Here is a 55043-nt window from a genome sequence, read left to right as displayed (position 1 = left end):
GCGCGGCGCGCAGGCGCGGTCCAGCCGGGCGGCGAAACCGCCGGTGAAGGCGGCGGGCATGTGCTGGGTCACCACCGTGGGCGGACAGTCGGCCGGAAAGGCGCCCAGCACGGTCATCAGCGCCTCCACCCCGCCGGTTGAGGCGCCGATGGCCACCACCCGGTCGCCGGGGCGATAGGCGGCGGGGCGTTCGACCGCAGGGGGCGCGGCCGGGCGGGCCGACACCCGCGCCTCGGCCGCCGCCGCCACGATGGCGGCCAGGGCGTCGAAGGCCCCCGGCTGGGTCGAGGTCGGCTTGCCCACGCAGTCGACGGCCCCCAGCTCCAGCGCCGCCAGGGTCGCATCCGCCCCCCGCTGCGTCAGGGTCGAGACCATGACCACCGGCATGGGTCGCAGCCGCATCAGCCGGTCCAGGAACTCCAGCCCGTTCATATTGGGCATTTCGACGTCCAGCGTCAGGACATCGGGCGCCAGGGCGCGGATCGCCTCGCGCGCCTGCAGCGGGTCGCCCGCCTCGCCCACCACCTCCAGCCCCGGATGACGATCCAGGGCAGCGCGGATCAGGGCGCGCATGGTCGGGGAATCGTCGACGATGACGACGCGGCGCGGCCTCATGCGTCGCTCCGGCGATAGACGGTCAGGCCGTCGGGCGTCAGCAACGGCGTCTCGGCCCGCTCGGAATGGCCGATGTACAGCCGCCCCGCCGGGGTCAGCCGCTGGGCGAACCGGGTCCACAGTTTCGCCTGGGTCGCGTCGTCGAAATAGATGGCCACGTTGCGGCAGAAGATGGCGTCGAACACGCCGGTCATCGGCCAGTCGGCATGCAGGTTCAGCACCCCGAACCGCACCAGGGCGCGCGCATCGTCGGCGATGCGGGTGCGGCCGTCCTTTCGCACCAGTCCGCGCGCGGCCAGATCGGGCGGCGTCGGGGCCAGATCGTCTTCGGAATAGTCGGCGGCGCGGGCGTGGGCGACGACCTGGGGGTCGATGTCGGTCGCCAGGATGCGCACGTTCAGCTCGGCCGCCTCGGGCAGTTCGGCCAGCACCGCCATGGCCATGGAATAGGGCTCGTGCCCCAGCGAACACCCCGCCGACCACAGCCGCACCCGCCCACCGGCCCGCGCGGCCGGCGCCAGGGCCTGTCGCACCTGGCGGCGCAGCAGGTCGAAATGATGCGGTTCACGGAAGAAGCGGGTGACATTGGTGGTCAGGGCGCTGAGCAGGGCCGCGCGCTCGTCGGCCGCCTGCGGCCCGTCCAGCCGCGCGCGATAGGCGGCGAAGTCGTCCAGCCCCAGCACCCGCAGCCGCTTGGCCAGGCGCGAATAGACCAGGGTCGCCTTGGCCGGTTGCAGATGGATGCCCGAGACGTCGTATAGGATGGCCGCGATGGCGTCGAAATCCGCCTGGGTGAACGGAAACTCGCCGTCCACAAGCACGGTCGGCGATGCGGTCTGGCGCAGGGCGCTCATGCCGCCTCCTCGACCTCGGTCTCGGGCAACAGACCGTCCAGGGCGATCAAGCTGATCATCCGGCCATCCACGGGAATGACGCCCTTGACGAAGGCGCGCACCACCTCGCAGGCGATGTCCGGCGTCGGCTGGATCATCTCCTCGGCCACGCCCAGGATGTCGGACACCGCCTCGACCAGAAGGCCGACGGTCCTCAGACCGACACGGGCCACGATGATGACGTGCCGCGCCTCCGGCTCGGTCGTCCCCAGGCCCAGCCGCGCGCCCAGATCGACGATGGGCAGCACCGCTCCGCGCAGGTTGATGACCCCCCGCACATAGGCCGGCGCCAGCGGCAGGGGGGTGGCCGGCGACCAGCCGCGGATCTCGCGCACGGCGCGGATGTCGACGCAGAATTCCTGGTCCCCGATGCGGAAGGCGATCAGTTCGCGGGGGGGCGTGTCGGTCTGGCTCATGACGGCTCTCAGCTGGCCTGTGCGAGGGGTTGCGGTCGAGGGGCGGAACCGGCGCGGCGGCGCGTGGCGATCAGGCCGTCCACATCCAGGATCAGCGCCACCCGCCCGTCACCCAGAATGGTGGCGGCGGCGACGCCTTCGACCTGGCGATAGTTCTGCTCCAGGCTCTTGATCACGACCTGACGCTGGCCCTGGATGGCGTCGACCCGCAGCGCCGCCAGCCCGCCCAGCTCGCTTTCGACCAGCAGGGTGACGCCGCCCGGCGGGCCCTCGGCCGCAGCGCCACGCCAGCCCAGAACCCCGCCGATGTCGATCAGGGGCGCATGGCCGCCGCGCACCGCCAGCACGGTTCCGCCCGGCCCCAGCGGACGGATGTCGGCGGCCTTGGGCTGCAGCGTCTCGACGATGACGCTGATGGGCACCACCAGCGTGTGATCGCCCACGGTCACCACCATGCCGTCCAGCACCGCCAGCGTCAGCGGCAGGCTGAGGGTGAAGGTCGAGCCCAGACCCGGCCGCGAGGTGATGACGATCCGCCCGCCCAGGGCCTGGATCGAGCGTTTGACCACATCCATGCCCACGCCCCGGCCCGAGATGTCGGACACCGCCTCGGCGGTCGAAAAGCCGGGGGCGAAGATCAGATTGTCGATCTCTTCGTCGGTCAGCACGGCGTCGGCGGCGATCACGCCCCGGTCCACGGCGATGGCCCGCACCCGCTCGCGGTCAATCCCGCGCCCATCGTCCGCCACCTCGATGACGATGCGGCCGGATCGGTGCTGGGCGCTGAGGCGGACGGTCCCCTCCTCGGCCTTGCCGGCGGCATGGCGCGCCTCGGGCGCCTCCAGCCCGTGGTCGATGGCGTTGCGGATCATGTGGGTGATCGGCTCGGACAACCGTTCGATCACCGTCTTGTCCACCTCGGTGCCTTCCCCGTCGGTGACCAGACGCACCCGCTTGCCGGTGGCGGCCGCGACCTCGCGCACCAGGCGCGGCATGCGCTGGAACACCGACTTCACCGGCTGGGCGCGGATGGCCATGACGCTGTCCTGAATCTCGCGCGTCAGCTGCTCCAGGTCGTCCAGGCCCACCGCCACGGCGCCGTTGCGCGCCAGGCCCGCCTCATTGACCCGCTGGGCCAGCATGGCCTGGTTGATGACCAGTTCGCCGACCAGATCGATCAGCCGATCCACCCGCTCCAGATCGACGCGGATGGTGGTCTGTACCAACGGCTCGCCGCCGCCCGACGACGGAGCGGCCGCCACCGCGACAGGCGTTTCCGCCGCCGTGACGGGCGCAGCTTCGACCGGCGTCGCCTCCAGCATCAGCCGGGCCAGCAGGGCCTCGGTGTCCGCATCGCCGCCGGCGTCCGGCGCCGTGATCGTCAGGTCGCAATCGCCCTCGACGAACTCGAACACCTCGCGGATGCGGGCCTCGTCCACCTCCGGCCCCGCCGTCAGCTGAACCTGAAACGTCAGCAGCGGCGTTTCGGCGTCGAAGGCGTCCAGGCCGGTCAGGGCGTCCATATCCAGCCGGGCCTCGACGTCTCCCAGCCGCTCCAGCTCGCGCAGCAGCAGCAGGCCGTCGTTGGCGTTGCGATAAAGCGCCGCCAGAGGCGTGAAGCGCACCCGCCATTCGCCCGTCGCGCCCGAAGGTTCGTCCAGCGACAGGGCGGCCGGGACAAAGCCGAAATCCGGCTCCTCATCGGCCGCGCCGCCGCCAGCCTCGACGCCCGCCAGCCGTTCCAGCTCGCCCGCGACGACGGCGGCCGCCGTCTGGTCCACGGCCGGGCCGCCCTTGGCCGCGGTGACATGGTCGCTCAGCACGTCGGCGGCGCGCAGCATCAGGGCGGTCTCGTCCGGCCCGGCGGCCAGACGCCCGGTCCGCACCTCGTCCAGCGTGGTCTCGAATACGTGGGCGAACCGCACCAGATCGTCCAGGCCGAACGCCCCGGCCCCGCCCTTGACCGAATGGACGGCGCGGAACACGGCGTTGACCGTCTCGCCGTCCCCGGCCCCGGTTTGCAGATCCAGCAGGCCCGCCTCCAGGTCCGACAGCAGTTCGTCGCACTCCTGGAAGAAGGTGGCCCGGATCGCCTCCATCGGATCGACGCTCATCGGATCAGGCCGCCACCCGCCGCACCGCCTCGACCAGCTTTTCCGGGTCGAACGGCTTGACGATCCAGCCGGTGGCCCCCGCCTGGCGCGCGCGCTGTTTCTTGTCGGGGTCGCTTTCGGTGGTCAGCACCAGGATCGGCGTGGCGCCGTGGCGCGCATCGCGTCGCACCCCCTCGATGAAGCCGAAACCATCCAGGTTGGGCATGTTGATGTCGGTGATGATGACGTCCGGCGCGCTGTCTTTCAGCACCTCCAGCCCGTGGGCGCCGTCCACTGCCTGCACCACGGTGAAGGCCGCGTCGTTCAGCGCCAGTTTCAGCATGTCGCGCATGGTGCGGCTGTCGTCGACGGTCAGAACCAGCTTGCTCACGCGGCGTCTCCGTTCACGGCGGTCTGAAGATCCAGGCGGGTGAAGGCGTCCAGCACCGGCGCCGACGGATCGGTCAGGCGCAGGCGTCGCCCGTCCTGGCCCCAGGTGCGGAAGGCCGACAGCAGCAGTTGCAGACCCAGGCCGTTCATCCGCGTCACGCCGGCGCCGTCCAGGTCCAGATCCTGTCCCCTGAAACCCAGGATGGCGTCGCGCACCGCCGTCAGACCCGCGCCCTCCAGCCGGTCAGGCAGCCCATAGACGGCGGTCATCAGAACTCCTCCCACTCGGCTTCGGCGCTGGGCTTCAAGGCCAGGGCGCCGTTGGTGCGCGGTGCGGTGCGCGGCGCCGACCATTCGCGGGCGAACTCGGCGATGCGCGAGCGGGGCTGTTGCAAAGCCGGGTTCTCGGCCGGCGCGGGGGCCGCGACCGGCGCCGCGGCGGCCGAGGACGACAGCCGGAACCGCCCGACCAGCCGCGCCAGCTGTTCGCTTTCCTGGGTCAGGCTGTGGCTGGCGGCGGTCGATTGCTCGACCATGGCCGCATTCTGCTGGGTCGCCTGATCCATCTGGTTCACGGCGGTGTTGACCTGGCCCAGGGCGGTCGACTGTTCCTGGGCCGAGGCGGTGATTTCGGCCATCAGGCCGTTGATCTCCTGCACCTTGCCGACGATGGCGGTCAGGGCCTGGCCCGTTTCGCCCACCAGTCCGACGCCCGCCTTGACCTGGGTGGTCGAGGCCGAGATCAGCGACTTGATCTCCTTGGCCGCCTCGGCCGAGCGCTGGGCCAGGGCCCGCACCTCGGACGCCACGACCGCGAACCCCTTGCCCGCATCGCCCGCCCGCGCCGCCTCGACGCCGGCGTTCAGGGCCAGCAGATTGGTCTGGAAGGCGATCTCGTCGATCACGCCGATGATCTGGCTGATCTGGTCGGCCGAGCGTTCGATGTCGCCCATGGCCTGGACCGCGCGGGTCACCACCTCGCCCGAGCGTTCGGCGTCGTCGCGCGCCGCCTGCACCGCCTGACCCGCGCGTCCGGCGCCCTCGGCCGTCTTGCGCACCGTGGCGGTGATCTGGTCCAGAGCGGCGGCGGTCTGCTCCAGGGTCGCGGCCTGCTGTTCGGTGCGGCGCGACAGGTCGTCGGCCGCCTGACTGATTTCGCCGGCGCCCGAACGCATGGCGGTCGTGTTCGAGGCGATCTCGGACATCGCCGCCTCCATCCGACCCATGGCGGCGTTGAAGTCGGTCTTCAGCTGTTCATAATCGCCGTCGAAGGCCGCCGTGATCCGCGCCGTCAGGTCGCCTTCGGCCACGCTGGCCAGGGCGCGGGCGGTTTCGCCGACCACCAGGGCCTGGGCCTCGTTCGCCGCCTCGCGCTCGGCCTCGATGGCGGTGATGTCGGTGGCCAGCTTGACCACCTTCTCGGGCACGCCGTCCGCGCCGGGGATCGGGCAATAGGTCGCCAGCAGCATGACCTTGCGGCCGTGCTTGTCGAAGCGGGTGAATTTCTCGGTCGAGGCCTTGCCCAGCCGCAGCTGTTTCCAGAAGGCGCGATAGTCGTCGCTGCGGCCGTATTCGCGGTCCACGAACATGCGGTGGTGCTGGCCCACGATCTCGTCCAGGCCATAGCCCATGGTCTTAAGGAAGGCGTCGTTGGCCTTCAGGATGCGGCCGTCGGGGTCGAACTCGATCACCGCCTGGGCGGTGTCCACGGCGGTGACCAGGCCCTGCATAGTCTCCATGGCGCGGCGGGTTTCCTCCTGGGCCGCCTTGCTGGCCGCCTCGGCCTGGGCGCGCGCGCTCTCGGCCGCTTCCAGATAGGTGGAGATGACGAAGTCCATGTCGATCATGGCCGCCTTGACCACCGCGCCCAGCGTCCGGCCCAGAGCGGCGCCGTCGTCGGCCCGGCCCCAGCGCGAACGCCCGGCCGCATGGTCGCGCACCAGCGCCTGGATCAGTCCGTCCAGAACCAGAGCATAGCCGCCGATGTACCAGCGCGGCTCCAATCCAATGCGGGCGTGGGTGGCGCCGATGCGCTGGACGCTATCCAGATAGGCGCCGTCGAACCGGCCCGCGGCGATGCCGGCCCAGTGCCGCTCCTGCGCCGCCTTGGCCCCGGCGATCCGCCCTTCGCCGTCGAAGAAGCGCGCCACTTCGGGATAGCGCCGGACCTGGTCGTAGAAGGCGTCCAGACTGGCCGGCAAAGCCCCGGCCACGACCGGCTGGCTGCGCGCCAGGGTGGATTGGGCGTCGGCGTCCAAGCCGACGAAGGACAGGCGTTCCTGAAGGGCGATCTGGTCTGACATCTGGCGTCCCGCGATGATGGATCGCGTTCACCATGAGCGAGTCGTTTAAACCTATGGTTGCATTTCATTTCACCCTGAAACCATCCGCCGCAGTTTCGCCCGCCCGCTCGTCGGCGTATGCACGAAGGTGACAGGAGCAAAGGCCGCCATGGACATCCGCACCCTCGAAGAGCGTCTGCACGTCTCGCCCCAGATCCGGCTGGAGGACCTGCCGTCCATTGCGGGGCGCGGCTATGGCGCGGTGATCTCCAACCGCCCCGATGGCGAAGAGCCGGACCAGCCCACGGCCGATCAGGTGCGCCAGGCAGCGGAAGCGGCGGGTCTGGCCTTTGTGCATATTCCGGTGCGCGGCGCCTTTCCGGCCGAAGAGGTCGCGCGCTTCTCCGAGGCGCTGGAGACCCTGCCGGGACCGGTGTTCGGCTTCTGCCGGTCCGGCACGCGCACCACCTTCATGTGGGCCTTGTCACAGGCGGGCCAGCGCCCCGCCGACGAAATCATCGCCCGCGCCGCGGCCGCCGGCTACGACGTTTCGCCTCTTGCGTCGCAACTACAGGGTTAATATTCCCGCGCCCGTTGAAAGCGGAAACCATAGATTTTTCAATCTTGTCGAACACAAGCAAAGGTTGGATAATCGCGGTTCGGTGATGGCCGACGCCTTAGGGGGCAGCGTCCATAACTTGAGTCAGTAAGTGTCAGTTGCGAGTATGAACGCCGGACAACGGCCGTGTCAGGTTCGGTTCTTCCGGGCTCAGCCATTCCCCACCTCGACGCCGATAACGGCGTTTGAGTGGGGGGCTAGACCATGAAGGTCGCCATCGTCGCGGGCACCCGCCCGGAAGTCATCAAAATGGCGCCCGTGCATGCGGCGCTGAAGGCGCACAGCCGGTTCGAACCGGTGTGGGTCTCCACCGAACAGCAGGGCGAGCTGAACCGCCAGGCCCTGCTGGACCTGGGCGTCACGCCGGACGTGCGCCTGGCGCCGCCGTCGCCGGAACGGTCGGTCGGCGGCCGGTTCGCCCAGATCATGGATCGGCTGGACGACGCCTTCGCGCGGATCGATCCCGACATGGTTCTGGTTCAGGGCGACACCTCCAGCACCGGCGCCGGGGCCATGGCCGGCTTCGCCCGCCGCATTCCAGTGGGCCATGTCGAGGCGGGCCTGCGCACCTTCGACCTGGACCGCCCCTTCCCCGAAGAGGCCTGGCGCTGTGTCGTGGGCCAACTGGCGGCCGTGCATTTCGCGCCGACCCAGGCGGCGGCCGACAATCTGAAGCGCGCCGGCGTGGCGCCGGACCGCATCCACATCACCGGCAACACCGGCATCGACACCGTGCGCCTGATGGGCGACCGGATCACGCCGGCGCCCCTGACCGACGGCCTGCGCCGCATCCTGGTGACCCTGCACCGGCGCGAGAACTGGGAGACGGGTCTGGAGGGCGTGCTCCAGGCGCTGATCGCCCTGCGCGACCGCCTGCCGGATGTGGAGATCGTCTTCGTCGCCCACGCGAATCCCCTGCTGAAAGAACGGGTTTGGGCCTATCTTGGCGACCAGCCCCGCATTCGGATCATCGGCCCGTTGGATTACCCCGTCTTCATCGCCCAGCTGAAAAGCGCCACCCTGGTCCTGTCCGATTCCGGCGGGGTCCAGGAAGAGGCGCCCGTGTTCGGCGCCCCGGTTCTGGTGCTGCGCGAATCTACCGAGCGGATGGAAGCGGTCGAAGCCGGCGTGGCCCGCCTGGTCGGGGTCGATCCCGACGCCATCCTGCGCGAGGCGACGGCCCTGATGACCAATGAGCCGCAGCGCATGGAGATGGTGCGCGCCGTAAGCCCCTTCGGCGACGGCCACGCCTCGGCCCGCATCGCGCGCATCATGGAAGGCGTTCTGATCCCGGAACGCGACGACCTGCAGATCCGGGCGGCGGTGTAAGACCATGATCGCGGGGGCGACCAACGAAATCCGCACGACCACGGCCGAGGCGACCGCCTGGCTGGCGACCCATGCGGCGTCCGGCCAGATCGAAGGTTGGGTGCTGGCCTACTGGAGCCTGCTGCAGATCGCGGTGATGGCGTCGGCGGTTCTGATCCTGGTCTCGTCGATCGACGACATGTTCATCGACTTGGCCTACTGGGTGCGGCGCATCATCCGCTTCTGCACCTTCTGGGTGCGGCCGCCCAAGCAGGAATGGCTGGATCGCCATCCGCAAAAGCGGATCGCCATCATGGTGCCCGCCTGGCAGGAATCCGACGTCATCGCCAATATGGTGGCCAACACCTTCAAGACGTTCGACTATCAGCAGTTCCACCTGTTCGTCGGCGTCTACGCCAACGACGCCGACACCCGGCGCGAGGTGGACAAGGTGCGCCGGCGCTTTCCGAATGTTCACCGGGCCGAGGTGCCGCACGACGGCCCGACGTCCAAGGCCGACTGCCTGAACTGTATCGTCCAGAACATCCTGCTGCACGAACAGAAGACGGGCGAGATCTTCGATGTCTATCTGATGCACGACGCCGAGGACGTGGTGCATCCCTATGGGCTGAAGACGGTCAACTGGTTCATCGACGAAGCCGCCATGATCCAGATGCCGGTCCTGTCGATGGACCGCAAATGGACCAGCATGGTCGCCTGCCACTACATGGACGAGTTCGCCGAGGTTCACACCAAGGATCTGCCGGTGCGGTCGGCCCTGTCGGGCATGACGCCGTCGGCCGGTGTGGCCACGGCCTTCCACCGCGAGGCGATGAACGCCCTGGTGCGCGAAAAGAACGGCCAGCCGTTCAACACCGACAGCCTGACCGAAGACTATGACGTGGCCCACCGGCTCAGCGCCCTGGGCTATCATTCCGAGTTCGTGCGCTATCACGCCCGGATCGAGCGCACCCGCAAGGCCTGGTTCCGCAAGGGCGAAGTCACCTATCGCCGCCGCGAACTGGTGGCGACCAAGGAATTCTTCCCCGACAAATTCGCCACCAGCGTGCGCCAGAAGGCGCGCTGGATGCTGGGCATATCCCTGATGGGCTGGCAGCAGCTGGGCTGGTTCGGCGGGGCGATCAACCGCTATTACCTGTACCGCGACCGCAAGGCCCTGTTCACCGCGCCGACCGGCATGTTCGGCTATGTCATCGTGGCCCAGGTGCTGGGCATGTGGGGCATTGTGGCGATCTGGCCCCAGGCGGTCGATCTGCCGCCGATCATCGACCGGCCCTGGGTCTGGACGGTGGTGATGATCAACTTCCTGTTCCTGGTGAACCGCATCCTGCATCGCCTGTGGTTCACGCTCAGCAACCACGGCCTGAAGCATATGCCGCTGGCGCCAGTGCGGATCGTTATCTCGAACCTGATCGCCTTCGGGGCTTTCTGGCGGGCCATGCGGCAGTATCTGACCCATCTGATCACCCGCCGCCCGATCGCCTGGGACAAGACCCAGCACGCCTATCCGTCGCTGGAGGAGCTTCAGCAGGGCGCCGGGCGCCTGGGCGACACCCTGCGGTTCTGGAACCATGTGTCCGAGGCCGACCTGACCCACGCGCTGGAGGAACAGAAGCTCCACTACCGCCCGCTGGGCCTGATGCTGCTGGATCTGGGCGCGGTCGAGGACGAGTACCTGGCCGAGGCCTTCGCCGAACGGGGCGAAACCTACGCCTCCATGTTCGATCCGTTCCGCATCGACCCCGAGGTGCTGGCGCTGCTGACGCCCCAGGAAGCGGCCACCTATGGCGCGGTGCCGCTGCGCCGGACCAATGGCTCGGTCGACATCGCCCTGGCCGAGCCCCTGCCCGCGCCCATGCGGATCGAGCTGGAACGCACCCTGGGCCGGCGCGGGGTCAAGAACGCCCGCTTCCTGTTCGCCCCGCTCAGCGACATCGCCTTCGCCATCCGCTTCGCCTGGGACCGCGACGCCTTTGCGGACGTCCGCGCCCAGACGGCCCAGTTGCGCGCCTCGGGCGTCCTGGACGCCTCGCAGGAGGCGATGCTGTGGCGCACGGTCCGCGCCGGCTACGCCCGGCTGGGCGACCTTCTGGTGCGTGAAGGCGCCCTCAGCCACGCCGACCTGCAGTCGGCCCTGGCCGCCTCTCGCGCCAGCGGCCGGCCCCTGGCCGAAACCCTGATCGACATGGGTCTGGCCCCGCGTGAGCGGGTCGAGGCCGCCCTGAAGACCCAGAAGAGCGCGGCCTGGGTCAACCAGGCCCTGCTGGACGCCCTGAAATCCCCCGCCGCCGGCGAGCCGGAACCGGCCCCGCATGTGTGAGACCCCCGCCATGACCCTTCGTTCCGCCCGCCTGATCGGCGCCGCCGTCGCCGCCCTGGCCCTGCCGGCCCTGATGCCCGCCGCCGCACTGGCCCAAGACCCCGCCGCCGTCCAGGCGGCCCAGGACGGCTATGACCGGTTGAATCGCGGCGACGCGGCCGGCGCGGCCCAGGCGGCGGCGCGCGCCGTCACCCTGGCGCCCGACAGCCTGGACTATCGCCTGTTGTGGGCCGACGCCCTGCTGCGCGGCGGCCGTCACGCCGAGGCGCTGGACGCCCTGACGCCGGTGTCGGGCGTGCGCGACTATCGCGTCCAGAGCCGCATCGCCGAGGCCGCGACCGGGGCTGGACGCACCGACCAGGCCGCCCGCGCCTTCGCCCTGGCCGGCGAACTGGCGCCCGAGGCCGGGGCCCGCGCCTATGCCGCCCGCGCCGAGGTTCAGGCCCTGCTCCAGGCCGGACGCCGCGACGAGGCCGCCCGCGCCTTCGACGCCGCCTGGACGTCGGGCGCCCTGCCCGGCGACGATCCGGCCAACGCCGCCATGCTGGCGGTCGCGCTCGACGACGACGCCCGCGCCATGGACGCCTTCAACCAGGCCGAAGCCCGCGCGCCCCTGACCGGCGCCACCGCCCTGGACGCCGCCTATGCCGCCAAGCGCGCCGGACGCGACGCCGACGCCGTGCGCTGGTTCCGTCAGGGGCTGAACAGCCGGCCGACAACCGATCACCTCAGCCCCCAGCAACGCCACGAGATCGGGCGCGAGATCGAGACGCTGGAACGGCGCGGCGGCTTCAACGCCGCCGTCGAATACGGCCAGGCGTCCACCCTGACCTCGGGCGGCGGCGGCGAGGATGTGGTCCAGGCCGGGGCCGAGGCCTATTGGCGCGTCGGCGGCTATCGCAACGGGCGACCGCTGGACGTCTTCGTGCGCGCCTATGGCACGCTGGATGCGCCCGCCGGCTATGCGACCGGCGGCGACAGCGTCCAGGGCTGGATCGGCGCGCGGTGGAAGCCGTTCGGCGCGACCAATCTGGTGCTGGAGGCCAGCCGCATGTTCGCCATCGGCGACGCGGCCCGCGACGACACCATGCTGCGCGCCGCCTGGTCGGCCGAGGCGGGGGGCGACCTGCGCTATGACGCCGACAGTTGGTCGTCCTGGCGCGTCTATGCCGATGTGGCGCGGCTGATCGAGGCGGAACAGACCCTGGCGGTGCTGGAAGGCCAGGCGGGCCGCACCTGGCGCGCCGGCGCCCGCGATCTGGTCAGCCTGGGCCTGGGCGCCACCGTCTGGCACGACAGCGCCCTGCTGTCCGACAAGACCGCCGTGGGCGCGGGGCCGCGCATCGGCTGGCGCCGCTGGTTCAACGCTCGCGAGGGCGCCGCGCCCGGCTCCTACGTCGACTTCAGCCTCGGCTACGACTTCGAGGTGTCCGGCGAACGCAGCGGCCTGCGGGCGCGGCTGGCCCTGGTCTACTGACGCAGGGCCAGCGGCCTTTGGCTTACTGCGCCGCCGCCGCGCGCGGCGGGGCGTTCTTCACATAGCGGTCCAGCCAGCGGACCGTCTCCCACAGGGTGTGGCCGACGGATTCGCGGGCACGGTATCCGTGCGCCTCCAGCGGCAGGACGACATAGCGCACGGTCGCGCCATTGCCCTTCAGCGCCGCATAGAACCGTTCCGACTGCACCGGGAAGGTGCCCTGGTTGTCGTCCGCCTCGCCGTGGATCAGCAGGATCGGCTCATTGACCTTGTCGGCATAGGCGAAGGGCGACATCTCGTTATAGGTCTCGGGCGCCTGCCAATAGGTGCGCTGCTCGGCCTGGAAGCCGAACGGCGTCAGGGTGCGGTTATAGGCGCCCGACCGCGCCACGCCCGTGCGGAACAAGTCGGTGTGCGCCAGCAGGTTCGCCGTCATGAAGGCGCCATAGCTGTGCCCCCCCACGGCGATGCGGTCGGCGTCGGCCACGCCCAGATCGACCACCGCCTTGACCGCCGCCTCGGCGCTGGCCTTCAGCTGTTCGATATAGGTGTCGTTCGGCTCGGCCCCGTCACGGCCGATGATCGGCATGGTGGGGTTGTCCAGCACGGCATAGCCCTGGGTCAGCAGGAACAGATGGCTGGCTCCGCCCGGCCGCACGAAGCGGTTGGCGCTGTCGACCACCTGACCGGCCACGGCGGCGTCGGTGAACTCGGCCGGATAGGCCCACATCACCAGCGGCAGCGGCCCGTCGCGGTCCTTGTCGTAACCGGCCGGCAGATACAGCGTCCCCGACAGCTGCACCCCGTCGGCGCGGGTGTAGGTTATCAGCTGGCGCGACACGCCCGCCAGTTGCGGCGCCGGATCGGGGAACTGCGTCAGGGCGTCGCCCGGCTGATCGTCCAGACCGCGCACGAACAGGTTCGGCGGATCGTTGCGCGTCTCGCGCCGGGTCACCAGACGGCGACCTTCGTCATCCAGGATGCCGACGATGGTTTCATAGTTGCCGTTCGCCGATGTCCACAGACGCTCGCTCTGGCCGTTGCTCAGATCCATGGCCGCCAGGAAGGGATATTCGCCCTCGCGCGTTGCGCCCGGCCCGGTCATCAGCACCCGCCCCTGGGCGTCGAACCGCATGACCGGGAAGCCCTGAGCGTTGGCCTCGGTCAGGGGGAAGCCGGGGTTGTTGTACCGGTCCTGATAGTTGCGCTCCAGCAGTTGCCGGCCAGCGCCGGGGTTCGACGGATCAACCACCCAGCGCGTCTCGTGCCGGGTGTTGAACCAGCGGGTGTTGACGATGGCGGTATCGGCGTCGCCCCAGCTGACGCCGGCATAGCGTTCGCTCAGGTCGATCAGGGTCGTCGGGGCGCCGTTGAACGGCGCCGCCAGGGTGAAGACGCGGTCGCGCACCTGGGCCGCATTGCGCGGATCGCCGCCGTCCTGGGCCTCGACCCAGGCCAGGGTCGCGGGCGCATCGGCCCGCCACTGGACCGAACGCGGCCCGGGCGCCACGGCGTCGAACGGCGTCGGCACATTGTCGCGCAGCGGCAGGTCGGCCACCTGATGCACGCGGCGCCCTTGCAGGTCGATGACGTCCACCTCGGCCGGGAACAGGCCGGCGGGCACCACATAGCTATAGGGCCGCTTGGCCACGGTGCGCAGCACATAGCGGCCGTCCGGCGAAATCCCGGCGCCCAGATAGACCGCCGGCTGGCCCAGGTTCCGCGCCCGGCCGTTCAGCGGCACATAGGCCAGCTGCGACGTGAAATAGTGGTCGAACAAAGCCTCGTCGCCGCTGTTGGACAACAGATCCTGATAGGTGCGCACCGGTGCGGCGCGGCCCATGCTTTCCTCGACCACCGGCCCGGCAGGCGGGCGGCTGACGTCCGGCGCGGCGCCGCGGCCTTCGGGCGTCAGGCGCACGATCAGGCCGGCGCTGTCCGGCGCCCAGTCATAGGCCGCGCCCGAGGCGGCGTTGACGCGCGCATCGGTCACCTTGCGCGCCCGCGCCGTGGCCACGTCCACGACCCACAGCTCCAGCCCCGTCGGCGCATCCATCAGCAGGGCGACCGACTTTCCGTCCGGCGACCAGCCCGGCGACATGAAACGGGCCTCGGCCGGCAGATCGACCTTGCGCACCGCGCCGCCGTCGATGGCCTGGAAACTCAGGCCCGTCAGCCAGCTGACCCGGCTGTTGGCCGGGCCGTTGTTGCGCGGATTGATGCGATAGCCCGCCAGGCGCAGCATGGGCTCTGACAACTCGGCCACCGTCGGCATGTCCGACCGGTCATACAGGGCCAGCGTCGCGCGATCCGGCGACAGGCTGGGCGTCGGCAACGGCTTGGCGTCCAGAATGTCGGCGATCGGGGCCGGGGGCTGCTGGTACGTCAGGGCGTCCGCCGGGGCGGCCGTCTGGGCCATGGCCGGAAAGCCGCAGGCGACCAGAAGGGCGGACGCGGCCAGGCGCGCGGCGGTTTGGCGGGACAGGACTTTCATCGGCGTCGCTCCGATCGGGCCGGCCTCGACGCCGGCGAATACAGGGACAGGCTTTGCGCGCGAAACAGAGGCGGCGTCATCGGCCCATCCCCCCTTTCGGCCCCGTTCATGTGCCCGGCTTCGCGCGCCGTGACAACCGCTCAGCTGGCGCAGACGTGGCGCAGGGCGTCGGGGATCAGGGCCAGGGGCGCCGACCCGTGGTCAGCGCCGGGCGCGACGGTCGCCGGCGCCCCGGCCCGCGCGGACCAGTCGGCGATGCGGCGATCCATGTCCCGCCCCGTCTCGCGCGCGCCGACGCCCGTCATCAGCACCCTCCCGCCCGGCCCAGCCGCCAAGTCGGGTCGCCACCACAGCGACGGGCTGATCGCCACGCCGCGCGCGAACAGGTCCGGGCGCCATTGCAGGGTCTCGATGACGAACAGGCCGCCCAACGAATGGCCGAACACGGCCCGGCGCGCGGGGTCCAGCGTCACGCGCGCCTGAACCAGCGGCAGAATCACCTCTTCCAGCGTGCGGCGAAACGCCTCGGCCCCGCCCCAGGGACGGCCCGCCCCCTCGCCCGGCGGCGGGGCGGTGTCGGTATAGTCGCGGAAACGGGCGTCGCCCTCGGGCGTCGTCTCGGCCTCGTCATGAAAGACGCCGATGACCGCCAGCGGCCCCACGCCGGTCTTTTCGGGCCTGCGCGCCAGGGCGGCCGCGGCCCCCGCCACAGGGGCGAAATGGGCCGCGCCGTCCAGCACCGTCAGCGACGGCCAGCCTCCGTCCGGCGCCGCACCCATCGGTTCCGCCACCGCTACGCGATAGCACCGGCCATCCTCTGTCGTCAGGGCGTGCTGAACCCAGCGCGGCGGCGCATAGGCGGTCCAGTCGGTGGGCGGCGTTTTCTGCATCATCCCTTCCTAGCCCATCCGGGGCGGCTGATGTATTGCGAGCCATTCTTATTTTGGAACCGTCAAGTTTCAGCGTGACCGCCGCCTCCGTTCACCGCCACGCCGTTCTGGCCGCCCACGCCCGTCTGGGCGCGCGGCGCCGGCTGATGCTGGTCGCGCTGGCGCTGGGCTGCATCGCCGCCCTGGCGCTGGATGTCATGACCGGGCCGTCGGGCCTGTCGCCGCTGCGCATCCTGACCGGCCTGATTCAGCCCGACGCCCTCAGCCCCGCCGAATCGGCCATCGTCTGGCGCATCCGCCTGCCCTACGCCCTGATGGCCATGCTGGTGGGCGCGGCCCTGGCTCTGGCGGGGGCCGAGATGCAGACGGTGCTGAACAACCCCCTGGCCAGTCCTTTCACCCTGGGGGTGTCGTCGGCGGCCTCGTTCGGGGCGTCGCTGGCGCTGGTGCTGGGCCTGGGCCTGCCGTTCGTGGGCCAGGACACGGTGGTGACGCTGAACGCCTTCGTCTTCGCCTTCGGCTCGGTGCTGCTGCTCCAGGCCCTGGCGCGGGCGCATCGCGGCGGGGTGCAGAGCATCGTCCTGTTCGGCATCGCCCTGGTGTTCGCTTTCAACGCCCTGACCGCTCTGGTGCAGTTCGTCGCCTCGCAGGAGGCGCTGCAGCAGCTGGTCTTCTGGACCATGGGATCGCTGACGCGGTCCACCTGGCGGTCGGTCGGCTTCATGGGGGCGGTGCTGGTTTTGGCGGCGCCCTTCGCCCTATGGTCGGCGCGCGCCCTGACGGCCCTGAGACTGGGCGAGGACCGGGCCATGAGTTTCGGCGTCGATGTGCGGCGCCTGCGTTTCTTCGCCCTGCTGCGGGTCAGCCTGCTGTCCGCCACCGCCGTGGCCTTCGTCGGCGTGGTGGGGTTCATCGGCCTGGTGGCGCCGCACATCGCCCGGCTGCTGGTGGGCGAGGATCACCGCATCTTCCTGCCGGCCAGCCTGCTCAGCGGGGCCTTGCTGATGTCGCTGGCCTCGGCCCTGTCCAAGAGCCTGGTTCCCGGCGCGCTTCTGCCCGTCGGCGTCGTCACGGCGGTGATCGGGGTGCCGGTCTTCCTGTTGCTGATCTTCCGTTCGGGAGCGCGGGGATGAGCGGCGGGGCGCTTCAGGTGCGCGGCCTCTCGGCCGGCTATGGCGAGCGGGCGGTGGTGTCGGGCCTGGACCTGGCGCCGTGGGCCGCCGGCCGGGTCACCGCCCTGGTCGGGCCGAACGGGGCGGGCAAGTCCACCTTGCTGCGCGCCATCGCCGGCCTGATCCCGTCGAAAGGGACCGTGCGGTTCGGAGACCTGGAGCTGAACGCCCTGTCGGTAGCCGGGCGGGCGAAACACGTCGCCTACATGCCCCAGACCCTGCCCCAGGACGTGGCCCTGACGGTGATCGAAACGGTCGTCGCGGCCTTGGAGGCTTCGCCCGCCGCCAGCGGCGAACTCCACGCCGCCGAACAGGCCATGGCGGCGCTGGAGCGGGTCGGGGCGGCGGATCTGGCGATGAAACGGCTGGATCGTCTGTCGGGCGGCCAGCGCCAGATCGCGGGCCTGGCCCAGGCCCTGGTGCGGCGGCCGCGCATCCTGCTGCTGGACGAACCGACCAGCGCCCTGGACCTGCGCCGCCAGTTCGAGGTTCTGACCCTGGCCCGCGACTACGCCCGGACTGAGGACGCCGTGGTGGTCATGGTGCTGCACGATCTGCAGACGGCGGCGCGCGCGGCCGATCACATGGTGGTGCTGTCGGACGGCGCGGCCTGGATCGAAGGCGCCCCGGCCCAGGCCATCACGCCCGAAACCCTGGCCCAGGTCTGGCAGGTGCGCGGGCGGGTGCGCGATCAGGACGACGGCCTGCACCTGACCGTCGATGGCGTGATCTAGGCGTCTGCCGTCCAGGCGAAGGCCATGTCCGGCTCGCGGTGGGCGAAACGGCGCAGGTGTTTCTCGACCACGTCCTTCATCCGATCGGCGTTGTCGGCCGGCGCCGTCAGCTCGACATCCAGCCGCGCCGGCGTGGCGCCCAGCACGCAGATCACCCCGTCGCCCAGGTCGATGCGCCCGGCGGTGGGGTCGAACTGGACCTCGAACCGGTGCGACCAGTGTTTGCACAGCTGTTGCAGATAACGGCTGGCGTGGGATGTAGGGGCGGCGGCGCGCCAGGTGACGGTCTGGGTCATGCGATGCGCTTCGTGGAAATAAAAAAGAAGGCCCGGCCGCATCGCTGCGACCGGGCCAAGGACCCTGGGGTCAGGGCTGGATCACGACGACGGTGTCGCCATTGGCGTCTTCCGGCACGGGCGTGCCGGCCGGGGCGTTGCGCGGCAGGCCGCGCGCCTTGTTGGTCACATAGACGCGGTTGCTGGCCGGATCGACGGCGATGGTCTGGGGGAAGGTGCCGGTCTCGACATTGGCCAGCACCGAATAGTCGGCGCCCGACACCACGGTGACGGTGCCCGCCACACGGTTGGCCACATAGATGCGGTCATTGCCGGCGCTGTAGGCGACGCTCAGAGCGCCTTCGCCGGTCGGGACCTTACGGATCACGGCGCCGTCGGCGGCGTTCATGACGGTCAGGTCGCCGCCGCCCTGGCTGGCCACGAACAGACGACCGCCGCGCGCATCGAAGGCGACATTGGTCGGACGTTCCGAGCCGACCGCCCAGCGCGACACGGTGGCGCCGGTGGCCAGATCGACCACGCCCACGTCGTGCGAACCCATGCCGGTGACGAACAGGCGGTTGTTGGCGGCGTCCAGCGCCACGCCGGTCAGACCGCCGACCTGGACGTCGATCTTGCGCTCCAGGGTGTTGGTCGCGCCGTCGATGACCCAGATCTGGTTCGGGCGGCTGGCGTCGCCGGGCTCGCCGCCGACCACCGAGACATAGACCTTGTTGGCCGCTTCATCGACGATGGCTTCGCGCACATGGGCCGACTCATTGCCGGCGTCGGCGATGTGGCCGATCACGCGGCCGGTGCGCACGTCCACGGCGTCCACCGAGCCCGAGCGGGTGGCGGTGCCGTACAGGGTCTGGGTGCGGCTGTTGAAGCCCAAGCCGTACAGCGGGTTGGCGGCGACGTCGATCGGCTCGCCCGCGGGGGTCAGATCGGCGCCGTTCAGGCGATGGATGCGGGCGCGGCTTTCGCCGCGCGGGCCGACGGCGGCGACCAGCACCGTATTGTCGGCCGTGTTGAAGACGATCTCGTACAGGCCGCCCGGGTCCAGCTTGGTCTTCAGCGGCGCGGCCGCCGGGGCGCCATGGCCGGCATGACCCGCATGGGCGGACTGGGCCAGCGCCGGGCCGGCCATCAGGGCCAGCATCAGGGCGGAGGCGGCGACGGCGGTTCTGGGGAGGGTCATCGGTCTAGCTCCTTGGGGAAATGAAACAGGCGTCAGGCGGCCGACAGGTCGGCCCAGTAGTCGCCGCGATAGGGCACGGCCAGGAATTGGCTGTTGATCTGATCCAGCGTCCGGCGCGGCTCCAGATCGGCGAACAGCTGCGGATGGATCCATTTGGCCAGCACCTCGACCGCGACCACATCGATGGGAGAGTTGATGAGCTGATGCGACAGGCCGTGGGCCCGGCCTTCGCGCACGGCCTTCAGGGTGGAAATGCCGGTGCGTCCAGCGACGCGGCGCAGGCCCGCCTGCGACTGCTGGGCCGTGAAGTCGGGACCGACCACAAAGCCCCCGGCCTTGGCCAGGTGCGGGCCGCCGGTGGCGATATAGACGTCCGGATCGCGCTGGATGACATATTCCAGATTCAGCTTGCCCGACGGCTGGTCCAGCACATCGGCGCCGATGTTCCGCCCGCCGACGAAGTCGATGTAGTCGCCGACATTGCCCTTGCCCGGCGAGGCGCAGCAGTCCGGCGTGATCATGGCGTGCGGCTCCAGGAAGACCGTGGGCCGCTGGTCCGGGGCGATGCGGGCGACCCGTTGCGAGATCACGTCCAGCCGCGCCTTCTTGAAGGCGTTGAACGCCTCGGCCTGTTCGCTGCGGCCGGTCAGGGCGCCCAGCAGGGCCAGGCTGCGGGCCTGGTTTTCGAACGGGTGCGAGAAGAAGTCGATGAAGGCCACCGACACGCCCGCCGCCTCCAGCTGGGCCGCCTGGTCGTCGCTGGGGCCCGAATCCATCGACACCAGGGCCACGCCCGGCTGGGCCGCCAGCACCGCCTCAACATCGAACGGCCGCCCCGACTGGGCGATCTTGGGCAGATCGGCCAGGGCGGGGAATTTGTCGGTGAAGGCCTTGTACATGTCCGGGCTGATCCGGTTCACGTCCCCGGCCCAGGCCGCCAGCAGCGACACCGGATCAGGGTGGATCAGCGACAGGGCGATCAGGAACCGCCCGTCGTCGATGCTGACCTTGCCGCCGGCCGGTAGGGCCCGCACCGGCCGGTCGCGCAGGTCCTTGATGTCCGACGCCGCCGGCCCCGATGACGAGCCTCCGCAGGCGGAAACCAGCGGCAGGGCGGCCAGACCGGCCAGAACCCCGCGACGGGAAGCGGAAAAGGTCATGACCCGTTCCTCAGAATTCGTAGCTGAAGCCGAACCAGCCGCGGCGGCCGTCGCCCTGGAAGTCATAGGTGCGCACGTCCAGCACCTTGTCCGTCAGATTATAGACCCCGACCTTCAGACGCAGGCTGTCGTTGACCCGCCAGGCCCCGCCGATGTCCACGGTGGTGTAGTCGGGATAACGCCGCGCCGCGCCGATGCCGACCGGCGTGCCGTTCACGCCCGAACGCAGCTGGGCGTTGATTTCCTCGCCGTGATAGCTGACGGCGCCCCAGAGGTTCAGCGCCTCGGTCACGTCGAAATCGACACGGGCGTTGGCCATGTGCTCGGGCGTGCGCGCCAGCGGCAGACCGTCGTAGGTCCCGCCCTGCTGTTCGGAGTCGGTATAGGTGTAGTTGGCCTTGAAGCTGAGCCGGTCCGTCGCGGCCCAGCGGCCCGACAGTTCGACGCCCTGGATCTGGGCGTTCTGCAGATTGTACCAGTAGTACAGCTGGTACAGCGGGTCCTCGCTCCAGCGCAGCACCTCGCCCGGCACGTCACAGCGGCCGTTGCTGTTGACGTCGGGGCCGCAGACCCGGTCGCTGTCGATACGGTCTTCAAAGTCGGTGCGGAACACCGTGGCGCTCAGCAGCAGCGACCGCGACGGATTCCACAGGGCGCTGACTTCATAGTTGGCGCTGGTTTCCGGCTTCAGGTCCGGGTCGCCGATGATGACGCCGCACAGGCCCGCGCCATAGTTGCAGTTGGCGCCGCCCGTCTCATAGGCATAGCCGTCGGCCACGGCGCGGACTTCCGGGGCGCGGAAGCCGGTCGAGACGCCGCCCTTGATGGTCAGGGCCTCGGTGGCGTTCCAGACGGCATAAACGCGCGGGCTCCAGTGGGCGCCATAGCGTTTGTGGTCATCGAACCGCAGACCCAGGGTCAGGGCGAAATCGGGGGTGATGGCCCATTCGTCCTCCACGAACAGGGCGCGCTGCCAGACCTCGAATTGGGCGTCCACATTGTCGCGCGCGCCGGGATTGAAGTCGGTCAATTCGTTCTGAACATACTGGCCGCCGACCGCCAGGGTGCGCGACCCCAGCGGAATGTTGAACAGGGCGTCATAGACGGTGTTGGCGATCTGGGGCGCGCGGGCGTTGCGGATCAGCACGCCGGTCGCATTGGCGGTGTACTGTTCGCGCTGGCCTTCTTCACGCAGGACCGACAGGGCGCTGGTCCCCCACGACCAGTCGCCGTTCCAGCTCAGCGACCAGGCGTCGCGCTGGTTGTCGTTGCGGGTGCTGCGGGCGTTGGCGGCCAGGGTGCGGCCCGCCGTGCTGTCGCGGCGCACCTTCATGGTGTCGTACTGCAGCAGGACTTCATGGGCGTCGGACGGGGTCCAGGCCAGGCGACCGGTCAGGCTGTGCTCGTCCGAGCCGCTGACGCCGGCGCTGTTGGGGGCGTTGAAGATGGTGTCTTCGGTCCGGTCATAGGCCCGACCCCAGATCTGGGCGCCCAGGACACCGGGGATGATCGGTCCGGCCAGATAGGCCTGGGCCTGGTTCCAGTCGCCGCTCTTGCTGTGGTCCTGGGCGATGTAGTCGGCGTTGATCGCGCCGCCCCAGCGGTCGGGCACCTTGCGCGTGATGATGTTGACCACCCCGCCCAGGGCGTCCGAACCGTACAGCGACGACATCGGGCCGCGCACGACCTCGATGCGTTCGATGGCGCCGACCGGCGGAACGAAGCTCTGCTCCACGCCGCCGTTGCCGTTGACGCGGGCGTCGCGGGTCGACTGACGTTTGCCGTCCACCAGGATCAGGGTGTAGGCGCCCGGCAGGCCGCGCATCAGGATGTCCTGGAAGTTCGAGCCGCCGCTGACGGACACGCCTTCGACATCGCGCAGGGCGTCGGTCAGGTCGGCGCTGGGCCGGTTGGCCAGGGTCTCGGCCGTGACGATGGAGATGGAGGCCGGGGCGTCCACCACCCGCTGTTCGCGCGTGCTGGCGGTCACGACGATATCGTCGACCGTAACGGCCTGCTGTGCGGCGGGTGTCTGGGCCAGAACGGCGCTGGGCGCGCTCAGGGTGGCGGCAAGAAGAAGGGTGCGACGACGCATAAGCTGGATTCCCGATGAGTTGGGCGTCAGCTATTGCTAATCGTTCTCATTTACAAGGCGCCGTTCGTCGCAGGGCGCTGTTTCCCGCACAGGTTCAGTCGGCGGCCAGCGCCTTGTCGTCGCCCGGACCGGCGGCGGGGTCGGGTTCGGCGGCCAGGCCCTGCCCCGGCCTGGCCAGGGCGGCGGCCAGACGGTCGCGATCCAGTTCGCCTTCCCAGCGGGCCACGACCAGGGTCGCCACGGCGTTGCCGACGAAATTCGTCAGCGCCCGGCATTCGCTCATGAACCGGTCGATGCCCAGGATCAGCGCCATGCCCGCCACCGGCACGCCCGGCACCACCGCCAGGGTCGCCGCCAGGGTGATGAAGCCCGCGCCAGTGATGCCCGCCGCGCCCTTGGAGCTAAGCATGGCCACCAGCAGCAGAAGCAGCTGATCCTGAAGGCTCAGATCGATGTTGCACGCCTGGGCGATGAACAGGGCCGCCAGCGTCATGTAGATGTTGGTGCCGTCCAGGTTGAAGGAATAGCCGGTCGGGATCACCAGGCCGACCACCGGCTTGGACGCCCCGGCCGCCTCCATCTTCTGCATCAGGCTGGGCAGGGCCGATTCGGACGACGAGGTGCCCAGCACCAGCAACAGTTCTTCCTTCAGATAGGCGATCAGCCGGAAGATGGAGAAACCGTTGGCCCAGGCCACGACGCCCAGAACCCCCAGAACGAACACCAGGGACGTGGCGTAGAAGGTCACGATCAGGGTCGCCAGATTGACGATGGCCGACAGGCCATAGGCCCCGATGGTGAAGGCGAAGGCGCCGAACGCCCCGATGGGCGCCGCCTTCATCAATATGGCCACCAGGCGGAACACCACCTGGCTCAGCGCCTCCAGCGCGCGCTGCACCGGCGCGGCCGCATCGCCCGCCACCGCCATGGCGATCCCGAACAGGATGGAGACGAATAGGGCCTGAAGGATGCTGCCTTCCACGAAGGCGCTGACCAGGGTGTCGGGGATGATGCCGGTCAGGAAGCCGACGATGGTGCTTTCATGCGCCGCCTGGGCGTATTGGGCCACCGCGCCGGCGTCCAGCGTGGCCGGGTCGATGTTCAGGCCGCGGCCCGGCTGGACCACATTGGCGATGATCAGGCCGACGATCAGGGCCAGGGTCGAAAAGACCAGGAAATAGGCGAAGGCCTTGGCCGCCACCCGCCCGACCCGCCCCAGGTCGCGCATGCCCGCGATGCCGGTCGATATGGTCAGGAAGATCACCGGCGCGATGATCATCTTCACCAGCTTGATGAAGGCGTCGCCCAGCGGCTTCAGCGCCTCGCCCGTCTCGGGCCAGACATGGCCGATCACGCCCCCGGCGACGATGGCGGCCAGCACCTGAAAATACAGGCTGTAATAGAAGGGACGGCGCACGATGGCGGTCGGGGCGGCGACGGGGATCAAACGGCGTCTCCTGAACGTCGGCCCCAACGGCGACGCGGATCGACAGGCTTGAAGGCGGTTTGCGCCGCTGGCAAGCGCCGATGCGGCCTGTCTGTCCCAACAGAACGCCCAACTGCGACAACTTGCCCGCACCACAACGACCCGGCCTTTGACAAACCGCCGTACAGCAAAGCTATGCTGCAACCCGTTCGGCGGCTCGGAGAGTTCGGCATGCGCATTTCATTTTGGGCGATCGGCGCCTTTGCGTTTGCGCTGCTCGGGTCTTCCGAAACCGCCCAAGCGGCCGCGCCCCAGGAACAGTGCATCAATGACCTGATCCCCGAGATGGTCCGGCTGGAGGCGCCCAACTGTCTGGGGTGGGCCAATCTGGACGAATGGCGCACCACGACGGCCGGCGGCAATATCCGCGCCCGACCTTGGGGGACCGCGCCGATCGAGGGGCGCTTCCAGGCCGGGGAACGGTTCCACGTCTATGGCCGCATCCGCACGGCCGAACGGGAATGGTACGCTGTCGGCGAACGCGGCAGCGGCATGATGACCGAGATGAGCTATATCGCCGTCACCCTGATGAGCGACGAGGCCGAAGCGCCCGCCTATGAACCGCCGCCCCTGTCGGCCGAGGCTCAGGCCCATGTCGATCGCTGCGTTCAGGACCGGCGCCGCGCGCACGGAGGGCCGGCCCAGGAATACACCCGCAACTGCGTCTTCGAATGGACCAGCCTGACGCGCGCCCAGCCGATGGCCGAAGCCATCCTGCCCTTCTTCCGGGACGGCCGCCGCCCGCCGCGCAGCCTGCGTGACGTGCAGGCCATGGGCGGCCCCATCGCATAGCGTCAGGGCCGCGACGATAATGGTCAGACCCGGTTGAGCGCCCGCGTGGACCCGTTCACCGCCACCGTCACCGCCGATCCGAACCTGTCGCTGAACCTGGAATGGATGGCGGTGGGCGAACCGATCGAACTGGATGTCGAAAGCGCGCTGACGAACCGTGGCGCGCGGGTGACGATGATCGCCTGCGCCAGCTACGGCGCTTCGGAATCCGTCGTGGTCCAGCGCGTCGATATGGTGGGCCACACGCCCTTCGCCATGACGGTGGCGTCGCGCCACGCCCCCACGGCCTCGGCGACATCCTACTACACCGTTTCGGCGGCGCTGAACGGCCCGCTACCGACCCTGGCCGACCTGCGTCGCGCCGATCCCGACGCCGGCTGGAACGCGACCTGCGTCTACGACTGAGCCGTCAGGCCCGTTCGGCGAAGCGCCAGGCCAGATCGCCCAACGGCGCGACCTGGGCGGCCATGACGCGGGCGTGGGCGCTGACCGCCGTGCCGTCGCGCACCCGCCCGGCGATGCCCTGGCAGATGGCCGCCAGGCGGAACAGGCTGTAGGCGTAAAGCCAGTCTAGGCTGGCGGGCTTCAGACCCGTGCGCGCGGCATAGCGGTTGATCACGGCCTCGACCGAAGGAATGCCCATCGCCGCGACGTCCAGCCCGCCCAGGCCGTTGCGCAGATCCTGCGGCAGCACCCAGGCCGTCAGCAGACCCGCCAGATCGGCCATGGGGTCGCCCAGGGTCGACAGCTCCCAGTCCAGCACCGCCGCCACCTCGGCCCGGTCGGGATGCAGGATCATATTGTCCAGACGGAAGTCGCCATGGATCACCCGCACCGGCCCCGGCGCCGGCGTGGTTCGTGGCAGATAGTCGATCAGCCGATCCATGGCCGGGATCGTTTCCGTCTCGGACGCCCGATACTGGCGGCTCCAGCGGTCGACCTGCCGCTGGAAATAATCGCCCGGCCGGCCGAAGTCGCCCAGGCCGATGGCCGCCGGATCGAAAGCGTGCAGCGCCGCCAGGGCGTCCACCTGGGCCTCATAGACCGCGCGGCGTTCATCGGGCGTCAGGCCCGGCAGCTTCAGATCCCACAGGATGCGGCCCTCGACCTTCTGCATCACATAGAAGATCGTGCCGATCACCCCTTCGTCCAGACACAGGGCGTAGGGGCGCGGAACCGGATAGCCTTGGGCGTGCAGGGCGGCGATGACGCGATATTCCCGGTCCACCGCATGGGCGCTGGGCAACAGCACGCCCGGCGGCTTGCGCCGCAGCACATAGGCGCGCGACGGCGTGGTCAGGGCGTATGTCGGGTTCGACTGGCCCCCGTTGAACTGATGCACACTCAGAGGCCCGGCATAGCCTGCCACCGCCCGGGCCATCCAGGCGTCCAGGGCGGTCAGGTCCAGCTCCATGCCCGGATCGACCGGGCGCACGCCGGAAAAGGCGGACTGGGCGTCCAGGCCGGCGGGGTCGCTCATCCTTCCGAAACGACCTGCATGCCCAGCCATTCGGCGATCAGGGCCGGCTTGTCCGAGCCTTCGATCTCGACCGTCATCTCGTATTTCAGCAGCCAGCGGCGGCCATCGGCGTCGGCGCCCTTGTCGTCGGCCGAAAGCAGTTTGAAGCGGCCGCGGATGTTGGCCCCCGCCCGCACCGGCGCGATGAAACGCAGCCGGTCGAAGCCGTAGTTGAAGCCCATGACGAAGCCTTCCAGCGGCTCCAGCGCGTCATAGTTCATGGCCGAGCACAGGCTGAGGGTCAGGAAACCGTGCGCGATGGTCCCGCCCAGCGGCGTCTGGCGCGCCCGCTCGGGGTCGATATGGATGAACTGATGGTCCTCGGTGATGTCGGCGAAGGCGTCGATGCGCGCCTGGTCGACATGGATCCAGCGCGACACGCCGATCTCCTGGCCGATCAGGCCCGGCAGGTCAGAAGCCTTGGTCATTGGTCGTCTCCCGAAACATTGACGATCACCTTGCCGCGCACCCGGCGTTCGGCCAAGGCGCGGATGGCGGCGGGCGCGTCCTCGAACGCATGGCGCGCCGAGATCAGGGGCTTCAGCGCGCCCTTGGCGTACAGGTCGAACAGGGCCTGCATCGACGCCTGGTGCCGGTCGGCCTCGCGCTCGACATGGGCTCCCCACCAGACCCCGACGATGTCGCACTGTTTCAGCAGCGCCAGGTTCAGCGGCGGATTAGGCACGCCGCCGGCGAAACCGATCACCAGATACCGCCCGCGCCAGGCGATGGCCCGCAGCGCCGGTTCAGTCAGGACGCCGCCGATCGGGTCATAGATCACATCAGCCCCGCCGGACCCCAGCGCCTCTTTCAGCGCCGCGCCGAACGCCTTGGCCGCGTCCTTGTCCAGGTCGCCGGCGGGATACAGCACGCCAGCGTCGGCCCCCGCCTCGCGCGCGGCGGCCAGCTTGTCCTCGCTCGACGCCGCCGCCACCACGCGGGCGCCCATGGCCTTGCCGATCTGCACGGCCGCCAGACCCACGCCCCCTGCGGCGCCCAGCACCAGCAGGGTCTGCCCCGCCTTCAGCCCGCCCCGGTCGCTCAGGGCGAAGAAGGAGGTGCCATAGGTCATCATGAAGGCCCCAGCCTGGTCCATCGGCATGGCGTCGGGCGCGCGCACGCAGAACCGCTCGGGAACCGCCACCTGTTCGGCCAGGCCGCCGAAGGCCATGGCCGCCATGACCCGGTCGCCGACCTTCAGCCCCTTCACCTCGGGACCGACGGCCGAGACGACGCCCGACACCTCGGACCCCGGCGCGAAGGGGCGCGGCGGCCGGACCTGATACCGGTCCTCGATAATCAGGACGTCGGGATAGTTGATCCCGCAGACGGCTACGGCGACGACGACCTCGTCACCCTTGGCCTGGGGCGCGGGCGCCTCGGCCATGACCAGGGTGTCCGGCCCCCCCGGCGCGCGGCTTTCGATACGGCGCACGGCTCAGCGCTCCATCGTATATTCGACGCCGGCCACATTGACCTCGGCCGAGCCGCCGGTGCGCGAGCCGTCGTGCGCCGCGTGACGCGCCAGTTCGAACCGCGCCAGCTGGGCGCAGTGCACCTCGTCCGGCCCATCCGCCAGCCGCAGCGTGCGGGCATAGGCGTGGGCCGAGGTCAGCACCGAATCCGCCACCCCGCCGCCGCCGAAGGCCTGGATCGTCATGTCGATCACCTGGTCCGCCAGGCGGGCGGCCACGATCTTGATCATGGCGATCTCGGCCTTCGCGGCCTTGTTGCCGACCGTGTCCATCATCCAGGCGGCCTTCAGCGTCAGCAGCCGCGCCTGATCGATGGCGCAGCGCATCTCGGCGATCCGCTGGCGCCAGATCGACTGGTCCGCCACCGGCTTGTAGAAGGCCGTCCGCTGCGACAGGCGGCGGCACAGCCGCTCCAGCGCCCGCTCGGACAGGCCGATCATCCGCATGCAGTGGTGGATGCGGCCCGGCCCCAGACGGCCCTGCGCGATCTCGAAACCGCGCCCTTCGCCCAGCAGCATGTTGGAGGCCGGCACCCGCACGTCGGTGAAGGTCACCTCCATATGGCCATGTGGCGCATCCGGGTCGCCGAAGATCGGCATGGCGCGCGGAATATCGACGCCGGGGGTGTCGGTCGGCACCAGGATCATCGACTGACGCAGGTGCTTCTCCTCGCGGTCGGGGTCGGTCTGGCCCATGACGATCATGATGGCGCAGCGCGGATCACCGGCGCCCGAGATCCACCATTTGCGGCCGTTGATCACATAGTCGTCGCCGTCGCGCACGATGCGGGTGCGGATGTTGGTGGCGTCCGAACTGGCCACCGCCGGCTCGGTCATGGCGAAGGCCGAGCGGATTTCCCCCGCCAGCAGCGGCTTCAGCCAGCGGTCCTTCTGGGCCTCGTCGCCATAGCGTTCCAGCGTCTCCATATTGCCGGTGTCCGGCGCATTGCAGTTGAAGACCTCGGGCGCGAAATGACAGCGGCCGGTGATCTCGGCCAGGGGCGCATACTCCAGGTTCGACAGGCCCGCGCCCTTGTCGCTGTCCGGCAGGAACAGGTTCCACAGACCCTGGGCCTTGGCTTTTTCCTTCAGTCCCTCCAGCGTCGGCAGAGGCGTCCACTGGCGGTGATCGCGCGGCTGGGCGGCGACTTCGCGGTACAGCTGGGTTTCGGCTGGATAGACATGGTCGCCCATGAAGGCTTCCAGGCGGTCACGGATTTCCTGGGCGCGGGGGGACGGTTCAAGATTCATCAGGCTTGGCCCTCCTGGGCCGACTCATGGAAACGACGTGCGAAATCCTTGCGCGCCAGGAACAGGACGACCAGCGCCACCGGCCCGGCCAGGGCGGCCATGGCCGTCAGGCCCAGACCGATGTCGGACGGCCCGTCGAACAGCCATTCGGACAGAAACACCGTGATGGTCGGCCCCATGCCCAGGCCGATGATGTTGGCCAGCATCAGATAGATGCTCTGCATCTGCGCCCTCGCGCGGGACGGGGCGATCATGTGCACCGCCACCGTGGCCAGGGTCGGCGCCCCCGCCAGGAAGAAGACCGCCGGCGCCACCAGCAGCACCGCCGTCTGGGCGTCGGCCGCCAGGGGCGCGAAGAAGGCGAACGGCGCCCCCAGCACCAGGGCCAGCACCGCCATGGACGGCAGGGCGTCGCCCCGCCCGCGCTTGGCCAGGCGGTCGGCGATCCACGGCAGGATCAGCGAGCCGGACACGGCGCACAGGGCGAACACCCCGCCGAAGCTGTAGCCCGCCTCTTGGGCGGTCAGGCCGTATTGCCGGATCAGGAAGGTCGGGAACCAGGCGCTGAGGCTGAACGGGATCAGGGTCAGAAGCGCGATGCCGCCCAGCATGCCGAAATAGGCCCAGCCGCTGTCGACCATGTGCCGCCAGCTCTGCTTCAGGCTGACCTCCTCAGGCTTGGCGGCCGTGCGCGGCGGCTCCTTGACCGTGGCGGCGAACAGCAGGCCCAGCAGCAGGCCCGGCAGGCCCACCGCGATCAGCGTCAGACGCCACGGCGCCAGGGTTGTGGCCAGATGCCCCGCCGCCATCAGGCCGACGATCAGGTCGATGATCACCGCGCCGATCAGGAACGAGGCCGAGGCGCCCACCATGCCGGACGTCATGACCATGCTGACCGGCAGCGACCGGCGCTGGCGCGGGAACAGGTCGCTGATGATCGACAGCGCCGCCGGCAGCAGGGCCGCCTCGCCCGCCGCCACGCCGATGCGGCACGCCAGCAGGGTCGGGAAGTCGCGCGCGAACCCCGACGCGGCGGTCAGCACGCACCAGATCACCACGCCGATGACGATCAGCCCCTTGCGGTTTCGGGTGTCGGCGATGCGCGCCAGCGGCAGGCCCGCGATGGCGAACACCCCGGCGAAGGCCATGCCGAACAGCAGGCTCATCTGGGTGTCGGTGACCGAGATCTCGGCCTGGATCGGCTGGACCAGCAGGCCCAGGATCAACCGGTCCAGATACGACAGCACATACAGGGCGCAGACCAGGCCGACGACATACCAGCCATAGCCGCGCGAGGGGGCGGCGCCGCCCGCTTCAGTTCCCGCCGTCATGCGCATTCTCCTGTGCCTGGGCCGTGCGCCAGTCGATCTTGCCCGACGCCAGGCGCGGCAGGGTTTCGACGAAGACCACTTCGCGCGGGTATTTGTAGGCGGACATCTGTTCGCGGGACCATGCGATGATGTCGTCTGCGGCGACATGTCCGCGCGCATCGGGTTTCAGGATGATCAGGGCGCGGGTGGTCTCGCCGCGCTTGGGATCGCCCACGCCGACGACGCAGGCTTCGGACACCGCCGGATGGTCGTACAGCCGCGCCTCGACCTCGGCCGGCCAGACCTTGAACCCGGCGGCGTTGATCATCCGCTTCAGCCGGTCGACGATGTAGAAATAGCCGTCGGCGTCGTAATAACCCAGGTCGCCGGTGCGGAAGTAGCGCAGCCCCTCGATGTCGATGAAGGCCTCGGCCGTCTCTTCGGGGCGGTTCCAGTATTCGTTCAGAATCTGCGGCCCGTGGATGGCGATTTCGCCCACCTCGCCCACCGGCAGGGGGCGCTGGTCGTCCTTGTCCAGCACCACGCAGCGGACGTTGAAGGTGGGAATGCCGACGCACCGCTGGCGCGCCGCATCGGGCGGGTTCAGGTGGGTCTGGCTGATGGTCTCGGTCAGGCCATAGCCTTCGACCAGCGGCACTCCAAAAGTCTCGCGCACGCGGCGGTGCACGTCTTCCGGGATGGCGGCCCCGCCCCCGGCGACGAAGCGGATGGCCGACAGGTCGCGGGGGTGTTCGTCCAGGTGGTTCAGCATGTCCACGATCATGGCGGTGATGCTGACCCAGGTGGTCACGCGCCGCTCTTCCATGATGCGGGCCGCTTCCTCGCGGTTCCAGCGTTCCATGATGATCAGCTCGGCCCCGGTGGCCAGGGCGACGTGCATCGACTGCTGAAAGCCGGTGACATGGAAGAACGGCAGGGTGGCGAAGTGGATGCTGGCGGGCGTGTGCTGGCACCAGTAGGCGGCGCCCAGCAATGTGGCCTGCAGCGCCGCATGCGTCAGGACGCAGCCCTTGGGTCGCCCCGTCGTGCCCGACGTATAGGGCAGAAGCGCAATGTCCGACGCCGCGACCGACGCCGCCGCCCCCGGCGCCGCCGACAGGGCCGCCTCCCACAGCACCGCCTGGCTGGTCGCCTCGGGCTGGTCGCCGACCAGAACCACGATCCCCGGCGTCGCCGGATGGTCGGCCACCTTCTGATGCAGGGCCGGCGCCGTGACCAGAACGGCCGGCTGCGAATCCTCGAAATAGAAGGGCGCCTCGTCGCCCGTCAGCATGGGGCTGAGCGGCGAGACGATGGCCCCGACGCGCCAGGCGCCATAGACGGCCACCACATATTCGGGCCGGTTCTGCAGCCAGATCGCCACCCGGTCGCCCGGCCCGACGCCGCCCGCCGTCAGGAAGCCCGCGAACCGCTCCACCTCGTGCTGAAGCTGGGCGTAGGTCCAGGTGCGGTCGCCCGCCGTGATGGCGACCTTGGTCGGATACAGCCGCGCCGAGGCTTCCAGATTGGCCTGCACCGGGGCGTCGGGAAAGGTCATCTCGCGCGGCAGGCGGCGCGGCCAGACCGCATCGCTCAGACGGTGGGCGTTCAGAACGTCGGGCGGGGTCACCATGTGATCTGCCCCGCGCTGATGTTGATGTCCTGGCCGGTCATCTTGGCCGCCTTTTCCGACGCCAGGAACAGGATCAGTTCGGCCACGTCGTCGGCGGTGACAAAGGTCTTCAGCGGCGACATCCCCTGGGCGAAGGCGGTGATGGCCTCCAGCGTCACGCCGCGCTTGTCGGCCTGTTCGGCCAGAACCTCTTCCAGCCGCTCGCCCGCCACCGCGCCGGGGCAGACGGTGTTCACGCGGATGCCGTGCGGGCCCAGCTCCTCGGCCAGGGTCCGGGTCAGGCCGATCAGCCCCATCTTGGCCGCCGCATAGGGGGCGCGGAACACCAGCGCCTTCTTGCCGGTCATGGAGCCGACATTGACCACGGCGCCGCCGCCCCTCGCCTTCATGGCCGGAACCGCCTCGCGCACGAACAGGAAGGCGCTGGTCAGGTTGGACGCCACCGTCTCGTTCCAGTCGGCCAGGGACAGGGTCTCGACCGGCGTGGTCGGTCCGGCCGCCCCGGCGTTGTTGACCACGATGTCCAGCCCGCCGAACGTGCCGGTCGCGCGCGCCACCACGGCGGCCACGGCGTCGGGATCGGCCGCATCGGCGGTGACGATTTCCAGCGGCGCATCGCCGACCGAGGCCTTCAGCGCCTCAAGCCGGTCGCCCGACCGCGCGCAAGCGACGACCGAGGCGCCCTGGGCCAGGAACCGTTCGACCAGCCGCCAGCCAATGCCGCGGCTGGCGCCGGTGATGATCGCGACCTTGTTCTGCATCATCGCGCAGGCTCCGTTCGAGTTTCGTCCATGTCGATCCAGTCGTCGCCACGCCGCAGCTTGTGCCGCACCGGCAGGGCCAGCAACACCTCGACGTAGCAGGCGCGCGAGGCGATCCCGACCAGGGTCTTCAACGCGTCCAAGTCCGCCGGGCTGTCCAGATCGATGTAAATCACCATGGCGCGGCCGTGGGCCGTATAGGGGCCGGGGCCGTCCAGATGCGCCTCCCATTCCACCCGCGCCTTGACCGCGATCCGGTCCAGACGCACGCCCGCCGCCGGGGCGAAGGCGCGCATCTGGGTCAGGAAGCAGGTAGCCAGGCCGGTGAGGAAATAGGCCAGGGGCGGCGGCGCCGAGCGGGCGCCGCCATGATAGGGGCCTTCGTCCGTCGCCATGGTGAAGGGCAGGAATTCGTCGGCCGGGGTCAGGCAGCGACCCTCGACCTCGTTTCGCATCCCCTGCCCCGCACGGGCGTCGGCTTCGAAGATCAGCGGGACGACGCGCATGGCGCGCCGCCTCAGCCCGGCTCGTTCAGGTGGACCAGCGGCACGCCCGGCACGGGCCAGTCCATGGCCACCAGACGCCCGGTGCCCGCCAGGGTCAGATAGGCGGTCTTCAGGTCCGGCCCGCCGAAGGCGATGTTGGTGGCCAGGGGGTCGCCCGTCTCGATCACATCGACTTCGCGGCCATCGGGATCATAGACCACGATCAGGCCTTCGCCCGGCGCGGCGACGCAGACGTTGCCGGCCGAATCCACCGCCAGGCTGTCGAAGAAGCGGAAGCCCGGCGCCCCGGCCATGAAGCGGCCGCCGTGGGCGAACAGCGCCTTGGGATCACGACCCAGCACGCCCGGCGCCTCGATCGGGAAGGCCCATAGCTGACGCGACCAGGTTTCGGCGACGTACAGGGTCTTGTGATCCGGCGACAGGCCGACGCCGTTCGGTCCGTGCATGTGGTTGGCCAGCTCGACCACCCCCGACCCGTCGGCCTTGGCGTAATAGACGCCGCCCAGGTCGTGATCGCGCAGCCGCATCTTGCCGTGGTCGGAAAAGTAGAAGCCGCCGTGACGGTCGAACACCAGATCGTTCGGGCTCTTCAGCGGCAGGTTGTCGCCGAAGTGGGTGTACAGGTTCTTGAAGGCGCCGGTGTTCAGGTCGACCGTCTTGATCGAGCCGATCTCGTAGTCGGCCGACTGGCCGCCGGGGAAGGTGATGCCCTGGACCTTGGAAAAGTCCTGGCCGCCGTTGTCGCAGACATACAGCACGCCATTGGGACCGACCGCCGCGCCGTTCGGGCCGCCGCCGGTTTCGGCCACCGTCTCGACCGCGCCGGACGCGGTGACGCGGCTGATCTTGCGGGCGCCGATCTCGGTCACGATCACCGAGCCGTCGGGCATGACCACGGGGCCTTCCGGGAAATAGAATCCGCCTGCGATCTCTTGGAATTTCGTCATCTTCTGTTTCCTCCAAACGGTCTGACGCCGTGTTCTGGAGCGACAGGCTAACGCCTCCTAGCCATGCAACAATCTTCGTTTTAGAGATGGCAGATATAACGATGAGGTAATGTCATGATCTTGCGGGGCTGGCGCTATTTCCTGAAGGTGGCCGAGACGGGCAATCTGACCCGCGCCGCGGCCCAGCTGCACATGACCCAGCCGGCGCTGAGCCGTCACCTGAAGCAGCTGGAAGACGAGATGGGGGTGGCGCTGCTGATGCGTCACGGCCGGGGCGTGCGCCTGACCGAGGCGGGCGCCCTGTTCGTCGAACAGGCGCGCGAGATCCTGGCCCGCGCCGACACCCTGTCCGAAGTCCTGCATGCGCGCGAGGCGCGGCCCAGCGGCCAGCTTGCCATCGGCATGCCCCTGTCGTGGACCGGCCTGGTGACCACGCCGCTGATCACCGCCTTTCGCGAACGGCATCCGTCCGTCACCCTGCGCCTGGTCGAAGGCACCACCGACGCCCTGCGCCAGGCGCTGAAACGGCGCGAGATCCAGGCCGCCGTGGTCACAATGGTGGACCGCGACCCCGAGATCGAAACCCGCCACATCGTCTCGGACGGCGCCTATTTGATCGGGCCGCCGGATTCGACGGTGGTGCGCGACGGCAAGCTGGATCTGAAGGCCCTGACCGGCCAGCCGATGGTGCTTCTGACCCACACCACCAATGTGCGGCGTGAGCTGGAGCGGGTTCTGGCCCAGGCTCGGCTTCGGTCCGACATGGTGCTGGAGGTCAACACCCTGTCGCTGCTGGACTATGTCGAACGAGGGGTCGGCTATTCGGTGGTGCCGGCCTGCGCGGTCGCAGGCTTCGACCGGCGCAACCGGCTGAAGGTCGGGCTGATCGACGGTTTCCGCAGCGACTGGGCGGTGGCCAGCCTGCGCGGCCACCCCGGCACGGCGGCGCTGCGGGCGTTCGAGACGCTGCTGGACGACATGCTGGCCGATCTGGTGGCGCGCGGCGCCTGGCCCTCGGCCCGTCTGGTCAAGGACTGAAGCCTACCCAAGAAAAAGCCCCTTTCGCGGGGGGCGAAAGGGGCCAGTCTGGACGAGGATCAGGATCGTCCCGGCGGAGCCGCCGTTTTCAGAATTTGTAGCCCAGGGTCAGGCCCCAGGTGCGGGGCGGGCCGGCCACGCCGACCACCGTGTCGGCCAGAAGGCTGGTGCCGACGAAGGCGTTGGCGATGTATTCCTTGTCGGCCACGTTGCGCACGAAGACCGAGCCGGTCCACTGGCCCGATGGGCTTTCCCAGTTCACCAGCAGGTTCACCAGCTCATAGGCGGGCTGGGCGGCGACATCGCGGTTGAAGGCGTTGAAGTAAACCTTGTCGGTCGCATACAGCTCGATCCGTGGGCTGAAGATGCCCGAGGTCTCGGTGTGGATGTCGTACTGACCCGAGACCGAGAAGGTGTAGCGCGGCGACTGGGACAGACGGTTGCCCGCCAGGTCGATGACCCCCAGCAGCGGCCGCGCCGGGTCCGAGGTGGCGAAGTCCTTGTACTCGGAATCCGTCATCGAGAAGGTGGCGTCGAACCGCAGGGCGTCGGTGGCGATCCAGCTGATCTCGCCCTCGATGCCGCGGATCACGGCCTCGGCGGCGTTGACGGTGGTGATGACGTTGCCGACCACCTTGGTGACCTGCAGATCGCTGTAGTCATAGTGGAAGGCGGTCAGATTGGTGCGCAGGGTGCGGTCGAACCAGTCGGCCTTCAGCCCGGCCTCATAGTTCCAGATCATCTCCGGCTCGAACGGCGCCTGCATGCCGCCGACGTTGAAGCCGCCGCTCTTGAACCCGCGCGAGATGGTTCCGTACAGGAACAGATTGTCCTGGGGCTGGTATTCCAGCGTCAGCTTGGGCGTCCAGGCGCTCCACGATCCGTCGATCGACTGGGTGCGGTTGGGGATGATCGGGTTGGACGGGCTGTAGGTCCGCACCGTGTCGAATTGGGCGTATTCGTCCATGTGCTTGTCTTCTTCGCTGTAGCGAAGGCCGAAGACCAGCTTCAGGTCGGGCGTCAGCGCATAGTCGATCTGACCGAACAGCGCCCAGGCGTCCGTTTCGGTCTGGCCGCCGATGGCCTGGCCCATGATGACCCGGTCGGCGCCGCCCAGGACACGCAGATTGAACGGCACCGTCAGGCCGGAATCGATGGTCTCGCGGAAGAAATAGGCCCCGGCGATGAAGTTGAAGTCGCCATAGTCGCCCGACAGCTGGAATTCCTGGGTGAACTGATCGGCGTTCTCGTGCTGGCCGTAATAGGTCAGCGGCGCGTCCGTGGCGTCCAGGTCGGTCTGGGTCCGGTACTCCGTCTCGCGATAGGCGGTCATGGAGGTGAAGGTCAGGGTGTCGCTCAGGTCATAGCGAATCTGGCCCTGAAGACCCCAGTTCTCGCGCACGTTGCTGGAGGCCACGTCGCTGTAGATGTCGTGATAGTTGGGGCCGGTGCGGCCGCCCAGGGCCACGCCCACCGGCGTGCGGTTCGGATTGCCCGCGCCGAAATAATGCAGGGCGTTGGAGCTGTCGTCTTCCTGATGGATGTCGGCGATCAGGTCGAACTGCAGCCGGTCGCTGGGCTGGGCCCGCACCCGCAGGCGCGCCGACAGGGTGTCGCGGTTGTCCGCATCCTCGCCGGTCGTCAGGTTCTTGCCATAGCCGTCGCGACGCTCGGTGCGGAAGGCGAAGCGCGCCGCCAGACCGTCCGACAGGCCGCCGCCGATGGCGCCCTCGGTCTCGATCCGCCCATGGCTGCCCAGGGTGGCGCGGCCATAGCCGCCGAAATCCTCGCTCGGCGCCCGCGACAGGATGTTGACCGAACCGGCCGTGGCGTTGCGGCCGTACAGCGTGCCCTGCGGGCCGCGCAGCACCTCGATCCGCTCGACGTCATAGAAGCCCGCCAGGCCCGCCGAAGGGCGGCTGATATAGACCCCGTCCAGGTGATAGGCGACGCGCGCCTCGGACCCCGGGGCGATGGTGTCGAAGCCGATGCCGCGAATGGCGATGCGGGCGTTGCCGAACTGCTGGCCGAAATTGACGTTCGGCACCATCTGCGACAGGTCTTCGATATTGTCGATCTGGCTGCGCTCCAGCACCTCGGCCGAGAAGGCGCTGACCGCCATGGCCGTGGTCTGGACATTGGTCGCGCGCCGTTCGGCCGTGACCACGATCTCGTCCAGAGTGGCGGCCGCCTGGCCGGACGGGGCCTCCTGCGCATGGGCCGTGGCGCACAGGCCGACGGTCGACAGCGCCGTGGCGCACATGAGGCTCAGATATCCGCGACGCCGGATCATGGGCGTGTCCCTCCCTGGACAGGCTGTACACCCTCGCCGGATCAGGCCGGTCTTCGGATGCATGGGCTAGACGTTTCCTCGGATGATCTTCGCCATCCTGAGGATCATGCTAGGGGCGGGTCGCGACCGGGGACAACGCCCGTAATTTGCATTCGATCAATGCGGATTTCGTTATGACTTGTCCGCAAGAGATACGGTTATCAGGGGGCTTTTGTCATCTTCGGCCGATGTCGTGACACGGCGGCCCCTGCCCGTCGCCGGACAGGGAGGCGCCGGGCGGTCATTGGGACCAGGATGTCCCGCCGCGTCTCGAAATCAGGCTTCCAGGCGATAACCGGCGCCGCGCACCGTCTGCAGCATGGCCTTGTCGAAGCCCTTGTCGATCTTGGACCGCAGACGGCTGATGTGCACGTCGATGACATTGGTCTGGGGGTCGAAATGATACTCCCACACCTTCTCCAGCAGCATGGTGCGGGTCACCGACTGACCGGCATGGCGCATCAGGAACTCCAGCAGCTGGAACTCGCGCGGCTGCAGGTCGATCTCCTGGCCGGCGCGATGCACGGTGCGCGCGATCAGGTTCATCTCCAGCTCGCCGACCTTCAGCATGGTGGCCACGCTGCCGGTCTCGCGACGGCGCGACAGGGCCTCGACCCGCGCGATCAGTTCGGCGAAGGCATAGGGTTTGACCAGATAGTCGTCGGCTCCGGCCTTCAGCCCCGTGACCCGGTCCTCGACCTCGCCCAGGGCCGACAGGAACAGCACCGGGGTCTGGTCGCCGTCGCGGCGCAGGGTCTCGACCATGCCCACCCCGTCCAGGCGCGGCATCATCCGGTCGACGACATAGACGTCATAGCCGCCCTTCTGGGCCTCCAGCAGGCCGAAGGCGCCATCGACGGCGTGGACCGCATCGTGCCCCGCCTCGGTCAGGCCGCGCATCATGGCGGCGGCGGCTTCGGCGTCGTCTTCGACCACCAGGATACGCATGGCGGATGCCCCAAATTGCAGAATCGCCGCCGATGTTAGCGCATCGGCGGCGATCCCGTCAGTTACGGCTTTGTCAGGCGGATCAGTCGCCTTCCGGCAGCTCCAGAACCACCGGCGCGTTGCCGTTGGGCGTCCGCACCAGCACGAAGACGCTGGACCGGCCCGCCGCCCGCGCGGCCTGGACCTGGCCCCTGACGTCGGCCACCGACCGCACCGGACGCTGATTGATCATCATGATGACCACGCCGGCCGAGAAGCGGCGATCGCCGCCGCGCGCCACACCGGTCACCACCACGCCCTCGACCCCGGCCGGAATCTCATAGCGCTGGCGCAGGGCCGGGCTCAGTTCGGCCAGGTTCAGCCCGGCCACGACTTCGCCGGTCGGGGCGGCGGGCTTGGCCGGTTCGGCCGCGCCGCTGTCGTCGGTCGTCGGGTTGTTCAGCTCGCTTTCCGACGGGCGGGCGTCGGCGCGGATGTTCAGCGTCTGGCGACGGCCTTCGCGCAGCACCTCCAGCCGCATGGTCTGGCCCGGCGCCACATTGGCGACGCGACGGGTCAGTTCGGTCATGGTGTTGATGCGCTCGCCATTGATCGACACCACGATGTCGCCGGCGCGCAGGCCCCCACGTTCGGCCGGGCCGCCTGCATTGACCTCATTGATGAAGGCGCCCCGCTGGCCGCTCTGCAGCCCCATGGCCTCGGCCATTTCGCGGCTGACCTCGCCCACCTGCACGCCGATATAGCCGCGCTGGATCTGTTCGCCGCGCATCAGGCGATCCACCACCGGCTTGGCCACCGTCACCGGAATGGCGAAACCGATCCCGACCGAGGTGCCCGTCGGCGAATAGATGGCCGTGTTGACGCCAATCACCCGGCCATAGATGTCGAAGGTCGGGCCGCCGGAATTGCCGGTGTTGATGGCCGCGTCGATCTGCAGATAGTCGACATAGTTGCTGCTGCGCTCGGCCGGAATATTGCGTCCGCGCGCCGAGACGATGCCCGCCGTGGCCGTGCCGCCCAGACCGAACGGATTGCCCACCGCAATGACCCAGTCGCCGACGCGCGGCTCGTTCTGTTCCTCGAAGGCCACGAACGAGAAGTCGTTACCCTCGACCTTCAGCACCGCCAGGTCGGTCGCCTCGTCGCGGCCGATCACCCGGGCGTCCAGCTCGCGCTGGTCCGACAGGACGACGGTGATCTTCTCGGCGTTCTCGACCACATGGTTGTTGGTGACGATGTAGCCGTCGCGGCTGATGAAGAAGCCCGATCCGGCGCCGCGGCCCTGGATGGTGTTGTCTTCGCCGTCTTCGCCGTCTTCCGGGGTCGGAACGGCGAACGGAAGGCCGGGGATCTGCAGCACGCCGCCGCGTCCGCGCGGGCGTTCGATCCGGGTCTCGGTGTTGATCTGGACCACCGCCGGGGCGACCTGATCGAAGATCTGGGCGAACGACAGGGGCGCGCCCTGCGGCGGGGCGAAGGCCGCACCGCCGGCGCCGCCCGATGGCGCGATCAATCCCGCCACCGCCGGCGCCGCCTGTGCGCCGGGCCAGGAAATGACCCCGCCCGCCGTCGCGGCCGCCGCGAACGTCAGCCCCACGGCGGCGCCGAGGATGAACTCCTTGCGTTTAAGCATACCCGTCCTTCGATCCTGCATCGGGGCCGAACCGGCCCGCTCATCCCAGATATAGACCGCACCGGGCCCAAGCCAAGCCGTCTGGCGTTCAGCCTCGCCAACGCTCCCGACCGTCATAGGGCGCATCTGCGGCATCACGGCGCCCAAACGGCTGCAAGACGCGAAGGATCCTCGGGGGCGGCGGCGCTCCAATCCGCTCCCCCCGCGCCGCGACATCGGCTAAGGATCGGGTGGACGGCTGTTGCGCCCTGCGTAAGAGGCGCCCGCCCCCTCACCGCCCCGACGCCCCCATGATGGCGTGGCGATCTGCAGTAGTCGAAGTGTCCGAAAGCCTGGTCGATCACATCTACGAAGCGGCGTTGATCCCCGAACGGTGGACCGGGGCGCTGGACGCGATGAACCGCATCTCCAACTCCCGCTCCAACTCGCTGTTCGTGTTCAGCGAGCGGTTCAGTCCGCGTGGAATCTCCACCGACATGACCAGCGATCTGATCGAGCCCTTCCTGCAGTCCGACGCCTGGCGAATGAGCCCCAGCGTGCGTTGGACCCTGGCGACCCGGCCGGGCGCCTTCAGTTCGGTCGATGACGTCATGAGCCCCGAGGAAACCGCCGCCGATGCGGTCTGGGCGCCCCTGGCGGCGCGCGGTTTCGGACAGCGTCTGGCCACCGTCATCCCGTTGCACAGCGGGGATCAGGCGACGTTCGTCCTGGCCCGCATGCAGGATCAGGGGCGTTATCGGCCGCGCGAAGTCGCCGCGCTGGACCACCTGCGCCCCGATCTGCACCGCGCCATGTTCATCGCCGCGCGCCTGGGGCTGGAACGCGCCCGGGCGATGACCGAAACCCTGGCCCGGCTCGGACTGGCGGCGGCGGTGGTCGATCCGACCGGCCGCGTGATCGGCTCCAACCGCCTGCTGGAAAGCCTGGACGCCATTCTGTTGCCGACCGCCCATGGCGGCGTCGCTCTGCGGGATCGGTCCCGAAACCTGCTGCTGCGCCAGGGGCTGGATCGGATCAACGCCCGCGACACGCCCAGGTCCGGCCTGTCCATCCCCCTGCCCGCGGCGGCGGATGGATCACACCCCCCGCTGATCATCCATCTGCTTCCCGTGCGCGGGGCGGCGCAAGACATCTTCGCCGGCGGCCAGGCGCTGATGGTGGTGTCCCTGCTCAGGCGCAGGGCCGCCCCCCTGCCCGAACTGCTCAACGGACTGTTCGATCTAAGTCCCGCCGAGGCGCGCCTGGTCGGCGAACTGGCGTCCGGCCTGACGCCGCGGGACATCACGGCCGCACGTCCGGTCTCCATGGCCACCGTCCGCGCCCAGGTTCGCTCCGTTCTGGCCAAGACGGGCATGTCGCGCATAGCGGACCTGTCGCAACTGCTCGCGCAAATCCCCGACGGCCAGGATCAGGACGAAACCTGACCGCATCATCCATGTGGATGAGGCCGACCGACAGAGGCGCCGCTACCACCGTCATGGGGCAGAGCCGCGAAATCTGCCGGTACGGAGGATTACGATCGTGCGCGCGACCCATGTTTCCGCCCTGGTGGGCGCCGCCCTGCTGGCGTTCGCCGCCAGCCCGACGAACGCTGCCGTCAACGACTATGTGTTGACCCTGCCCAATCAGGACGGCGTTCTGCTGGGCGTGCCCTTTGCGGCGGAAACCATCGTCTACACGGTTCGTGCCGACACGGCGACGCTGACGCCCTATCCGCTGCTGGCGAACTGGGCGCCGGCCGGACCGGGCAAATGCGTGACGGCCATCAGCGCCACGGTCCAGGTCGGGGCCCTGGCGCCCGTCGCCCTGACCGATTCGATCCTGTTCTGCAGCGCGGACGGCGGCACTTTGACGGGCGTCTATTTCAACAGCGAGAACGGCTGGAACCATCACCTGGACGCCGGCCCCATCGACCTGGCCGTGGCGGGATCGACCGCCGGACCGGGCATCGACCATAATCTGGCTGTGGCCTACGCCATTCCCGTGACGGGGGGCGCCCTGACCGTCAGCACCGACAACACCAGCGGCTTGACCGCGACGGCGGCCATCGTCGCGGTGGCCATGCCCGCTGTGGTGCCGACCCTGACCGAATGGGCGATGATCCTGTTCGGGCTGATCCTCGCCGGCGGCGCCGCGCTGCATCTGCATCAACGCCCGATCCGACACCCGCAGCCGTAACCCTGAAGGCGACCGCAACGGCCGTAGCCGCATGATCCGCCCCCCGGTCCAGGGTCGGGCGGCTTGCAGCTGTTCGGTCACCCAGGCTGGCGTCGCTTGGCCCGGATGATCTTCATCCGCCCCCCCAGAGAATCCAAGCCCAGATTGATGCCTGCTGACAAACCGACGCAAGCACGCGGCAAACCGCCCGGCTAAGCGCCCGATATCAGCTCTAATGTATTGAAAAGAATGGTGGACGCGACAGGGACGGGCGCGGTGTCGTCATCGGCGTGCTGGTAGGCCGGGCTATCGGCAGGTGCACTGGGGCCGTCGTCGGCCATAGGGGATGCTCCGCGACTCGGATGTTCGAGCCGCGAGGAGAGTCCTCGGAGCGTTCAGGGTCAACGTCGTCCACAGCCTTGAGTGACCGTCGCTAACGTCGGGTGCGGGTGGCCAGAACATCAGCAAGTCGAGGTCGATTGTTTTCGGACGATAGACCTATGCGTAGTGCGGCCAGCCTATAGATCGAACGAGATCAGGATCAGGCCGACGCCTCCAACGGCCATGCATGTGAACAGCACGACGTTGAACCAGTAGGCGATGGGCTGGCTGTCTCGTCGAGCCAGAACACGCCCGGCCTTGTCGCTGGCGAACCGGTCTTTGATCGCCATTGCCAAGTAGGCGACCCCCATGACGACGCCCAGTATCCCCAACAGCAGGTGCATCGGCCCGTCCTTCCTCTGACGTCGATGATGCAGCCGCTGGCACAGCTTGCCAATCGTCCCCTCCTCGCTGTGAAGCGCAGGAACCGTAGCCGTTGCATGGTCGTTTCGGGGCGATGAAACGGACTCTCCCCCTTCTTCTCCTCGCGGGCGCCGCCGTCGCTCTGACCGCATGCGCCACGATCCAGCGCGGCCCTGTCGGCAATCCTTCTGTGCCCCAGCCCGCCAAGCCGGTGGACCTCAATCGCTATGCAGGTCTCTGGTATGAGATCGCGCGCTATGAAGCGGGCTTCCAGCGTGGCTGCGAAGGCGTGACGGCCACCTACGGACTGCGTGAAGACGGACAGGTCAGCGTGGTGAACACCTGTCGGCAGGCCGGACTGAATGGCGAGATGCGGTCGGCGGAAGCCAAGGCCAAGGTCGTCGAAGGCAGCGGCAACGCCAAGCTGAAGGTGTCGTTCTTCGGCCCCTTCTACGTCGGTGACTACTGGGTTCTGGACCGCGCCGACGACTACTCGTGGTCCATCGTCGGCGAGCCTTCTGGCCGATATCTATGGCTCCTGTCCCGCTCTGCCCAACCTTCTCCGCAGGTCCGAGAAACGATGATGAACCGAGCGCGTGAACTCGGCTACGATCTGAAGATCTTAAGGACCACCCAGCAGCCGGGAGACTGACGTCAGGCGGGGACGCTCTCCTGACGGTCCTTGATCGTCGTCATGGCCTTCCTGATACGGCCGACTGATGCCGAGGAGACGCCAGTGATCTTGGCGACCTGACGGATTGAGTGACCGTCCGCCAACGCCTTCTGGACCTTTTGCCGAACTTTCAGTGAGAGGTTGGGGCGACCGAAGCTCACGCCGCGCGCTCGGGCACGGGCGCGGCCCGCGTTGATCCGGCTGGTGATGATGGCGCGCTCGAACTGGCTGAAAACCGCCAACATCTGGAAGAGCATCCGGCCGCTCGGCGTCGAAGTGTCCACGGCCTGTTGGTGCAGGTAGAGGTCGCAGCCACGGGCTTGGATGTCGTTCAGGAAGCTGACCAGATCGGGCAGCGACCTTCCGAGCCTATCGACGGCGAATGCCGCCACCAGGTCGATCTCCCGACGATGGACGGCCTTGACCAGGGCGTCGAAAGCGGGGCGCTTGTCCCGCCCCTTGGCGCCGGAGAAGCCCGCATCCTCGAACACCTCGACGACGGTCCAGTCCGCCCGTTCGGCCACCTCCATCAGGATGCGGCGCTGGTTCTCGGTCGTCTGGGAATCTTGGCTGACGCTGAGGTAAAGACCTGCTCTCTTTATCTCCGAGAAGATCTCATGGATCGTCGGGGCGTCAATCAGATCAGCGGGGGCAATGTGGCGATCTTGACGGTGGGCGGCCTCGCCTTGGTGGCGCATTCCTCCGGGGGCGCGATCCTGTCTTATGGCGGGTCTTATCTCGGCGGCACCTTAGTCGGAGCCAAGGTGGTGTCCGGGTCGCCACTGCTGCCGGGGCGTTGTCGCAGATGTCGGCGACGGCGGTATCCGTGGCGTCTGCACCGGCGACCATGCCGATCATCGCGGGGGCGGCTACGGTCGCTGTCGTGGCGGCCGGAGCCTACTGCTATTTCCACGGCATCCCGGCGCCGGTCGTCGAGACGTTGAGCGCTGCTGGGGTCGGATCGGCTGGAACCAAGGGGTTCGCCGTCGCCGTCGCCAAGCTGGCCCCGGCCCTGATCGCGCTGGGCGTGGCGGGCTACCTCTCCTACGTCGTCTACAAGGACTTCAAGGCGTTCAAGGCCGACTATCAGGCTCGCGTGGCCCAGCCGACCGGCGACATCGACAGCGACGCGCACGCCTACCCCTATGCCTTCAACAGCGAGGGCAAGTGTCGGCAGTCGTGGTGGGCTTGGCTGATCAGCGTCTTCGCCCGACTGCTGGGACGCAAGCCGCGCGGTCAGGCGCCAGTCAGTCGGCGGCTGACGTAGCGACGCTGTCGGTCATCGCCTTCCTCACGGTTCGGTGGACATCAATCAGATCGGAAAGCGGCCTGCCTTCGATGCCCTCCTGAAGGCCGTCAGCCGTCGAGAGATCGACATGGTGGCCGCCTTCGCCGTGGACCGGCTAGGCCGATCCCTGCCCGATCTGATCGCCTTCCTCTCCGACCTCCAGGCTAAGGGAACCTCATTTGCAGATGTCCGCGAGGGCTTTCACCAACGCGGGATGAAGATCGGCACGGTCGAAGTTGATTGATTTCTCGAGGTGGTCGATCTGGTCACAGACCTCCCCGCCACCAATACGAAACTGGACAGCGAGGCGTTTTGCGAGATTTTCGTCCATTTCGGGGGAGGCGAGGCGAGTGAATTTTCGCTCGACGAACCACCTGTTGTGCGACGTTCCCATCGAGAGCAGTGCCATTAGGCACTCCACCTTGCATTCGAATTCGGTGCCTTCAAAGAAAGCCTCCAGCCTGTTCGCCAGAGCGTCGCAGTAGTCGAAATTGAATGCCGTTCGCGCCACCCATTGTGCGAACTCGATTCCGATCCGCGCCGCATCGTCTGGAGCATCAGCGCAAGCAGTTTGGATGCGCTCCACCCCCATTTTCCGAAGATGGCATACTTGTCCGCCGCCTCAGCATCACCCTCAAGAAAGTCGGCCAGACGCCCCCAGAACGCTGCGTCGGGTGGGGTGTCCGCTTCGAGAACCCCTATGAAGTTGACCGAACTCTTGGCTCGGAGGAGTTTTCGGAGTGAAGCCTACGCTCAGAATGGCGTCCAAGACGGCGCCGATCGACTTGAATCGCTGACTGGGGTCACTGCGGGTGCATCCCCGCAGGATATCGACACCAGCACGCCCTCAGGCCGCATGCTCTTCCAGATGCCGGGCGTCTTCGCTGAGTTCGAACGCTCGATCATCACGGCCCGCATCAAGGCTGGTCTCGGCCGTGCCCGAGCCCAGGGCAAGCACTTCGGTCGTCCCAACCAGCGCAGCACCTCCAACAGTTCACGACATGCTGAACGGTCTATGGACGTCAGGAGACGGTTCTCGCCCCACACGCTCGACGTGATCCAGAGAAGCCCATCGTAAATCATCTGCGTCTTGGGCGCGCGGACCTTCGATGGGTCCGCTTGGAAGTGGCGAAACAGGTCGCTGAACGTCATCGTGGAGATCGGTGCCGCCTCGACCGTGACCGGCTCAGGCATGACGACCTCGGCGGACCTCGCTTCAGCAGCCGGTGTTCCGGCCGCTGCCCAGAATGACCGTTCGAGATCAGCAATGACGAGTTTGGACTTTCGGATGGCCTCTGATCTGTTGCCAGTCCCGAGCGACCGCCAGACCTGCGTTCGTCCGACCGTCGCCTGAGCTTTCCGAGGCACCTTCATCCGAACATGGAAGACCCTGCCCCTGACGATCAGGCAGGGAGGATTCGCGCGCCGATGTTGAGGTGACCGCGAAGACGGTGAAGGGCGCCGTTTGGACGGTTGGTGTAGCAGGTTGATGTAGCAGTCCGAGTCGGCTGAAGGCTTTGATTCAGAACTGTTTTCCGACCCTTCCAGATGCCGTTGGTGTAGCAAGCTGGTGTAGCAAACGCGCATTTTCGACCGCTGGGGAGCAGTTTCATCAACGCTTGCAATGTGTTGGGGGAGAATGGTGGACGCGACAGGGATTGAACCTGTGACCCCTACGATGTCAACGTAGTGCTCTCCCGCTGAGCTACGCGTCCGCCTTGGCGGCCCTGGCTGTGCGCCGGGGCGGGAAGGCGGCGTCTATAACCCGGCCGCTTCGATGACCGCAAGCGGGAAAGCGCTCAAATCGAAAGCCCCGCGCGCATCCTCGCTCAAGCAGTGAGCGCCCGCGGCGCGAGCGGTAGCGACCAAGGATCAGGCCGCCGCCACCATTCGCTCGACCTCATTGACCAGATCGCGCAGATGCACCGGCTTGGACAGGACCTTGGCCTGGGGGCTGGCCTGGGCGGCCGACAGGGCCACGGCGGCGAAGCCGGTGATGAACATGATGCGCAGGCCCGGCTGGCGGGCGGCGGCCACGCGGGCCACCTCGATCCCGTCGGCGCCGGGCATGACGATGTCGGTCAGCAGCAGGTCGTAGGGTCCGGCGTCCAGGGCGTCGATGGCGTCGTCGCCGTTTTCGCAGTCCACCACCTCGTGGCCCGCCCGCTCCAGCGCCCGGGTCAGGAAGCCGCGCAGCGAGCCGTCGTCTTCAGCCAGAAGTATGCGCGCCATTGATGGCTCCCCCGCGAATGTCCGGCGACGCTATAGCCGCAACGGTAAACCGGCCATGAAAAACATCGCCTTGGCGACTTCGTCTTCTGTGGAAAGCGGCTATTGAGGCGCCATGACCGCGCCCCCTGGCCAGACCGTTTCGCCCGCAGACGCCGTCTTCACCGTGACGGCGCCGACGGGCGCGCCCGGACCGTTCGTCTTCGCCTCGCCCCATTCGGGCACGGCCCTGCCGGAAGATATGCGGGCGGACCCGGCTCTGAGCGCCGCGCGCATCAACGGCGCAACCGACGCCATGATGGACCAGATGGCGGCGCCCGGGCCGGCCCTCGGCGCCCCGCTGATCGCCGCCCGACTGTCGCGCGCCTATGTCGACCTGAACCGCGCGCCCGACGCCCTGGACCCGCAGCTGATCGAGGGGCTGGAGAGCGCGGCCGGGCCCCAGGCGGCGGCCGGCTATGGCGTGATCCACCGGCTGACGGGGGACGGCGCGGCGCTGTATAGGCGGCGGCTGACGCTTCAGGAGGCGCAGGGGCGGGTCGCGCGGATGCATGCCCCCTATCACGCCGCCCTGGCCCAGTTGATGCGGGCGGCCCAGGCGGCGCACGGGCGGGCGGTCCTGATCGACTGGCATTCCATGCCCGGCCACGCCGGCGGGGCCCAGGTGGTGCTGGGCGACCGGCACGGGACCAGTTGCGAACCCGCCCTGACCCGACGTCTGCGCGGCCTGTTCGAGCGCGAGGGCCTGACCGTGGCCTTGAACAGGCCCTATGCGGGCGGATGGTCGACCCAGACCTGGGGACGGCCCGACGAGGGGTTTCAGGCGATCCAGATCGAGATCAGCCGCGGCCTTTATCTGGATCCGCTGACCGGCGGCCCCTCGGCGGGTCATGGGCGATGCCGCGCCCTGATGGGACGGGTGATCGCGGCCCTGCTGGACGTCGGATAAAAAAAGCCGCGCCCGGGGGCGCGGCTGGAAAGTCATATAGGGAGGAAACGCCCAGGAAGGGCATGCCGCCCGAAGGCGACACCATGAAGTTAGGTTGCAGCGCACAATCCGTCAAGCGGGTTTTCCGCCCCTTACGTCACGGAATGTAACGAATTCGAGCGTTGTGACAGAAATGTAAACGGTTCCAGGGGCGAAATTTGGCCGGAAACCGATGCTGCACCCGCAAAATGATCAGCCGTGATGCAACAGTCGTCGCGCCTCGCGGATGGCGCGGGCGGCGGGCGAGGCTTCCTGGCGCCACAGCATCAGTCCGAAGGCCGCCACGCCCCCGACCGCCAGCCAGATCGGTCCGAACAGCCACGCCGCCGCCGCCAGCGAGAAATAATAGGCCCGCACCCCCTGGCTGAACGCCATCAGGGCCGGGTTCAGCACCCGCGCCACCGCCTGGCCATAGGCGTCGCGGTCCTGGCCCTCGGCCACCTCGGGCGCGGCGCCGATCAGGGCGATGGTGTAGTTCATCTGTCGGATCGACCAGATGAAATCCAGCAGGCCACGCGCCAGACAGGCCATGACCAGGGCCAGCTTGCCCTCCAGCACCTTCACCGGCACGCCTTCGGCGCCCACGGCGGCCAGGCCGCGCAGGGCGCTTTCGCCCCCGAACAATATGCCCGCCACCGCCGCGATCAGCAGCAGATTGGTCGAGGCGAAGAAGCTGGCGGAGTTGATGGTGTGGCCCATCAGCTGGCTGTCCAGCAGGCGGATCTCGCGATGCGTCATGGCCGTCATCCAGGCCTCGCGCACATGCACCATGTCGGCGTTCAGCGACCCGGCCCAGCGCGCGATGACGCTGAGCAGCGGGCCATAGCCCAGCCAGCACATCACGAAGAGGATCAGGGCGGTCCAGTCCAGCGTGGTCATGATCTTTTCCTGCCCCCTGTATGGGGCCGATGGCAAGCGCCGCGCTTGCCTGACAGGCCCGGTGCGCCTATCACGGCCGCCTCCCCGTTTCGCAGTTGCACAATACAGAGTCCGTCATGAACCTGGACGCCATTCCCGTCGGTCCCAACGCCCCGTGGGACGTCAACGTCGTCATCGAGATCCCCGCCGGCGGCCTGCCGGTGAAGTATGAGATGGACAAGGCGTCCGGCGCCCTGTTCGTGGACCGCTTCCTGCACACGGCCATGTATTATCCGGGCAACTACGGCTTCATTCCGCACACCCTGTCGGACGACGGCGACCCCTGCGACGTGATCGTGATCAATCCGACCCCGGTGGTGCCCGGCTGCGTCATCCGCGCCCGTCCGATCGGCGCCCTGATGATGGAGGACGAGGCGGGCAAGGACGAAAAGATCCTGGCCGTCCCGGTGGACAAGCTGAACCCCTTCTATTCGGGCGTGGCGTCCTATCGCCAGCTGCCGGCCATCCTGATCGAGCAGATCGAGCATTTCTTCACCCGCTACAAGGACCTGGAGAAGGGCAAGCGCGTGGACGTCAACCGCTGGGCCGACGCCGGCGAGGCGGCCGAGCTGATCGCCCAGGGCATGAAGGCCGCCGAAGCCAAGCTGCGCGGCGAAGCGGCGTAGCCGCATCCCTCTCCCGCTGGGAGAGGGCTTGAGGCTCGCAGAGCGCAGCGATGCGTCCGCCGAAAGGGTGAGGGTCGGCTGTTCGCCGATCATCCCCTGACATTCGCCCCTCACCCTTTCACGCAAAGTCCGATCGCCTAACGGCTCTCGGGCGCTCAAGCCCTCTCCCCATTGGAGAGGGTTCCCGCTATGCCTGCCCCATGGCCGCCGACACCCCCGCCGAAACCTTCAAGCGCGCCCTGGCCCACGCCGCGCGGGCTCTGGCCGAACAGGCCGAGCTGGAGGTGGTGTTCGCCTCGGACGGGCCGCGCCTGGCTGACGGCGTTCTGACCCTGCCCCATCCGTCGCGCGATCCTTCGGGGCCGGAAAGCGCCGCCCTGCGCGGCCAGGCGGACCGGCTGGCCCTGCGGCTGGCCAATCACGACGAAGCGCTGAACGCCCGCCTGCGCCCCACCGACGCCCAGGCGGCCGAGGTGTTCGAGGCGGTCGAACAGGCGCGGGTAGAGGCGGTGGGATCGACCGCCCTGGCCGGGGTGCGGGCCAATCTGGATGCGGCGCTTCTGACCCGGCTGGAGAAGACCGGCGCCTTGCGCGCGACCGAGGCCGAGCGCGTGCCCCTGGCCGAGGCCGTGGCCCTGATGCTGCGTGAACGGGTGACGGGGCGACGCGCGCCGGACGGCGCCGCGGCCATGGTCGATCTGGTGCGGCCCGACATCGAGGCGCGGGCCGGCAAGGCGCTGGACGCCCTGGCCCAGACCGCCGACGATCAGGAGACCTTCGCCACCCGCCTGAAGGATGTGCTGCGCGACCTGGGGCTGGACCCCGGCGACGGGCGCGGCGACGACGCCTCGGACGATGCGGGCGAGGACCAGCCCGACCCCGAACCCCAGCCCGACGCCGCCGACGATCAGGACGAGCAGGAAGAGGACGGCGGCGAAGGCGGCCAGTCGATGGACGGCTCGGCCGACGACCAGACCCAGGAACAGGACCGCGACAGCCGCCCCGACGGCGCCCCGGCCGACCCGGACGGCGAGGCGTCCGAAGACGGCCCCGAACTGAACGAAGGCGCCCTGCCCAACCGCCAGGCGACCCAGGACGACGGCCGGGCCGTCGACGCCTATCGCGTCTTCACCACCACCTTCGACGAGGTGGTGGACGCCGCCGACCTGTGCGACCCGATGGAGCTGGAGCGGCTGCGCGCCCTGCTGGATCAGCAGTTGTCGGCCCTGTCGTCGGTGGTGGCGCGCCTGGCCAACAAGCTGCAGCGCCGCCTGATGGCCCAGCAGAACCGCAGCTGGATGTTCGACCTGGAGGAAGGCGTGCTGGACACCGCGCGCCTGACCCGCATCGTCACCGACCCGACCAGCCCCCTGTCGTTCAAGGCCGAGAGCGAAAGCCCGTTCCGCGACACGGTGGTGACCCTGCTCTTGGACAACTCCGGCTCGATGCGCGGGCGGCCGATCATGGTCACGGCGGTGTGCGCCGACATCCTGGCGCGGACGCTGGAGCGGTGCGGGGTCAAGGTCGAGATCCTGGGCTTCACCACCCGCGCCTGGAAGGGCGGACAAAGCCGCGAGGCCTGGATCAGCGCCAACAAGCCCGCCAATCCCGGCCGACTGAACGACCTGCGCCACATCATCTACAAGGCCGCCGACGCCCCCTGGCGCCGGGCCAAGCGCAACCTGGGCCTGATGATGCGCGAGGGCCTGCTGAAAGAGAACATCGACGGCGAGGCTCTGTTGTGGGCGCACGACCGGCTGATGGCCCGGCCCGAGGCGCGGCGCATCCTGATGGTCATTTCGGACGGCTCGCCGGTGGACGATTCCACCCAGACGGCCAATGCGGCCCTGTATCTGGACAAACACCTGCGCCAAGTGATCGCCGAGATCGAGACCGCCTCGCCGGTCGAGCTGATGGCCATCGGCATCGGCCATGACGTGACCCGCTTCTATCGCCGCGCCCTGATGCTGGCCGATGTCGAGCAACTGGCCGGGGCCATGATCGAGAAACTGGCCGAACTGTTCGACGCCGAGGCCGCCCGGCCGCGCGGACGGGCGCCACATCGTGACCGGGGGAGACGCGCCGCATGAGATCGTTCCGAAACCTGTCCGCCCTGCTGCTGGCCTTCGCCCTGGCCGCCTGCGCCGGGGGGCGGATCGCCGACGTCGCACCCTGGAGCGGACCGGCGGAGGGCTGGACGGCGGCCGAGGCGCGGCATCGCCCGGTTGGCCTGGGCCTGGCCGGAGGCGCGGTCCTGGCGCCGGGCGTGACCTTCGCCGGCGGGATCGAGATCGTTCTGAGCCCGGATTCGCCGCTGCACAGCCTGTCGGACCTGAAGCTGACGGGCGAAGAGGGCTTCATCTCGGTCACCGACGCGGGCGACCTGGTGCGCGGGTCGCTGGTGCTGGATGGGCGCGGCCGGCTGATCGGGGTCGAGGGTCTGCGCTATCGCCGCCTGACCCTGCGCGACGGATCGCCCATCGTGGAAAAGGTCGATGGCGACGCCGAGGGCCTGGCCTTCACCGACGCCGGCGACCTGCTGATCAGTTTCGAGCGCGACCACCGCATCTGGAACTATGGCCGGGGCGACGCGCCCGCGGCCCGACCCAGCGTGGCCGCCATGCCCGATTTCGCCTTCGCCCTGAACGACGGGATCGAGGGCCTGGCCGCCTCAAACCGGGGCTGGGTCGTGGCGGGCGAGAGCGGCGGGGTCTGGGACTGCAACAACCAGGACGGCTGCCGCACCCTGACCGATCCGCCCCAGCCGCTGCTGAACGACCGCGACTATCGCATCACCGGCATGGACCGGAACCCCGCCGGCGACGGCTGGTATGTGGTGGAACGGTCCTTCACCCCGCCCATCGACGCCCGCGCCCAGGTGCGCCGCATGGGCGCGAACGGCGAACTGGGTCCGGTGCTGATCCAGCTGAAACTGCCGGGGACCACTGACAATTTCGAAGGGATCGCGGCCGAACGGCGCGGCGACGGGGTGCGCCTCTACATCCTGTCGGACGACAACAACAACGCGCCGCAACGGACGCTGCTGCTGGCTTTCGATCTGGATTGATCGCCGCCGCCTCCCGTGCAACTTTCACATTGGGAGGATTTTTCAAATGAACGTACGGTTGATCACCATCGCCCTGGCCCTGTTGACGATCATCATCGCCGCCGCGGCCGCCTATACGACCCGCGACTGGATGCCCTTGGTGATGGCTGGGCCGGTCGCCCTGATCGTTCTGGTCAACAGCAGCCGCGCCGCCAAGCCCTGACGGCGGGCGGCCGACCCCGCCTCAGACCTTCTCGCTGATCTTGATCGCAGCCTTGCAGCCGGCCTTGATGACCGCGCTCAGTGACGGCGCTCGGCCTGGCGCTCGCTACGCCAGAGCGCGATCACATCCCTCATTGGCGCGTCACGTCGGGCCAGGCCCCAAGCCTCCCGACTGACAATCAAGCGTTGCCAGCCTTGATCAATGCCTGCCGCATCAAGATAGGCCTGATGCCTGCGGTTCAGTGCGAAAGCCGCCGGAACTGCGGTGACCAGGACAAAAGTCATCCAGACCACAGCGCCGATACACAAAAAGGCGCCAAGCCAGATTGGAACGGGCAGGCCCGCTGTTCTGAGGCCCAGGAACAAGATGGGGGGAACCAGTCCCTTGCCTATCTCCAGCTTCAACCAGTCGCCCCAGGCGCCAGGTCTTTTGCGTGCGCTGGACAACAGGATGGACTTCACTCGGATTCGACGTCCGACCCGGCCGCCGAGACGCCAGCGACGGCGACCCCGCCTCAAACCTTCTCGCTGATCTTGATCGCGGCCTTGCAGCCGGCCTTGATGACCGTGCTGAGCAGGCGATAGGCGGGGGCTTCGCGGCTGCCGTGGGCGACGGCGTGGTCGTGGTGCTCCAGCTCCTCCAGCCGGAACCGCTCCAGCTCGGCGGCCAGGTCAGGATCGCTTTCGGCCAGCTCCGCCACCTGATCGGCATAGTGGTCGCCGATCACGCTTTCCACCGCCTCGGTGCAGGCGTGGGCGGCCTTTTCGCCCATCAGGGCCGTGCCCGCCCCCAGGGCCGAGGCCGCCAGCCGCCAGACCGGCGTCATCGCCGTGGGCCGCACCTGGCGCGCGTTCAGCAGGGCGTTGAACCGGTCCAGATGCACCTGTTCCTGGCGCTCCATCTCGGCCATGTCGGCGGTGACGGCCTCATGGCCGCGGCGGCCCTCGAACACGGCGCGCTGGGCGCGATAGATCAGGACGGCGGCGTATTCGCCCGCATGATCGACCCGCAGGATCTCGCCCATCCGGCGGCGGCTGGCCCCGCGTCCGGGGCGCGGCAGAGGCGCGTGGGGGGCGGACTCAGTCGACATGGCGCGGCGCCCGGGCGTCCTTGGGCCGTTTGGCGGCCAGCAGGCTGAACCCCGCCAGCACGGTGGAGAGGATGAAATTCCAACCCGCCATCGACAGGCCCAGGAAGCTCCACACCACAGAATCGCACATGGCCACGCGCGGGGCCGGCCCGGTCCCCAGCGCCAGGGCGGCTAGGCCGTCCAGGCTGATCGGACCACCGGCGGCGCAGGCGGCGGGCAGATCCCACCACTTCAGCTCGCCCCCGGCATGGAAGCCGGCGGTGATGGCGCCGGTGGCGAAAACGGCGGCCAGCAGGAAGGCGGCGATGCGCGGCGTGCCCCGGCTGGCCCGGCTGACCAGGGCCCACAGGGTGGCGATCAGGGCGATGGTCGCCGCGCCCCAGAACACCTCGCGCTGCTTCAGGCACAGATTGCACGGCGCCAGGCCGGCGAACCGCTCGAACGCATGGGCCGCGCCCAGCATGGCCAGGGACGCCGCCAGGGCGAAGGCGGTCCACCAACGGGTCAGGAGGCGATAAAGGCCGATCATCGTTCCCCTTCCTAACCGACCTTGTGCGCGCCGTCGATCAGATGAAACGCACCGCGACGATGGCCCCGACCAGCACGACCACGAACAGGAAGGTCCACAGCGCCAGCCGCTTCTCCACGATCTCCAGCATGGCCGGGCCGAAGGTCTTGACCACAAAGGCCACCAGGAAGAACCGCGCCGCCCGCGTGATCACCGACAACAGGATGAACAGCGGCAGGTTGAAGGCGAACACCCCCGCCGCAATGGTGATCAGCTTGTACGGAATGGGCGTCAGACCCTTGATCAGGATCACCCAGGCGCCGTGCTGCTGGAACAGGGCCTTTGACGCCTCGAAGGTGTCGGCCTTGCCCATCACGGCCAGCAGCCACATGCCCACCGGCTCCAGGAAATGCCCGATGGCGTAGCCCAGAATCCCGCCCAGCACCGAGGCGAGGGTGCAGACCGTGG

55 protein-coding genes, 1 tRNA gene and 1 pseudogene (1 of these 57 running past the window's edge) are annotated in these 55043 nt (G+C 68.8%); 20 read left to right on the top strand and 37 right to left on the bottom strand.

Going from position 1 to position 55043, the window contains the following annotated elements; genetic code table 11:
- The 7 genes in view from Q0581_RS02185 to Q0581_RS02155 are tightly spaced (at most 8 nt apart) and all read right to left on the bottom strand, a layout consistent with a single transcriptional unit that may run on beyond the window.
- Nucleotides 1-615: the 5' portion of a chemotaxis response regulator protein-glutamate methylesterase gene (locus tag Q0581_RS02185; RefSeq protein ID WP_298697147.1), read on the bottom strand. It extends 417 nt beyond the left edge of the window; 615 of the gene's 1032 nt are visible here — the first part of the coding sequence; it begins with the start codon at nucleotides 613-615; the stop codon falls past the left edge of the window.
- The gene (locus Q0581_RS02180) at nucleotides 612-1469 is read right to left on the bottom strand and encodes a protein-glutamate O-methyltransferase CheR (RefSeq protein WP_298697144.1); all 858 of its coding nucleotides are present in this window, start codon (nucleotides 1467-1469) and stop codon (nucleotides 612-614) included. Before Q0581_RS02180 ends, Q0581_RS02185 begins: the two co-directional genes overlap by 4 nt.
- Complete coding sequence (locus Q0581_RS02175; RefSeq protein ID WP_298697141.1) at nucleotides 1466-1924, bottom strand: chemotaxis protein CheW; 459 nt, start codon at nucleotides 1922-1924, stop codon at nucleotides 1466-1468. The genes Q0581_RS02180 and Q0581_RS02175 overlap by 4 nt, the downstream gene beginning before the upstream one ends.
- Before the next feature lie 8 nt (nucleotides 1925-1932).
- On the bottom strand, nucleotides 1933-4038 hold the full coding sequence (locus Q0581_RS02170) for a chemotaxis protein CheA (RefSeq protein ID WP_298697139.1): 2106 nt from the start codon (nucleotides 4036-4038) through the stop codon (nucleotides 1933-1935).
- Nucleotides 4039-4042: 4 nt separating this feature from the next.
- Nucleotides 4043-4408 (bottom strand): response regulator, encoded by a 366-nt coding sequence (locus Q0581_RS02165; protein ID WP_298697135.1) that lies wholly within the window; start codon nucleotides 4406-4408, stop codon nucleotides 4043-4045.
- Nucleotides 4405-4677: an STAS domain-containing protein gene (locus Q0581_RS02160; protein ID WP_298697133.1), complete on the bottom strand. Its 273-nt coding sequence runs from the start codon at nucleotides 4675-4677 to the stop codon at nucleotides 4405-4407. Before Q0581_RS02160 ends, Q0581_RS02165 begins: the two co-directional genes overlap by 4 nt.
- Entirely contained in the window at nucleotides 4677-6710 is a 2034-nt protein-coding gene (locus Q0581_RS02155) for a methyl-accepting chemotaxis protein (protein WP_298697130.1), read from the bottom strand. Before Q0581_RS02155 ends, Q0581_RS02160 begins: the two co-directional genes overlap by 1 nt.
- Nucleotides 6711-6858: 148 nt before the next feature.
- Between Q0581_RS02155 and Q0581_RS02150 the strand changes: the two genes are divergently transcribed.
- The 4 genes from Q0581_RS02150 to Q0581_RS02135 all read left to right on the top strand — a co-directional run bounded on the left by Q0581_RS02150 (nucleotide 6859) and on the right by Q0581_RS02135 (nucleotide 12434).
- Complete coding sequence (locus Q0581_RS02150) at nucleotides 6859-7269, top strand: TIGR01244 family sulfur transferase (protein ID WP_298697127.1); 411 nt, start codon at nucleotides 6859-6861, stop codon at nucleotides 7267-7269.
- 243 nt (nucleotides 7270-7512) lie between these two features.
- Entirely contained in the window at nucleotides 7513-8637 is a 1125-nt protein-coding gene (gene wecB, locus Q0581_RS02145; protein ID WP_298697124.1) for a UDP-N-acetylglucosamine 2-epimerase (non-hydrolyzing), read from the top strand.
- Nucleotides 8638-8641: 4 nt separating this feature from the next.
- Nucleotides 8642-10957: a glycosyl transferase family protein gene (locus tag Q0581_RS02140; RefSeq protein ID WP_298697121.1), complete on the top strand. Its 2316-nt coding sequence runs from the start codon at nucleotides 8642-8644 to the stop codon at nucleotides 10955-10957.
- Between the two features lie 10 nt (nucleotides 10958-10967).
- A complete protein-coding gene (locus Q0581_RS02135) occupies nucleotides 10968-12434 on the top strand; it encodes a hypothetical protein (RefSeq protein WP_298697118.1) in 1467 nt (488 codons plus the stop codon).
- A gap of 22 nt (nucleotides 12435-12456) precedes the next feature.
- Here Q0581_RS02135 and Q0581_RS02130 read toward each other — a convergent pair whose 3' ends face one another.
- On the bottom strand, nucleotides 12457-14928 hold the full coding sequence (locus tag Q0581_RS02130; RefSeq protein WP_298697116.1) for a prolyl oligopeptidase family serine peptidase: 2472 nt from the start codon (nucleotides 14926-14928) through the stop codon (nucleotides 12457-12459).
- Nucleotides 14929-15068: 140 nt separating this feature from the next.
- On the bottom strand, nucleotides 15069-15818 hold the full coding sequence (locus Q0581_RS02125; RefSeq protein ID WP_298697113.1) for an alpha/beta hydrolase-fold protein: 750 nt from the start codon (nucleotides 15816-15818) through the stop codon (nucleotides 15069-15071).
- 74 nt (nucleotides 15819-15892) lie between these two features.
- Between Q0581_RS02125 and Q0581_RS02120 the strand changes: the two genes are divergently transcribed.
- Nucleotides 15893-16951 carry an iron ABC transporter permease gene (locus tag Q0581_RS02120; protein WP_298697111.1) on the top strand — a complete coding sequence of 353 codons (1059 nt, stop codon included), beginning with the start codon at nucleotides 15893-15895 and terminating at the stop codon, nucleotides 16949-16951.
- Nucleotides 16948-17724, top strand: a complete 777-nt coding sequence (locus Q0581_RS02115; RefSeq protein ID WP_298697108.1) for an ABC transporter ATP-binding protein — start codon at nucleotides 16948-16950, stop codon at nucleotides 17722-17724. Before Q0581_RS02120 ends, Q0581_RS02115 begins: the two co-directional genes overlap by 4 nt.
- On the opposite strand, the gene Q0581_RS02110 is transcribed toward Q0581_RS02115, so the two are convergent.
- From Q0581_RS02110 to Q0581_RS02090, 5 genes are all read right to left on the bottom strand, one after another.
- Nucleotides 17721-18020 carry a DUF2218 domain-containing protein gene (locus Q0581_RS02110; RefSeq protein WP_298697104.1) on the bottom strand — a complete coding sequence of 100 codons (300 nt, stop codon included), beginning with the start codon at nucleotides 18018-18020 and terminating at the stop codon, nucleotides 17721-17723. The two genes, Q0581_RS02115 and Q0581_RS02110, sit on opposite strands and share 4 nt — an antisense overlap.
- Before the next feature lie 70 nt (nucleotides 18021-18090).
- Entirely contained in the window at nucleotides 18091-19200 is a 1110-nt protein-coding gene (locus tag Q0581_RS02105; RefSeq protein WP_298697101.1) for a YncE family protein, read from the bottom strand.
- A 32-nt stretch (nucleotides 19201-19232) separates the two neighbouring features.
- On the bottom strand, nucleotides 19233-20360 hold the full coding sequence (locus Q0581_RS02100) for an ABC transporter substrate-binding protein (protein ID WP_298697099.1): 1128 nt from the start codon (nucleotides 20358-20360) through the stop codon (nucleotides 19233-19235).
- Nucleotides 20361-20370: 10 nt separating this feature from the next.
- Nucleotides 20371-22455 (bottom strand): TonB-dependent receptor, encoded by a 2085-nt coding sequence (locus Q0581_RS02095; protein WP_298697098.1) that lies wholly within the window; start codon nucleotides 22453-22455, stop codon nucleotides 20371-20373.
- Between the two features lie 94 nt (nucleotides 22456-22549).
- On the bottom strand, nucleotides 22550-23899 hold the full coding sequence (locus Q0581_RS02090) for a dicarboxylate/amino acid:cation symporter (protein WP_298697187.1): 1350 nt from the start codon (nucleotides 23897-23899) through the stop codon (nucleotides 22550-22552).
- 213 nt (nucleotides 23900-24112) lie between these two features.
- Between Q0581_RS02090 and Q0581_RS02085 the strand changes: the two genes are divergently transcribed.
- The gene (locus Q0581_RS02085; RefSeq protein ID WP_298697096.1) at nucleotides 24113-24733 is read left to right on the top strand and encodes a hypothetical protein; all 621 of its coding nucleotides are present in this window, start codon (nucleotides 24113-24115) and stop codon (nucleotides 24731-24733) included.
- A gap of 45 nt (nucleotides 24734-24778) precedes the next feature.
- On the top strand, nucleotides 24779-25138 hold the full coding sequence (locus tag Q0581_RS02080; protein ID WP_298697095.1) for a hypothetical protein: 360 nt from the start codon (nucleotides 24779-24781) through the stop codon (nucleotides 25136-25138).
- Nucleotides 25139-25142: 4 nt separating this feature from the next.
- On the opposite strand, the gene Q0581_RS02075 is transcribed toward Q0581_RS02080, so the two are convergent.
- The 9 genes from Q0581_RS02075 to Q0581_RS02035 are packed head-to-tail and all read right to left on the bottom strand — an operon-like array spanning nucleotide 25143 to nucleotide 34134.
- Nucleotides 25143-26213, bottom strand: coding sequence for a phosphotransferase family protein (locus tag Q0581_RS02075; protein ID WP_298697093.1), 1071 nt, complete (start codon nucleotides 26211-26213; stop codon nucleotides 25143-25145).
- Nucleotides 26210-26680 carry a MaoC family dehydratase gene (locus Q0581_RS02070; RefSeq protein WP_298697090.1) on the bottom strand — a complete coding sequence of 157 codons (471 nt, stop codon included), beginning with the start codon at nucleotides 26678-26680 and terminating at the stop codon, nucleotides 26210-26212. Before Q0581_RS02070 ends, Q0581_RS02075 begins: the two co-directional genes overlap by 4 nt.
- Nucleotides 26677-27687, bottom strand: coding sequence for an NADPH:quinone oxidoreductase family protein (locus Q0581_RS02065; protein ID WP_298697087.1), 1011 nt, complete (start codon nucleotides 27685-27687; stop codon nucleotides 26677-26679). The genes Q0581_RS02070 and Q0581_RS02065 overlap by 4 nt, the downstream gene beginning before the upstream one ends.
- 3 nt (nucleotides 27688-27690) lie before the next feature.
- Complete coding sequence (locus Q0581_RS02060; protein ID WP_298697084.1) at nucleotides 27691-28977, bottom strand: acyl-CoA dehydrogenase family protein; 1287 nt, start codon at nucleotides 28975-28977, stop codon at nucleotides 27691-27693.
- On the bottom strand, nucleotides 28977-30308 hold the full coding sequence (locus Q0581_RS02055; RefSeq protein ID WP_298697082.1) for an MFS transporter: 1332 nt from the start codon (nucleotides 30306-30308) through the stop codon (nucleotides 28977-28979). Before Q0581_RS02055 ends, Q0581_RS02060 begins: the two co-directional genes overlap by 1 nt.
- A complete protein-coding gene (locus Q0581_RS02050; RefSeq protein WP_298697079.1) occupies nucleotides 30292-31917 on the bottom strand; it encodes an AMP-binding protein in 1626 nt (541 codons plus the stop codon). Before Q0581_RS02050 ends, Q0581_RS02055 begins: the two co-directional genes overlap by 17 nt.
- On the bottom strand, nucleotides 31914-32681 hold the full coding sequence (locus Q0581_RS02045; RefSeq protein ID WP_298697076.1) for an SDR family NAD(P)-dependent oxidoreductase: 768 nt from the start codon (nucleotides 32679-32681) through the stop codon (nucleotides 31914-31916). Before Q0581_RS02045 ends, Q0581_RS02050 begins: the two co-directional genes overlap by 4 nt.
- Entirely contained in the window at nucleotides 32681-33187 is a 507-nt protein-coding gene (locus tag Q0581_RS02040; protein WP_298697074.1) for an OsmC family protein, read from the bottom strand. The genes Q0581_RS02045 and Q0581_RS02040 overlap by 1 nt, the downstream gene beginning before the upstream one ends.
- A gap of 11 nt (nucleotides 33188-33198) precedes the next feature.
- Nucleotides 33199-34134: an SMP-30/gluconolactonase/LRE family protein gene (locus Q0581_RS02035; RefSeq protein ID WP_298697071.1), complete on the bottom strand. Its 936-nt coding sequence runs from the start codon at nucleotides 34132-34134 to the stop codon at nucleotides 33199-33201.
- 114 nt (nucleotides 34135-34248) lie between these two features.
- Between Q0581_RS02035 and Q0581_RS02030 the strand changes: the two genes are divergently transcribed.
- On the top strand, nucleotides 34249-35172 hold the full coding sequence (locus Q0581_RS02030) for a LysR family transcriptional regulator (RefSeq protein ID WP_298697069.1): 924 nt from the start codon (nucleotides 34249-34251) through the stop codon (nucleotides 35170-35172).
- Nucleotides 35173-35260: 88 nt separating this feature from the next.
- Here the strand turns inward: Q0581_RS02030 and Q0581_RS02025 are convergent, their stop codons facing one another.
- From Q0581_RS02025 to Q0581_RS02015, 3 genes are all read right to left on the bottom strand, one after another.
- Nucleotides 35261-37465, bottom strand: coding sequence for a TonB-dependent receptor (locus Q0581_RS02025; RefSeq protein WP_298697066.1), 2205 nt, complete (start codon nucleotides 37463-37465; stop codon nucleotides 35261-35263).
- Between the two features lie 315 nt (nucleotides 37466-37780).
- A complete protein-coding gene (locus tag Q0581_RS02020) occupies nucleotides 37781-38452 on the bottom strand; it encodes a response regulator transcription factor (protein ID WP_298697062.1) in 672 nt (223 codons plus the stop codon).
- A gap of 82 nt (nucleotides 38453-38534) precedes the next feature.
- On the bottom strand, nucleotides 38535-40085 hold the full coding sequence (locus Q0581_RS02015; RefSeq protein ID WP_298697059.1) for a Do family serine endopeptidase: 1551 nt from the start codon (nucleotides 40083-40085) through the stop codon (nucleotides 38535-38537).
- 290 nt (nucleotides 40086-40375) lie between these two features.
- On the opposite strand from Q0581_RS02015, the gene Q0581_RS02010 reads away from it, so the two are divergent.
- Complete coding sequence (locus tag Q0581_RS02010) at nucleotides 40376-41509, top strand: hypothetical protein (protein ID WP_298697057.1); 1134 nt, start codon at nucleotides 40376-40378, stop codon at nucleotides 41507-41509.
- A gap of 97 nt (nucleotides 41510-41606) precedes the next feature.
- On the top strand, nucleotides 41607-42263 hold the full coding sequence (locus tag Q0581_RS02005) for a hypothetical protein (protein WP_298697055.1): 657 nt from the start codon (nucleotides 41607-41609) through the stop codon (nucleotides 42261-42263).
- Between the two features lie 497 nt (nucleotides 42264-42760).
- Here the strand turns inward: Q0581_RS02005 and Q0581_RS02000 are convergent, their stop codons facing one another.
- Nucleotides 42761-42967 carry a hypothetical protein gene (locus tag Q0581_RS02000; protein ID WP_298697053.1) on the bottom strand — a complete coding sequence of 69 codons (207 nt, stop codon included), beginning with the start codon at nucleotides 42965-42967 and terminating at the stop codon, nucleotides 42761-42763.
- A 113-nt stretch (nucleotides 42968-43080) separates the two neighbouring features.
- On the opposite strand from Q0581_RS02000, the gene Q0581_RS01995 reads away from it, so the two are divergent.
- Nucleotides 43081-43638: a lipocalin family protein gene (locus Q0581_RS01995; protein ID WP_298697050.1), complete on the top strand. Its 558-nt coding sequence runs from the start codon at nucleotides 43081-43083 to the stop codon at nucleotides 43636-43638.
- Nucleotides 43639-43640: 2 nt separating this feature from the next.
- On the opposite strand, the gene Q0581_RS01990 is transcribed toward Q0581_RS01995, so the two are convergent.
- Nucleotides 43641-44357 carry a recombinase family protein gene (locus Q0581_RS01990; protein WP_298697047.1) on the bottom strand — a complete coding sequence of 239 codons (717 nt, stop codon included), beginning with the start codon at nucleotides 44355-44357 and terminating at the stop codon, nucleotides 43641-43643.
- A gap of 128 nt (nucleotides 44358-44485) precedes the next feature.
- Between Q0581_RS01990 and Q0581_RS01985 the strand changes: the two genes are divergently transcribed.
- Together Q0581_RS01985 and Q0581_RS14700 are read left to right on the top strand one after the other, a co-directional pair.
- Nucleotides 44486-44926: a hypothetical protein gene (locus tag Q0581_RS01985; protein ID WP_298697046.1), complete on the top strand. Its 441-nt coding sequence runs from the start codon at nucleotides 44486-44488 to the stop codon at nucleotides 44924-44926.
- Between the two features lie 109 nt (nucleotides 44927-45035).
- On the top strand, nucleotides 45036-45191 hold the full coding sequence (locus tag Q0581_RS14700; RefSeq protein ID WP_366876466.1) for a hypothetical protein: 156 nt from the start codon (nucleotides 45036-45038) through the stop codon (nucleotides 45189-45191).
- On the opposite strand, the gene Q0581_RS01980 is transcribed toward Q0581_RS14700, so the two are convergent.
- The gene (locus Q0581_RS01980) at nucleotides 45123-45533 is read right to left on the bottom strand and encodes a hypothetical protein (RefSeq protein WP_298697045.1); all 411 of its coding nucleotides are present in this window, start codon (nucleotides 45531-45533) and stop codon (nucleotides 45123-45125) included. The two genes, Q0581_RS14700 and Q0581_RS01980, sit on opposite strands and share 69 nt — an antisense overlap.
- A gap of 15 nt (nucleotides 45534-45548) precedes the next feature.
- Between Q0581_RS01980 and Q0581_RS14695 the strand changes: the two genes are divergently transcribed.
- Nucleotides 45549-46025, top strand: coding sequence for a recombinase family protein (locus tag Q0581_RS14695; RefSeq protein WP_324524035.1), 477 nt, complete (start codon nucleotides 45549-45551; stop codon nucleotides 46023-46025).
- 176 nt (nucleotides 46026-46201) lie between these two features.
- On the opposite strand, the pseudogene Q0581_RS14690 reads toward Q0581_RS14695, so the two are convergent.
- The 3 genes and pseudogenes from Q0581_RS14690 to cpdR all read right to left on the bottom strand — a co-directional run.
- A pseudogene (locus Q0581_RS14690) lies at nucleotides 46202-46534 on the bottom strand (DUF6538 domain-containing protein); the annotation flags it as partial.
- A 53-nt stretch (nucleotides 46535-46587) separates the two neighbouring features.
- Nucleotides 46588-46662, bottom strand: a tRNA-Val gene (locus tag Q0581_RS01970).
- Nucleotides 46663-46819: 157 nt separating this feature from the next.
- Entirely contained in the window at nucleotides 46820-47179 is a 360-nt protein-coding gene (gene cpdR, locus Q0581_RS01965; RefSeq protein WP_298697043.1) for a cell cycle two-component system response regulator CpdR, read from the bottom strand.
- 112 nt (nucleotides 47180-47291) lie between these two features.
- On the opposite strand from cpdR, the gene Q0581_RS01960 reads away from it, so the two are divergent.
- Entirely contained in the window at nucleotides 47292-48125 is an 834-nt protein-coding gene (locus Q0581_RS01960) for an N-formylglutamate amidohydrolase (protein ID WP_298697041.1), read from the top strand.
- A gap of 231 nt (nucleotides 48126-48356) precedes the next feature.
- On the opposite strand, the gene Q0581_RS01955 is transcribed toward Q0581_RS01960, so the two are convergent.
- Nucleotides 48357-49043: a DUF599 domain-containing protein gene (locus Q0581_RS01955; RefSeq protein WP_298697037.1), complete on the bottom strand. Its 687-nt coding sequence runs from the start codon at nucleotides 49041-49043 to the stop codon at nucleotides 48357-48359.
- Nucleotides 49044-49159: 116 nt separating this feature from the next.
- On the opposite strand from Q0581_RS01955, the gene ppa reads away from it, so the two are divergent.
- From ppa to Q0581_RS01935, 4 genes are all read left to right on the top strand, one after another.
- Complete coding sequence (gene ppa, locus Q0581_RS01950; protein WP_292259345.1) at nucleotides 49160-49708, top strand: inorganic diphosphatase; 549 nt, start codon at nucleotides 49160-49162, stop codon at nucleotides 49706-49708.
- Nucleotides 49709-49908: 200 nt separating this feature from the next.
- Nucleotides 49909-51798, top strand: coding sequence for a cobaltochelatase subunit CobT (cobT, locus tag Q0581_RS01945; RefSeq protein ID WP_298697033.1), 1890 nt, complete (start codon nucleotides 49909-49911; stop codon nucleotides 51796-51798).
- Nucleotides 51795-52775, top strand: a complete 981-nt coding sequence (locus Q0581_RS01940) for an esterase-like activity of phytase family protein (protein WP_298697030.1) — start codon at nucleotides 51795-51797, stop codon at nucleotides 52773-52775. The genes cobT and Q0581_RS01940 overlap by 4 nt, the downstream gene beginning before the upstream one ends.
- Nucleotides 52776-52821: 46 nt before the next feature.
- Nucleotides 52822-52977: a hypothetical protein gene (locus Q0581_RS01935; RefSeq protein ID WP_298697028.1), complete on the top strand. Its 156-nt coding sequence runs from the start codon at nucleotides 52822-52824 to the stop codon at nucleotides 52975-52977.
- A 77-nt stretch (nucleotides 52978-53054) separates the two neighbouring features.
- Here Q0581_RS01935 and Q0581_RS01930 read toward each other — a convergent pair whose 3' ends face one another.
- From Q0581_RS01930 to Q0581_RS01915, 4 genes are all read right to left on the bottom strand, one after another.
- Nucleotides 53055-53438 carry a hypothetical protein gene (locus tag Q0581_RS01930; protein ID WP_298697026.1) on the bottom strand — a complete coding sequence of 128 codons (384 nt, stop codon included), beginning with the start codon at nucleotides 53436-53438 and terminating at the stop codon, nucleotides 53055-53057.
- A gap of 53 nt (nucleotides 53439-53491) precedes the next feature.
- Nucleotides 53492-54067 carry a demethoxyubiquinone hydroxylase family protein gene (locus tag Q0581_RS01925; RefSeq protein WP_298697023.1) on the bottom strand — a complete coding sequence of 192 codons (576 nt, stop codon included), beginning with the start codon at nucleotides 54065-54067 and terminating at the stop codon, nucleotides 53492-53494.
- Nucleotides 54057-54596, bottom strand: a complete 540-nt coding sequence (locus tag Q0581_RS01920; protein ID WP_298697020.1) for a disulfide bond formation protein B — start codon at nucleotides 54594-54596, stop codon at nucleotides 54057-54059. The genes Q0581_RS01925 and Q0581_RS01920 overlap by 11 nt, the downstream gene beginning before the upstream one ends.
- Nucleotides 54597-54633: 37 nt before the next feature.
- Nucleotides 54634-55043 (bottom strand): VTT domain-containing protein (locus Q0581_RS01915; RefSeq protein WP_298697019.1); only part of this gene is annotated, 410 nt, incomplete at its 5' end.

The organism is uncultured Brevundimonas sp., assembly GCF_937863155.1.
In the GTDB taxonomy this organism is placed as follows: domain Bacteria; phylum Pseudomonadota; class Alphaproteobacteria; order Caulobacterales; family Caulobacteraceae; genus Brevundimonas.
This window is presented reverse-complemented; position numbering and strand designations above follow the sequence as displayed.

Excerpts from the sequence above, each read along its gene's own strand:
- Q0581_RS02180 (WP_298697144.1), bottom strand. The coding sequence starts at position 1,469 with ATGAGCGCCCTGCGCCAGACCGCATCGCCGACCGTGCTTGTGGACGGC.
- Q0581_RS02175 (WP_298697141.1), bottom strand. The coding sequence starts at position 1,924 with ATGAGCCAGACCGACACGCCCCCCCGCGAACTGATCGCCTTCCGCATC.
- Q0581_RS02170 (WP_298697139.1), bottom strand. The coding sequence starts at position 4,038 with ATGAGCGTCGATCCGATGGAGGCGATCCGGGCCACCTTCTTCCAGGAG.
- Q0581_RS02160 (WP_298697133.1), bottom strand. The coding sequence starts at position 4,677 with ATGACCGCCGTCTATGGGCTGCCTGACCGGCTGGAGGGCGCGGGTCTG.
- Q0581_RS02155 (WP_298697130.1), bottom strand. The coding sequence starts at position 6,710 with ATGTCAGACCAGATCGCCCTTCAGGAACGCCTGTCCTTCGTCGGCTTG.
- Q0581_RS02150 (WP_298697127.1), top strand. The coding sequence starts at position 6,859 with ATGGACATCCGCACCCTCGAAGAGCGTCTGCACGTCTCGCCCCAGATC.
- wecB (WP_298697124.1), top strand. The coding sequence starts at position 7,513 with ATGAAGGTCGCCATCGTCGCGGGCACCCGCCCGGAAGTCATCAAAATG.
- Q0581_RS02140 (WP_298697121.1), top strand. The coding sequence starts at position 8,642 with ATGATCGCGGGGGCGACCAACGAAATCCGCACGACCACGGCCGAGGCG.
- Q0581_RS02135 (WP_298697118.1), top strand. The coding sequence starts at position 10,968 with ATGACCCTTCGTTCCGCCCGCCTGATCGGCGCCGCCGTCGCCGCCCTG.
- Q0581_RS02130 (WP_298697116.1), bottom strand. The coding sequence starts at position 14,928 with ATGAAAGTCCTGTCCCGCCAAACCGCCGCGCGCCTGGCCGCGTCCGCC.
- Q0581_RS02125 (WP_298697113.1), bottom strand. The coding sequence starts at position 15,818 with ATGCAGAAAACGCCGCCCACCGACTGGACCGCCTATGCGCCGCCGCGC.
- Q0581_RS02115 (WP_298697108.1), top strand. The coding sequence starts at position 16,948 with ATGAGCGGCGGGGCGCTTCAGGTGCGCGGCCTCTCGGCCGGCTATGGC.
- Q0581_RS02110 (WP_298697104.1), bottom strand. The coding sequence starts at position 18,020 with ATGACCCAGACCGTCACCTGGCGCGCCGCCGCCCCTACATCCCACGCC.
- Q0581_RS02105 (WP_298697101.1), bottom strand. The coding sequence starts at position 19,200 with ATGACCCTCCCCAGAACCGCCGTCGCCGCCTCCGCCCTGATGCTGGCC.
- Q0581_RS02100 (WP_298697099.1), bottom strand. The coding sequence starts at position 20,360 with ATGACCTTTTCCGCTTCCCGTCGCGGGGTTCTGGCCGGTCTGGCCGCC.
- Q0581_RS02095 (WP_298697098.1), bottom strand. The coding sequence starts at position 22,455 with ATGCGTCGTCGCACCCTTCTTCTTGCCGCCACCCTGAGCGCGCCCAGC.
- Q0581_RS02085 (WP_298697096.1), top strand. The coding sequence starts at position 24,113 with ATGCGCATTTCATTTTGGGCGATCGGCGCCTTTGCGTTTGCGCTGCTC.
- Q0581_RS02075 (WP_298697093.1), bottom strand. The coding sequence starts at position 26,213 with ATGAGCGACCCCGCCGGCCTGGACGCCCAGTCCGCCTTTTCCGGCGTG.
- Q0581_RS02070 (WP_298697090.1), bottom strand. The coding sequence starts at position 26,680 with ATGACCAAGGCTTCTGACCTGCCGGGCCTGATCGGCCAGGAGATCGGC.
- Q0581_RS02060 (WP_298697084.1), bottom strand. The coding sequence starts at position 28,977 with ATGAATCTTGAACCGTCCCCCCGCGCCCAGGAAATCCGTGACCGCCTG.
- Q0581_RS02055 (WP_298697082.1), bottom strand. The coding sequence starts at position 30,308 with ATGACGGCGGGAACTGAAGCGGGCGGCGCCGCCCCCTCGCGCGGCTAT.
- Q0581_RS02045 (WP_298697076.1), bottom strand. The coding sequence starts at position 32,681 with ATGCAGAACAAGGTCGCGATCATCACCGGCGCCAGCCGCGGCATTGGC.
- Q0581_RS02040 (WP_298697074.1), bottom strand. The coding sequence starts at position 33,187 with ATGCGCGTCGTCCCGCTGATCTTCGAAGCCGACGCCCGTGCGGGGCAG.
- Q0581_RS02035 (WP_298697071.1), bottom strand. The coding sequence starts at position 34,134 with ATGACGAAATTCCAAGAGATCGCAGGCGGATTCTATTTCCCGGAAGGC.
- Q0581_RS02030 (WP_298697069.1), top strand. The coding sequence starts at position 34,249 with ATGATCTTGCGGGGCTGGCGCTATTTCCTGAAGGTGGCCGAGACGGGC.
- Q0581_RS02025 (WP_298697066.1), bottom strand. The coding sequence starts at position 37,465 with ATGATCCGGCGTCGCGGATATCTGAGCCTCATGTGCGCCACGGCGCTG.
- Q0581_RS02020 (WP_298697062.1), bottom strand. The coding sequence starts at position 38,452 with ATGCGTATCCTGGTGGTCGAAGACGACGCCGAAGCCGCCGCCGCCATG.
- Q0581_RS02015 (WP_298697059.1), bottom strand. The coding sequence starts at position 40,085 with ATGCTTAAACGCAAGGAGTTCATCCTCGGCGCCGCCGTGGGGCTGACG.
- Q0581_RS02010 (WP_298697057.1), top strand. The coding sequence starts at position 40,376 with ATGATGGCGTGGCGATCTGCAGTAGTCGAAGTGTCCGAAAGCCTGGTC.
- Q0581_RS02000 (WP_298697053.1), bottom strand. The coding sequence starts at position 42,967 with ATGCACCTGCTGTTGGGGATACTGGGCGTCGTCATGGGGGTCGCCTAC.
- Q0581_RS01995 (WP_298697050.1), top strand. The coding sequence starts at position 43,081 with ATGAAACGGACTCTCCCCCTTCTTCTCCTCGCGGGCGCCGCCGTCGCT.
- Q0581_RS01990 (WP_298697047.1), bottom strand. The coding sequence starts at position 44,357 with ATGCGCCACCAAGGCGAGGCCGCCCACCGTCAAGATCGCCACATTGCC.
- Q0581_RS14700 (WP_366876466.1), top strand. The coding sequence starts at position 45,036 with ATGGTGGCCGCCTTCGCCGTGGACCGGCTAGGCCGATCCCTGCCCGAT.
- Q0581_RS14695 (WP_324524035.1), top strand. The coding sequence starts at position 45,549 with ATGGCATACTTGTCCGCCGCCTCAGCATCACCCTCAAGAAAGTCGGCC.
- cpdR (WP_298697043.1), bottom strand. The coding sequence starts at position 47,179 with ATGGCGCGCATACTTCTGGCTGAAGACGACGGCTCGCTGCGCGGCTTC.
- Q0581_RS01960 (WP_298697041.1), top strand. The coding sequence starts at position 47,292 with ATGACCGCGCCCCCTGGCCAGACCGTTTCGCCCGCAGACGCCGTCTTC.
- Q0581_RS01955 (WP_298697037.1), bottom strand. The coding sequence starts at position 49,043 with ATGACCACGCTGGACTGGACCGCCCTGATCCTCTTCGTGATGTGCTGG.
- ppa (WP_292259345.1), top strand. The coding sequence starts at position 49,160 with ATGAACCTGGACGCCATTCCCGTCGGTCCCAACGCCCCGTGGGACGTC.
- cobT (WP_298697033.1), top strand. The coding sequence starts at position 49,909 with ATGGCCGCCGACACCCCCGCCGAAACCTTCAAGCGCGCCCTGGCCCAC.
- Q0581_RS01940 (WP_298697030.1), top strand. The coding sequence starts at position 51,795 with ATGAGATCGTTCCGAAACCTGTCCGCCCTGCTGCTGGCCTTCGCCCTG.
- Q0581_RS01935 (WP_298697028.1), top strand. The coding sequence starts at position 52,822 with ATGAACGTACGGTTGATCACCATCGCCCTGGCCCTGTTGACGATCATC.
- Q0581_RS01925 (WP_298697023.1), bottom strand. The coding sequence starts at position 54,067 with ATGTCGACTGAGTCCGCCCCCCACGCGCCTCTGCCGCGCCCCGGACGC.
- Q0581_RS01920 (WP_298697020.1), bottom strand. The coding sequence starts at position 54,596 with ATGATCGGCCTTTATCGCCTCCTGACCCGTTGGTGGACCGCCTTCGCC.